The organism is Microcoleus sp. PH2017_24_DOB_U_A (assembly GCF_020738205.1).
GTDB lineage: Bacteria > Cyanobacteriota > Cyanobacteriia > Cyanobacteriales > Microcoleaceae > Microcoleus.
Genome location: NZ_JAEQCT010000045.1, coordinates 72,525 through 130,195 on the forward strand (window position 1 = coordinate 72,525; position 57,671 = coordinate 130,195).

Genomic DNA, 57,671 nt, shown 5'->3' on the forward strand with positions numbered 1-57,671 from the left:
TCTTGTGGGGTGGGCCGGAGAGCCCGCCCGCACCAACAGGCAAGATGCCTGTTCCACAAACAGTAAATTCTCTTGTGGGGTGGGCCGGAGAGCCCGCCCATCAGCCCGATCGCAAATCCAAAAACGCAGCATCCATACCCTACTCTCTGCGAATCTTCGCATCCTTCTCAAACCACGCCACAACCTGCTTAACTGTTAATTGCTCGATCGCCCCTCCAACTTCTGTCGCAATTTGCCTCAAAGGCCGCAAAGACGCAACCACCAAATTCGTAAAAAAGTTTTCAAAACTAGCATCAAGTTCGATCGACCCTTTAATACTCTCATCATTCTTAATCCAATCCATCACCTGCCCATTAGTCACCTCAGCCACCGGCAAACCAGTCTCCCCAGCAATTTGCTTCAACACCCTCAAAGCATAAATAGCCAGCCGCGCCGAAAACTTCTCCTTCGACGACAACAGCGCCATATCAACTTCCGCGCACTCTTCCGGCTTTAAAAAATCAGCTAATGGTTCCATAGTTATTAGTTACTTGTTATTAGTTACTTGTTACTTGTTATTTGTTATTTGCGATGCCCTGAGCGTAGTCGAAGGGTTATTTGTTATTGCTAATCCGTGACATCCGTTAAATCCGTTACAAAATCCGCTGCCGAACCGACATCCGTTAAATCCGTTACAAAATCCGCTGCCAATCCGCCATCCGTGACATCCGTTAAATCCGTTACAAAATCCGCTGCCGAACTTCCTTCCTCGCAATAATCAAATAACCGCAACGGTGCTCCCCATCAATAATCCAGTGAGTGCGCTCGATCGTACAATCCGGCAACACAGCCGCAAACATCTCCAACTCATTACCACAAACACTCGGAAAAGTTTCAGCCACATTAGAAATAGCACAATTGTGTTCCATAAACACAAATCGATCGCCCTTATCGCGATCGCACAAATCATCATCCACAGAATCTACAGGATACCACTCAGCCATGTAACCTTCATCCCTGCGAAGCTCCATCAACCTAGCCACCCGCTCTTGCAGCGAACCCGCACCCATCACCCTGCGGTACTCCATCGCCTTACGTTGCCACTGTTTTCGCAAGATAGAAATCACTTGCTCGCGGCCAACAGTCTCAGCCAACGTATCCAGAAAAGAAATCGCAAAATCGCCATAACGATTCGGGAAGCGATCGCGCCCCAGACTGGTAAGCTCATAAATGTGCTGCGGTCGCCCCATCCCAGCCTGAACCGACCGATACTGAATCAGCCCCTCCCCCTCCAAATCCTTCAAATGACGGCGAATCGCCTGGGGGCTGACATCCAAAGACTCCGCCAACTGGAGAGCCGTCCCTTGACCCCCCTTGAGCAAAAACTGCAAGATGTCTTGTTTAGTGGAAGTCTGCTGAGTCTGCATCATCTTCACAAAAAAATATTTCTGAGACTTTGACAATATCACTATTGTTAATGTAGCTTAAAATATAGTAAAGCAACAGATTTGTTGTTTAACTTCCCAGAGCAGTCCAGCAGAACTCGCTCAAGCCAGACAGTCATTGCCCCGTCTGCCATCCAGAGATTTATCTAGAACACTGAACACGCAAAATAATGAGTTCTACAGCCCAAACCCTAGTTAACCAGCCCTACAAATACGGTTTCGTCACCGACATCGAGTCAGACACCATCCCCCGCGGCTTGAGCGAAGATGTAGTGCGACTGATTTCCTCCAAGAAAAACGAACCGGAATTCTTGCTGCAATTTCGCCTCAAAGCATACCGCAAGTGGCTGACCATGACCGAGCCGACCTGGCCTCATGTCAACTATCCCGCGATCGACTACCAAAACATTATCTACTATTCCGCGCCAAAACAAAAGCCCAAAAAGCTCAACAGTTTGGACGAAGTTGATCCGACACTATTAGAAACCTTCGAGAAATTAGGAATTCCCCTATCCGAACAAAGACGGCTGGGAAATGTCGCCGTCGATGTCGTTTTCGACAGCGTTTCAATTGCCACAACCTTTAGAGAAAAACTAGCCAAAGACGGCGTTATCTTCTGTTCCATCACAGAAGCAGTCAAAGACTATCCCGAACTAATCGAAAAATATCTTGGCACTGTTGTACCAGTCGGCGACAACTTTTTCGCAGCCCTCAACTCCGCCGTATTCACCGACGGTTCCTTTGTTTTCATTCCCAAAGGCGTCAAATGCCCAATGGAATTGTCAACCTATTTCCGCATCAACAACGAAGATTCCGGCCAGTTCGAGCGCACCCTAATTATCGCAGAAGAAAACAGCTCTGTGTCTTACTTGGAAGGCTGCACTGCGCCGATGTTTGACACCAACCAACTGCACGCCGCCGTCGTGGAATTGGTAACAATGGATAATGCCGACATCAAATACTCAACAGTGCAAAACTGGTACGCCGGCGATGCTAATGGTAAAGGCGGCATTTACAACTTTGTGACTAAGCGTGGTTTGTGTCAAGGAGTCAATTCCAAGATTTCTTGGACACAAGTAGAAACTGGTTCCGCGATTACTTGGAAATATCCCAGTTGCGTGTTAGTCGGCGACAACTCCGTAGGCGAATTCTACTCAGTAGCACTGACAAACAACAAACAGCAAGCTGACACCGGAACTAAAATGATCCACGTTGGCAAAAACACTCGCAGCACAATTATTTCCAAAGGAATTTCGGCGGGGAACTCTTCTAACAGCTATCGCGGCTTAGTGAAAATGGGGCCTAGTGCGAAAGGCGCTCGGAATTATTCTCAGTGCGATTCGATGCTGATTGGCGATAACGCTCAAGCGAATACTTTCCCTTATATTCAAGTGCAGAACCATACTGCTAAAGTGGAACACGAAGCCTCGACTTCCAAAATTGGGGAAGAACAATTGTTCTTCTTCGCCCAGCGGGGAATTTCCGCAGAAAATGCTATTTCGATGATGATTAGCGGTTTCTGCAAAGATGTGTTCAATCAGTTACCGATGGAATTTGCTGCGGAAGCTGATAAGCTGTTGAGCCTGAAACTCGAAGGAAGTGTCGGGTAGAACTCACATCTTGCACTATTATCAAAAAACCTGTAGGGGTGGGTTCACCAAAAACCTTAAAAGGTGCAAACAGGTTAAATAAACCCGCCCCCACCCACCAAAAAGCCCCTGATAGAACTCACATCTTGCGCCATATATCAAACACCTGTAGGGGCGGGTTCACCAAAAACCTTAAAAGGTGCAAACAGGTTAAATAAACCCGCCCCCACCCACCAAAAAGCCCCTGATAGAACTCACATCTTGCACCATTATCAAAAACTTGTAGGGGCGGGTTCACCAAAAACCTTAAACGGTGCAAACAGGTTAAATAAACCCGCCCCCACCCACTGTAAACTGCATTGAGGCCAAGGAAAAAAAGAGATGATTGTTGAAAATAGTCCAGTAATTCTATCCGTCCGCAATTTAACTGCGAATGTTGAAGATACCCAAATCCTGAAGGGTTTGAACCTAGAAATTAAATCCGGCGAAATTCACGCCATCATGGGCCCGAACGGTTCAGGGAAAAGCACATTATCCAAAATATTAGCCGGCCATCCCGCTTATACAGTAACAGGTGGAGAAGTGACATTTTTAGGGCAGAATCTACTGGAATTACCGCCAGAAGAACGCTCTCTGGCTGGTGTGTTTCTAGCATTCCAATATCCTTTAGAAATTCCCGGCGTTAGCAATGTCGATTTCTTGCGCGTGGCTTACAATGCTCACCGCAAACATCGTGAATTGGAAGAATTAGATGCTTTTGATTTCCAAGATTTAATCGAGGACAAGCTGGATATTGTTAAGATGAATCCGGCTTTCTTGAGCCGCAGCGTAAATGAGGGTTTTTCCGGTGGCGAGAAAAAGCGCAACGAGATTTTGCAAATGGCGCTGTTGGAACCGAAGTTAGCTATTTTGGATGAGACTGATTCTGGTTTGGATATCGATGCTCTCAAAATTGTTGCTGGCGGTGTGAATCAGTTGTCAACTGCTGAAAATTCGATGTTGGTGATTACTCACTATCAGCGGTTGTTGAATTACATTATCCCTGATTTCATTCACGTCATGGAAGCTGGTAGAATTATCTTAACTGGCCCGAAAGAGTTGGCGCTGGAATTGGAAGAGCGCGGTTATGACTGGGTTGTGGAAGAGGAAGCAGCAGGAGTTGGCGCGCGATGATAAATACTCAGGTTGCTACTAGGGAAATGTTTTTGGCTGATTTGGTTAATCAGTGCGGTAAGTTGGAGGTTGCTAATAGCGAAAGTTCGACTTACGGGTTGCAGGATTTGCGGGATGCGGCGACTGAATATGTGCTGGCTGCGAGTTTTCCGACGGTGAGGGATGAGGAATGGCGCTTTACTGATTTGTCGCCGGTTTTGCAAGTTCCTTTTCATGTACCGCAGAGCAATCAGTCAAATGTTAAGCTGACTGATATTATTATGCCTGTGAAAAATCGGGATGATTTACCATTAAGATTGGTATTTGTTAACGGTTTTTATGCGCCGGATTTGTCAACGGGGAATTTGCCGGACTTTTATGTAGGTAATCTATCCAATGTACCGGAAAAATATCGATCGCGCATCACCGATGTTTTGAGCAAGCACAAACAGCAAACTGAAGTGTTCACAGCCTTGAATACTGCGGGTTTGGTGGATGCTGCGGTGGTGTTCGTACCGGCTAATATGCCGATCGACCTTCCGATTCATTTGCTGTTCCTGACTGCACCAGGTGCATCTGGGACGATGTGTCAGCCGCACTGCTTAATCATAGCTGAGGCTGGCAGCAACATCACTGTCGTTGAGGATTACGCAACTATCGGCAATGTACCCGCTTTTACGAATGCTGTGACGGATGTTGTTGTCGGTGAAAACGCCACGGTGAATCATGTTCGGCTTCAGCGCGAAGGTTTGGATGTTGTTCATGTGGGCAAAAGTGCGATCGAGCAAGCGCGCAATAGTCGTTATACTTGTCATGCTATCAGTTTGGGCGGCAAAATATCGCGGCACAATTTAGAAGTATTTCAGCGCGGCGAAGGCACCGAAACAACTTTAAACGGCTTAACCGTAGCCTTTGGCGAACAGTTGGCGGACACTCACAGTTTAATCGATTTCAATCATCCCCACGGCACAAGTCGGCAATTGCACAAGTGCATTGTCGGTAACAAAGCCCGCGCTGTATTTAACGGCAAAGTTTTTGTTCGCAAAGCCGCACAATTAACAGATGCCGGACAATTGAGCCGGAATTTGTTGCTGTCGCCGAGAGCACGTGTCGATACAAAACCGCAGTTGGAAATTGTGGCGGATAACGTTAAATGTTCCCACGGTGCAACTGTCAGCCAGTTGGAAGATGATGAACTTTTCTACTTGCAAAGCCGCGGCTTAGATTTAGAAAGAAGTCGCTATTTGCTGATTGATGCTTTTGCGGCGGAAATGCTCAATCAATTGCCGATTGTTGGAGTGGCAAAAATGCTTTCTACCTGCATGGCTATCCAAGAATAACTGATTGGTTAGCATACAAATTAGGACACAGCAATGCTGTGTCCCTACCCATAAATATTGTACAATTTTCAACAAATCTGTAAGGGCGGGTTCACCAATCACATTTACTTCCCACAAACAATCTATATAAACCCGCCCCACCACCACAGACAATCTAGATAAACATAGATTTTTATTTAAATCAAAAATTGTGGTTGTCAATTTTTGATTTATTCAACTAAATGTAATCCCCGTCTGTTTTACCAGAAAGAATTGGTTTCAAGCCTCTCTCCCTTGTAGGAATAAACTAAAATCAGACTATTCATTGCTCCTATCTTTTTCCTTCTAGCCCAAGTGCTGTCAACTGTCAACTGTCAACTGTCAACTGTCAACTGTCAACTGAATGAAGGCGGGTATATGTGAAAAGATGAATTATCTTTTGAACACAAGTGAAGCTTTTTATTCACCGCATAAACGAACCGACAACACCGTTCAAATCTTCAGCCAAAGGATTTCCCAAGGCCTTAAATTTCCACTCGCCACCTTCTCGATAAACTTCTCCCATCAACATATTTAATTTGCCTTCATAGGAAGGATCGCTTGACAAGCGATAGCGAGCAATTTCTTTTCCGGCTGCATCTACAGCCCTCACAAAAGCATTTTCTACCATGCCAAAATGCTGTTGTCTGTCTTTTCCATTGTAAATATTTACGCCCAAGATAATTTTGTGATATTCTGCTGGTAAAGAGCTTAGTTTCACAAATATTTGTTCATCATCTCCGTCTCCGGCTCCCGTGAGATTGTCGCCGGAATGAACAACTGTTTTATCCTTCGACTCTAAATGAGAGTAATAAATTACATCTTCTTTGTAATTTTTTAATTTGCCATTTTCTCCCAGCAGCAAAGCGTAGGCATCTAAGTCAAAATTTGCACCGCTGCTTCTACCGAAAAGACCTGTTTTAGCTTGCGCTACATCCCAGCCCAAAGCTAATGTTAATCGGGATAAGTCGAATTCACTTTTGCTGAGTACGATCGATTGTCCTTTTGTCAAGTTAATAGCCATATCTTTGTAATTGTGTAAGGTTTATCGTGCAATACAGTTCTGATCAGATTTAGGTTGAAACCGCGCCTATACAAACAAAGCTCGATATCAGCGGGTTGAAGAACGGGCGATTGAAATTACCTGACTTTCTTCAGTCCGCCTCTGGGGACTTTGTTTTTTTAGACGAGGTTTCAATCCTACGTCTTCTCTATTTCCTTCTGATCAGGCGTACTTATCTACAAAGCTTTGCAAGCCGGAATTATAGCCTTGTCCGACAGCTTGGAACCTCCACTCGCCATCTTTCTTGTAAAGTCTGCCAAACTCCACCGCAGTCTCCCGAGAAAAATCCTCGTCCAAATCGTATTTCGTTACTTCTGTATTAGTAGTGGTGTCGTAAATCCTGATAAAAGCATTCCGCACTTGACCAAAATTTTGTCTTCTCGATTCCGCTTCGTGGATTGTCACGACAAACACAATCTCTTCTACCGCTGGATCGACTTTGGTTAAATCAACTGTAACGGTTTCATCGTCGCCAACTCCTTCTCCGGTTCTGCTATCTCCCAGATGTTTTACAGAAGAATCCGGCGACTCGTTGTTATTGTAGAAAACAAAGTATTTTTCGCTAGGAATTTTACCAGCAGCGCCCAGCATAAACACGGAAGCGTCTAAGTCAAATGCCCCTCCGGTGTCTGTAGCGTTGATATCCCATCCCAAACCGATCCCGGCATTTTTCAGCCCCGGTGCTTCTTTAGAAAGATTGATTCTTCCGCCTTTTTCCAAGTTAATTGACATTTGCTCTCCTGTTCGCGACATCACTGATGTTATTTAACAATTATACGACAAATTTTAAATGTCAAGGATCATATGTCTTCTCTTTAAACGATTGATTTAGGAGCGCGCATTCGGCACATAGCGATGTCAACTCACTGATTCATCTTGTAAATGTGCCAAAATCCGATCGACCGTTTCTGAAACCGTTAGATGGGTTGAATCCAGCCAATAACCGAGATGAGGGGTTTCGGTGCGGAGGATGCGATCGAATTCATAAACCATGGTTTCGTTGGCATATCCGGTCTTCAATCGTGCTGCATCCCGTGCCGCTACAACCTCTGCCGAGGGACACAGAACGATCGCACACAACGGCACATCATGAAACGAGGCAACTATCTCAGCAAGTGCCGAACCAATGATAATGTCTTGATAGACAACGGTAAAGCCAGCCTGGAGATATTGTCGCGCTGCCATTGCTGCCAGGTGATAGCGCAATTGAAGTTGCTGATATGCCTCTGCTGACAAATTTAACGTCATTTGGGCCTGCCCATTCACGATCGCGCGACGAAAGATATCCCCGCGCAGGTGAACGCTTTTGGGCAACCTTTCGGCAAGTGATTGGGCAACTGTTGATTTTCCAGCAGCCATATTTCCGGTAATTAAAATAATTTGTGGCTGATGATTTTCAGGTTGTTGATTGCTGTTCATAATGTTAAAAATTATACCACCAACTTTTAATATCAATAACAACTATACAAGAAAATGAGTGATAAAAATATTTTAAAACGTAAACGTTTGTGAATATTGTAGATACTTGCTTGCCATTATTTATTATGAGGGATATTCTAGTTACATCGATTAGAGAGCGAGTTGATTAGGGACTTCATTGAAAAGTTATGACCAATAATACTCGAAACATACTGGCAGTTTTAGCAGGGACAGCGATCTGCTACGGAGCAATTTCAATAGCCGATATGCCGATCGCCCGCTCGGCAGTTCTCACGTATAATTTGAAGGCGCCCGGATTTGCCAGCGGTTTGGTTAAGTTTAGCAACTCTGGGATTGCAGGAATAGGCATAGAAGAAGCTACAGTTTCTGAAGGGAGATTAAATACTGTATTTGTTGCCGGATTAGCTGGACCAAGTTCGCCAGAATATCGATTGCCACGCAGAGAATATTATGATTTAGCAGGAGCAATAGCTTTATTTTTTGAAGGGGAATTTCGCGGCATAAAAGCTAGGGGTTCAGACAGATTAACCGAAGTAGTTGACATTCCAGACACAGGATTTGGAGAGTATTACACGAGATACGAGTCAGGAGCAGCCTGGTCTTTGGATACCAATGGATTATCTAATCCCGGTCGGTGGATATCTGGATTTGAGGGATATACTGAAACTTATATCTACGCTCGCACTCATTTTCTTGGTGTTGAGCGATCGCCCTATCGCTCTGGTAACACTATGTTGTATGAACTGGCAGACACGGCAGCCGAACCAGTTCCCGAACCAATGACTGTTGCGGGAACTGCTTTAGCATTGGTTGGTTTTGCGGGTTTCAAGCAAACAAAAAAGATGGCATCTTGAGGATGCAATCGCCGTACTTATGTAATCTCAAAATCTCGAATTTACTACTTTGTATAGGTTGCACGAACAGTCTGCTCACCAGTACAATGAGTAACAATCGGCTAACAGTATTGCACAGCTAAAGTAATTTAACAAATTGCTGCTGATACTCATCCTCTGTCATCAGTTCTGTCGTGCTTTCCACCCTGTCTAAAAACACGATCCCATCTAAATGGTCGTATTCGTGCTGAAAAATCCGAGCCACAAAGTCTGTCAATTCTTGTCTGTGGAGTTTCCCGTCTCTACAAGTGTATTCAATTTCGATCGCCCTACTTCTCGGCACCAATCCCCGAATCCCCGGAATACTCAAACAGCCTTCCCAGTCTTTGGCTGTATCTGTTGATGCCGCGACAATCCGGGGATTAATCATCGCTGTCGGTTCCATGTGCGGTGCTTGGGGATACCGCAGGTTGGGGCGGGATGCGACGATGAACAGCCGATCGCACATCGCAGCTTGAGGGGCGGCAATTCCCACTCCGTGCGCGTGTTGGACGGTAGAAATTAGGTTGTCGATTAGCTGTTGAATGCGATCGTCCTTCACATTCTCGACAACTTGCGACGGTTGGCGCAGTACCGGATTTCCTAATTGTGAAATTTGCAAGATTTCTGGCATAGTTATTGGTTAGTTGTTATTTGTTATTGGTTATTTGTTATTTGTTATTTGGTTATTGTTAAATAACTACTGCCAACTGCCAACTGCCAACTGACAACTGATTATCGAACTTGTTGAACGGGCAAACTCCCCGGTTTCACACTCAAATTAACTATTTGCCCGTTGCGGTTGATTTCCATTTGCAAATTGCCGCCAACCTTCGCATTTTGCACGAAGTCCTGAACAGCTTCCGACTGAATAATCGGCTGATTGTTAATCTTTTGAATCACATCTCCAGCCCGCAAACCTGCGGCGGCTGCGGGAGAATTAGGAACAACACTCACAATCGCCACACCGCGATCGACTGCAACTCGCAAATTGCTGTTAGCATTGCCGTTAATTTGCTGCTTCACCTCTGGAGTCAGCGTCGCCATTTCAATACCCAGATAAGCGTGTTCGACTTTCCCCGTCGCAATCAGTTCCTTCGCCACCTCTTGCGCCGCCTGAATCGGAATCGCAAACCCCAATCCTTGAGCACCTTGAATAATCGCCGTATTCATCCCGATCACTTCACCCGAAGCATTCAGCAGCGGGCCGCCGGAATTTCCCGGATTGATTGCAGCGTCTGTTTGAATAAAACCAATGCGCTTGTCGGGTACGCCCACCTCGGTACTCGATCGCCCTGTAGCGCTAATTATCCCCGCTGTCACCGAATTGTCCAAACCCAAAGGATTGCCGATCGCGATCGCCCATTCCCCAGACAGCAGCTTATCAGAATTGCCGATCGTCACCACAGGCACATCATTCGCCTCAATCTTCACCACAGCAACATCCGTCACCTTATCCGCCCCCAACACCCGCCCCTGATAGCTGCGGCCGTCCTTGAGAGTGACATTTACCGTATCCGCGCCCTCTACAACGTGAGCGTTAGTGAGAATCACGCCGTCAGTCCCGATCGCAAAACCCGAACCAGTACCCCGTTCGATTCCGCCCCTGCCGCCCGAATTTGGTTGTCCACCAAAAAAATCCTCCGGCGAAACCCCTCTATTTCCTGGTTTCACCTTGCGCGAAGCATCGATCCGCACCACAGCCGGCCCCACTTTTGCCACCGCAGCCACAATAAAATTCACATTAGCCGCATCCCCCGACAAGGGAACAGGCGACAAGACTTTGCTAGCTTGAGGCTTAGTATTAGCAGGCGGCACTTCCAATCTCGGTTGCAGGGTTCTTTGTCCCCCATCCCCCGAATTTGCACGCAATTGAGAAACCGACAGCCGATCGCCCAACATGGCGGCTCCTGCTCCCGTTACCAGCAGCAATATATAAATTGCCGGTTGCTTCCAAAATTTGCCAGTAGAACTCTTCATCGCTACGTTTTAAGGCTTTCGGGCCAAATTTAAATACTTGCCTAGCAGCTCTTTGATACCTGCTATATCCGCAGAGCCACAAACAAAATTTTTGGGCGATCGGCAGACTCCCTTAAACTCTAGCATTGACCGAAAGTAATTTGGTCAGCCGATTGTAGATTTTAGCTAAGGTTAATATTTCAGACAACTTGTTGATCTACACTCATGTTTCAAATTTTTTCTCATTTTTTTTCGTCTCCCGGCTCTACTTGGGGACATAAATCGATCGGCTCTACCTCCCGTGAATCAGACACAAGCGAGGAAGAGCCTGGGAAATAAGGGCTATTTGTGTTTTTTGTTCAGGGTTTTAGGCAGTTGCCAAAATACATAGGTTTGTCTAGGTTTTCTCAGAATTTGACGAAAACCAACAATAATTGTGATAAACTGGGGAAACGCTTGATTAGTGCGGGTTGCTAAAGCTTACTGGGTATGAAAACCACAGAAAAACACTTGGCTCAAACTGATCGTCAAAAAACCAAATATTTCAAGTCCTCTGCTAATCAAGGCAGTCTCTAACTGGGAAGAGTAGGCCAACCTGAGCAAAAAGGCAAGCATATAGCACTTGCTCTAGGCAAAACATAGACCGCTAAGTTTGATTTACAGATTTCTGTAGGTTTTTAGAAGCGGCATATAAACTCCTTGGTCTGTACAAAGACCATAAAAATGGGAAATTGACGAGCGTTTTTGGTGGCAGCCAGTCGCTCTGAAAAAAACAAGCGATCGAAAGCGTCTCTAGTAACAGCTAGGGGCGCTTGTTTGCTTGTTAAGGTGAGTCTAACACTGCTTTAGCGTGTATATAATTGTTACGGAAAATATTTTGGGCAATTGTTTTACTCCACTATCAACGAGGCAGAGCCTCTAGATATGGGTTCCCAAACAGATCCCAAGCCGACACCATGTCGCTCGATCGATCGACATTCAAAATCGCCACTTCGATTAAACTGAGTTCTGTGAGAATACAAATTGAATCTCTTGAATGCCGATCGGCAAAGGTAAGCAGTGGACATTACGCTCGAAAGTCTGTGGAATCAGATACTTGAACGTCTCCAGGTACAACTGAGCAGGCCTAGCTTTGAGACGTGGATCAAAACGGCCAGAGCCGAACAACTCGAAAATAACTGTTTGATCGTCAGCGCCCCCAACCCCTTTGCTCGCAATTGGTTGCAAAAATACTACGTCAAAACGATCGCCGACGCAGTTGAAGAAATTCTCGGCTATCCCGTAGAAATTTACTTGACAATTGCCGGGGGAAATGAAACAGGTGGTAGCAACGACTCCGCCATGATTTGGCCATCCCCGATCGCCGATAGCCCCGAAAGCCACTCCCTACACCCGCCGAAACCTGCCCATTTAAACCCCAAATACGTATTTTCCCGCTTTGTCGTCGGTTCCAACAACCGCATGGCCCACGCAGCAGCCCTCGCAGTAGCCGAGTCTCCGGGCCGAGAATTCAATCCCCTATTTTTGTGCGGCGGCGTTGGTTTGGGCAAAACTCATCTCATGCAGGCGATCGGTCATTATCGCTTAGAAATTGACCCCAGCGCCAAAGTTTTTTACGTTTCAACTGAAAAATTCACTAACGATTTAATCGCTGCCATTCGCAAAGATAGTATGCAAACTTTCCGCGATCACTATCGCGCAGCCGATGTTTTATTAATAGATGACATCCAATTTATCGAAGGCAAAGAATACACCCAAGAAGAATTTTTTCACACTTTTAATACATTGCACGAAGCCGGAAATCAGGTAGTTTTAGCTTCCGATCGCCCGCCGCAGCAGATACCCCGCCTGCAAGAGCGCTTGTGTTCCAGATTTTCGATGGGATTAATTGCCGATATTCAATTGCCAGACTTGGAAACACGCATGGCAATTTTGCAGAAAAAAGCCGAGTATGAAAACATGAGGCTGCCGCGAGATGTCATAGAATACATTGCTTCTAGTTACACTTCCAACGTTCGGGAATTAGAAGGTGCTTTAATTCGAGCCGTAGCATATCTTTCTATTACCGGTTTGCCGATGACTGTGGAGAATATCACCCCGATTTTGAACCCGCAAACTGAAACCGTAGAGGCGACACCCGATGCAGTCATTGCAGTTGTGGCTGAGGTGTTTGATGTTTCTGTGGAAGACTTGAAGGGTGTTTCCCGCAGGCGAGAAATTAGCTTTGCCCGTCAAATCGGGATGTATTTAATTCGGCAGCATACCGATTTGAGTTTGCCGAAGGTTGGCGAAGTTTTCGGCGGCAAGGATCACACGACAGTGCTTTATAGTTGCGACAAAATTGCTCAGTTGCGGAATACCGATCCGACTTTAGCCCAAACTTTGCGTCAATTGAGCGATCGAATTAACGCTGTCAGCCGCAAAAGTTAAGAAGAAGAAAGAAGGAAGCCATGACAGGGATTCGGACGGGTGCATCTCAATGAGTGCAAATATATTCGTAGGGGCGAAGCATTTCGGTAGTCAATCTCTGGTTATCACTAATAAATTGTCTACCGAAATGCTTCGCCCTTGTAATATCATGCGTGAAAAAATGTTGCAACAATAAAATTGTTGGGCGATGTGAAACGGAGGGTTGTTTCGTTCACCCAATGTGTAAGGTGCGTCGCCCCACCGATTTTCACTCTTTTTTAGAGATTGTTTAGGGCGACACACCCTACATATACTCTCAAACTGTCAACTGTCAACTGTCAACTGTCAACTGTTGAAAGCCTGCGGTAAAGACGCTAACCAATCTTCCCAGAACTTCGCTGCTTGAACTGATAAATGTCCAGCATAACGAATTGTATCCTCTCGAAGTTTAGCGACTGTGATATCAGGCGTTGCTCCAATTTCACACGCATGACCAATGAACCACCGTTCTAATCCTTGAGCTGTGACTTCTGGATGAAACTGCAACGCCAATCCTCCTTTTTTCCATGAAAAAGCTTGGTTTTGATAAATCGCACTAGCCGCTAAATGAGTGCTATCAGTAGGCAGATCGAAGGTATCTCCATGCCAATGAAGAACGGCTGTTTTATCTCCTGCTAAGTGAGCAAGTGGTGTTTGCTGACCTGCTAGACTCAGGTTTAGAGGAGACCATCCAATCTCTTTTTGCAATCCAGGATAAACTTTCGCTCCTAAAGCACGAGCCATCAACTGTGCCCCCAAACAAATCCCTAGCGTAGGCAAATCGTTAGCAAGACGATATTCTAATAGACGTAACTCATCAATTAGAAACGGATAATCCTGCTCATCGTAAGCTCCAATTGGGCCTCCAAGAATTATCAGCAGACTTGTGTTGCGATCGATCTGAGTCAAATCATCCGATCCAGCTTCTAAATATCTGACTGTGTAGTTTTGCTGATTCAATGCTTCAGCTAAACTTCCCAGATCCTCAAAGGCAATATGTCTAATGACAGTGGCGTGTTTCAAAGTAGTCACCCTTAAATCAATTCGTAATCTGCGAAAACTTGCTCAATTGTACGATCGTCCAACACTCCAGCGGCTGCAAACATTTTTAAGGTTGGATTGGCAGCTTGTCGAACAAATTTAGCAATTTGGCTGGGTACGTAAACCTCTTCTAGAATTCCTTCCGAATCCTTTGCATTAAAGCCTAAGCGCCTCAGAATACTGTATTCGAGTTGGCGATCGGGGCCCAGAAATGCCCATACCAGTTGTGGCAGTAATTGTCCCATTTCCTCTTGCTCATAGGATCCAAGGCTTTGCCAAAGGATGGGGAACAAGCCACGAAAATAAACGCTGTGCAACGCTTCGTCAGCCGCATGATCGCCGATAACCGCACGGACAATAGGAGAGACTTGAGCATCGTGGGGAACATTGTTAAGAACCTTTGTCACCAGAGTTTCTGAGATTGTGACAAAAAACAGTTGAATGAGATGGGGCGACAGCCGAGTTTGATGTTCAGCAATAATTTTCTCGATGATGCGATCGAAGTGTGGACGACCAATAACCGATCGATCGAGTCCGAATGCCTCCTCCACCTGAGTTGAAAATAATTCAACAAAGAGAGCGTGTCCTCCTTCATCGCAATAAATTCGCAGAGCATCATTGCGCTGAAGCGTGCTTAAAAAAATGGGTGCATTTCCTTGAGCCAGACTGCTGCAAACAGGATTGACATGACTCAATTCCAACAAAGTTGTGAATTGTAAATGAGCAAGGAGTCGATAAGCTAGAACCGTTACCCGATGAGTTGAATCTGACGCAATGGCAGGATGATCGGCTAACGGGACGAGATCTGGAGAAAAGGGTGAACCTTCAATGTTACCTTCCCGAAGAGGTTTGTTCCGTATCCAACTTGATTCATTCCATCGGCCCAAAGGGCTTTTGTAGTTTTCCTGAAAGATAGATGCACCTAGCTTGTTCACTGTCATCATGAAAAAGTTCCTTGACATTAAGGGAAACAACGTTACAGGCAATAAATATTTACAATTCCTAATCAACTCCGTTTCATTAGTAACAAACATTTACTACTATATATGATGTGGCGTCATTGGAGCTAACTAATGCTCCAATTAAAGATATTTTGAGTGTACCATTGCTGGAATATTTCGTCTTGTATGATTTCTAACGAAAAAGGATACTAAAAATCTAGCGATACCAATCCTAGTATCAACACAACGCCCAAATATATGGTGCTTTGTATGGGCAAACCCTCTAGTGGTTACTATCCATAGGATGCTTACCCTTAGTCCTAAAAGTTTCGTTGAAAGTTCGAGAACGAGACTCGATCGCTACGTATAGCCTTTCTCAAAAAGATGAGGTATAACTGACAGCTTACATAACCGTTTAAACCAAGAGGGCCCAAGCCCAACAACGTCCGCGAATCTTTCTGATAACCGCTGTATTTACGAGAGTTGTTTCCAGAGTGGAGTTGGCAACTCCCTGGTGGTGGTATGCAGTTTTGGATTAAGCTTCCACCTAATCAGCCCGCAGACGAGATTGTGGATCTCGCAGCAGAACGAGGAGTGGGTTTGTGGTCAGGGGCAGCTTACTTTGAGCCTGATGCAAAAGAGGCAAATTGTTATTTGGTGCTTGGATATGGCGCAGTTACAGAATCTGATATTCATCAAGCATTCAATATACTTAAGGGTTTGAGGCTTTGACGGTAAACAATGATGTCCTCACTAGAATTAGCTGGATGCTTAAGTAGGGAGGCGACTTTTTTGTTAAACGGATTCTATGATATCGAGGTTTGGCGACTGTAATATCAGGCGTTGCTTCAATTTCAAATATATCTCGGCTGAATAAGCTGTTTCGCGTCTAAATTGTATTTTTCGGGCGGGCTTTCTGGCCCACCCCACAGAACTTTTTTTAAACTTGACTATACAATTTAAATGCACTTCAGCTTGTCTTGCTCGAATGTAACGATCGCCAATTGTAGGAAAACGGTACACCGTCGTGTCCTGACTGTGGGTAATCTCAAATCCGGTGGCATCGGATTTGAGATTAGCTGTGGAAAAACCTGTGGACAAATCACCGTAAGTTTGTGGAAAATATCACGGATGCTTTTAACCTGGACATTCTTCGATATCATCGACACCCTAAAGATCCTTAACTCTCTGGCTGAAAAAAGTTTTTGAGGATCGAGGGGCGGGCGATCGACTTTTTCCAGCTTTTCCACAAGTTTTCCACAGGCAAAAAGCAACTACAAGCCTTTTCAGACAAGCATTTAATTTTGTTTTCCACAGTTTACACAGAGCGAACCCCAGAAAAATAATTCAACAAATTAAAAATGAATCTGGTGCTGTGTGCACACCTACACACAGAAAAACCGAGCCACCGACTTTCTGTGATACGATTTGTTTCTATCTCAAATCCGGTTAATTAACCTTCATCTCATGAAATTGGTTTGCACCCAAAGTGACCTCAACGCCAACCTCTCGTTGGTAAGTCGGGCCGTTCCCTCCCGCCCGACACATCCCGTACTAGCCAACGTGCTCTTAGTAGCGGATGAGGAAAATCAGCGGGTTAGCTTAACAGCTTTCGATCTCAGTTTGGGTATTCGCACCAGCTTTGCAGCAGAAGTGACTGGCGGCGGTAGTTTTACCATACCCGCGAAATTGCTCAACGATATAGTTTCCAGACTCCCAAATGGAGAGATTACTTTAGAAGACGAAGCCGGAGATACCGTCGCTTGTCTCACTTGCAGTTCTGGCAGCTATCAAGTCAGAGGCATGGGCCCCGAAGAATTCCCAGAATTGCCGGCAATCGAAGCAGGAACAATCCTGAAATTGCCGCCCGAAGCCTTGATAGAAGGACTCAAAGGAACTTTATTTGCTACTAGCCCCGACGAAGCAAAACAGGTACTGGCAGGCGTGCATTTAAAGGTACTGAAAGATTGCCTAGAATTTGCAGCTACAGACGGCCACAGATTGGCAGTAGTTCAAACTGCCAACGAAAAAGCAGAAGGTGAAGAAACCGAAGAAGAATTTGAGGTGACTGTACCCGCTAAAGCATTGCGGGAAGTAGAAAGAATGCTGGTGATGCGACAGTGGACTGAACCAGTCACCCTACATTTTGAACACGGTCAAGTAGTGTTTGAATGGGCCGAGCAGCGCCTGACAACCCGCACCTTGGAAGGGCAATATCCCGCCTACCGACAGTTGATTCCGCCCTCTTTTGAGCGGCAAATTACTCTTGAGCGGCGATCGCTCTTAGCCGCAGTCGAAAGAATTGCTGTTTTTGCAGATCAAAAAAATAATATCCTCAAATGTAGCATCGACGAGGAAAATCAGGAAATTACTTTGTCAGTAGACGCCAAAGATGTCGGCTGCGGTAAAGAGTCAATGGCGGCACAGATTTCGGGAGAAAGCATAGATATTGCTTTCAACGTGAAATACTTAGTTGACATTTTGAAAACGGCTCAATCTCCCGAAATTCAACTGCAATTAAACGGTGCTCTTGCCCCTGTAATTTTTCAGCCTTTGGGCGGAGTCAATGCCACATTCTTAGTAATGCCTGTTCAGCTTCGACCTTAATTGCTGGAAGAAGATAGGATCCGGCGGTTGGAAACCGCGTCTACACAAACGATGTCCGCCTCCGCGGACTGAAGAATAAAACGTAATTTTAACAACTCGTTCTTCAACCCGCGGAGGCGGGTTTTGGTTGTATAGACGCGGTTTCAACCGCCGGGTATTCTTCATCCTCAACTGCCTTCAAATTAATGGCAACAATATCTCAAATTCCGTACCAGTACCGGGCGTTGAATGCAAGTTCAACTTACCTTTATGCTTCTCCGTAACAATTTGATGAGTAATTGCCAAACCCAAACCAGTACCTTTCCCCGCTGGTTTAGTAGTGAAAAATGTCTCAAAAATCCGCCGCTGAATTTCGGGCGCAATTCCCGGCCCGTTATCGGCAATTCTGATTGCTATCCAAGCATTATTGGGATTTTTTCCCGCTGCTTCTGGGCTGAAGTCTCCATTTTGGCTGGCGGACGATCGCAATTTTGCATTTTGTCGTAGCTTGCGGGGCGGGACGCCATCGCCCAAAACATAATTTTGCATTAATTCTGAACTTACGCAGTCTCCGTCAGCACTGTTTATTACCTCAGTTTGAATAGTAATCGCAGGTACAAAACCTTTGGTTCCTTTTAGCTCTTCCAAGGCGTCCATCGCATTGCTGACAATATTCATAAATACCTGGCTTAACTGACCAGAATAACACTTCACCAAAGGCAAATTTCCATAGCTTTTAACTACTTTAAACCCGTACTTGAGACGGTTTTTCATAATTAGTAGCGTACTGTCAATACACTCGTGGATATTAGATTCTTTCAAGTGGGTTTCGTCCATGTGAGAGAAGGTGTGCAGGCTGGTGACAAGTTCCGTCAGTCTCTCGGATGAAACCTTCATACTTTTGAGAATTTCCGCCCAATCTTCTTGTAAGAAATCAAATTCTATGTCTTCTTTGAGTTCGTCAATTTGTGCGCTAGGGCCGACAATTTGTTCGTAAGCAGTCAGCAATTGCAAGATGTCTTTTGAGTAGTTTGACAAAAAACCGAGATTTCCGCTGATGCAGGTGACGGGGTTTCTAATTTCGTGGGCAACTCCAGCAACCATCTGCCCCAAACTGGCTAGTTTTTCGGTTTGAATTAGTTGAGATTGAGTTTGCTGTCTCAGTAATTTTGTTGCTAGTTCGTGAATATTAGATTGGGCTACTAGCAGTTCGTGTACGTCTACCAAACTATAATTTTGAGGCGACACTTGAACGACAATTGGTTCATAAAGCAGTTCTTTCGATCGCAGCAGCGACTTCCGGGCTGCATCCACGATTAAAGTATTGCTGGGGAAAATTAAAGTCTCAGTTTGGGCAAAGCGGTACAAAGCCCTCACAGGTCGCTTTAAAAATAATTCTCGCCCAAAAGGACGGCTGAGAAATTCTAAAAATCTCCGCCTGGAAATCATCCCCGCAAATTCACCTCGATCGGTTAAAATGACTCCCGGTAACAGCGGATTGGCTTCTAACATCTGGGAAATTTGCATTCCCAAATCCGTAGCTTCTACGTTAAAAGCGTAAAGCGACAATTCCACGAGAGTAGAATCTAAAGAAAGTTCTCCTAAGTCAGCCTGGGAGAGCGGTTGGACTGGTCTTTCTATGCAGGAGGTATTTAACATAAATTCATCAGCACGCTTTTTTGGGGTTATATTTGCCAACAGATATTTAGCCACCAAAGCTCAGTCGATGAGTAGCTGAGTGCTTTGGCCGACATTCTCCTGGGAAACGGAATTTTAAATTACACAAAAAACTTACGGTGGTAAATGAGATTTTACCACTTCCAGTATTAGGCAAGTTCGAGTATGACCGAGATAGATGCGCCCTGGCAATTATGCCTGACTTTATTTTATATTGGCTTGAGGGGTATTAACGCTTTGTTCGAGTATTTAACTCTTAATTAACCTTGAGTTATAGTCTTAACCTATTGTTAACAATAACCTGAGAGGGCTGAAAAATAATTAATTAAATATGGGAACATAGAGATTGTAGGCGAGCATCTGTAGGGAAACGGCACTGCCGTGTCCTTACCAGAATCTGGAAATTCTAATGATTGCTATAAGATTGAGGACGATCGCAAAAAAGTTTTAACTGAATCTTAACTTAGCGCTGTGAAGAAGGTATGATCTACAGGGGCTCAGCCAAATACGTGTAACGAGATAGCAATTTACCAGTAGGCGATCGATGCAACCAGTCCTAACGAATCAGTTAAACAATGCTTTTACCCTGTTTCTCAGCTTGTTAGTAGAAGCAATACCTTTTCTGCTGCTGGGAGTTTTATTCTCAGGTTTGCTGCTGGGTTTTGTAGACGAACGCAAACTCGTATCCCGCATCCCGCGAAACCCGCTGCTGGCGGCTTTGATGGGTAGTTCGATCGGCTTTTTGTTTCCGGTGTGCGAGTGCGGTAACGTCCCCGTAGCCCGCAGGTTGCTAATGCAGGGAGTTCCCGCACCAGCCGCGATCGGCTTTTTACTCGCGGCCCCCACCATCAATCCCGTGGTAATTTGGGCGACTTGGACGGCATTTCGCGATCAGCCCGAAATTGTAGTTTTGCGGGTAGTCTTTTCTCTCTTGATAGCCACAATTATCGGCTGGGTGTTCAGCGTCCAAACAGATTTGCGACCTCTGTTACACCCTTCTGTAGCCCGCGCGATTCCTCTCCCAAAACCAGAGTTGTCCGAAACAGAACTCGCCCCAGCCGACACTCCGCTACTGTTGCAGTCGGGAACTTTTATGCTAGGTCAGGGCGGTGCAGTGCCGATCGAATCTTTGCTACAAGACCAGCGACAGCCCTTAAAAACAGGCAAAACTGACAAAACCTCGAAACGTTCCTCGATGTTCCACCGCGTTTCTAAAGAGCGTCTGCGCCTGCTTTTAGATACTATGGTACAGGAGTTGCGGGAATTGGGAGGAGTGTTGGTTGTCGGAAGTGCGATCGCCGCCATCATTCAAGTTGGCGCACCCCGCGAACTAATTCTCAACCTCGGCCAAGGCCCTGTTTCTTCGATTCTGGCGATGCTGCTATTAGGGGCAGTCGTATCGATTTGTTCTACAGTAGATGCTTTTTTTGCCCTTTCTTTTGCTTCCACATTTACCAGCGGTTCGCTGTTAGCATTTCTCATTTTCGGCCCGATGATTGACCTCAAAGGCATCGGTTTAATGCTATCTATTTTTAAAGGTCGCTCTGTAATTTACTTAATGGTCTTGGCAGCTCAGTTAACATTTTTAATGACCCTCGCTGTCAATTTGTATCTAGGTTAATAAATGAGCCTAGACGGAAAAATAACTAGAGATTCCCAATGACCAATAAACAATGACCAATAACCAATGACTAATGACCAATGACTAATGACCAATGACTAATGACTAATGACCAATGACTAATGACTCTTAAAAAATGAATTTCAAGAAAATTAGCCCCTGGCTGGACGCCCTAGCTATCTTAGCGTGGGGAATATTACTCCTCAAATATTGGATCACCGGGAAATTAAGCATTCTCATTCACCCGAATTACTTTGGGTTGACTGTAGCGGGAGGAATCGGCTTAATGATTATTGGCGGGTTAAAAACTTGGGAACTCTTAAAGGTCGATCGCGCCAAAAAGCAATCCCGGACATCGCCAGCAAATAAATCTCTCAGAAGTACAGAAGTTGAACACATTACTTTATTTCCCCCCAGTATCGGCAGCACCTTAATGTTGAGCGTCGCATTGATCGGTTTAGCAGTAACGCCACGCACATTTACCAGCCAGACAGCACTCGAACGAGGCCTCACCGAATCCCTGCCCATCACCAGACTGCAACCCCAAGAATTTCGCAATACTACAAAACCCGAAAGGCGATCGCTCATCGAATGGGTGCGGCTGTTAAATTTCAATCCCGAACCCGATACATATAGAGGTCAAAAAGTCAAGGTTCAAGGATTTGTGATTCACCCGCCCAAGGTAGCAGAACAATATATGTGGATCGGGCGTTTTATCATTACCTGCTGCGCGGCGGACGCCTATCCGATCGGGTTGCCGGTAAAATTACCGATCGGTCAAAGTCGCACCGCCTTCGCCCCAGACAGTTGGCTAGAAATAGAAGGAGAGACGATCGTAGAAGAACTGCAAGGCAAGCGCAAATTAATTATTCAAGCATCCTCCCTCCGATCGATTCCCGAGCCTAAAAACCCTTATGATTATTAGACAGCCAGCAAGTTGGAGATTAAATTTTACCTTGGCGATCGCGAGATGGGCATCCCGCCAGTGGGCAACTTTAATCTCGCGACTTGAAATCTGTTGTATTTGAGATTGTGGCATGGGCCAGAAGAGCCCGTCCTCCGTAGGACAATTAACATCAAGTAAAGTCAGCTATAAAAGTAGCAGCAACATCCTGTAGCAGTTGCCAACAGGAAATTCAGCAACTAGACTCGTAATTAGAAAATAAGTTCTCCCTATATGTCATCTGAATATGTCATCTGAAAAAAAATTAGCGCTTAAAGGTGCTTTCTGGACGATCGCCAGCTATGGAAGCAGTCAAATTATCCGATTCGGCAGCAACCTAATCCTGACGCGCCTGCTGTTACCAGAACTATTTGGTCTAATGGGTCTAGCCTACGTTTTTATCACAGGTGTCCACCTATTTACAGACATAGGTCTTGGCCCAAGTATCATCCAAAACAAGCGTGGAGAAGAACCAGAATTTCTCAACACCGCTTGGACAATGCAAGTTATTCGCAGTGTTTTTATTTGGTTTTGTTTAATTTTAATCACCTGGCCAGTCGCTACTTTTTATGGAGAACCCCGTCTCCTGTGGTTGATTCCGGTCATAAGTCTAACTACTCTCATAGGAGGATTTAAATCTACTTCCGTATCCATTCTCGAACGCAAAATGACAGTTAAGAACGTAGTAATGTTTGAATTGGCCATACAGGTCATTTCTACTACAGTCATGATTGTTTGGGCATGGTTCGATCGCAGTATCTGGGCTATCCTCGCAGGGGGTTTCGTAGGCTCTGTAGTGGAATTAGTATGGAGCCATTTTTTGATTCGCGGTCATAAAAACCGCTTTGCTTGGGAGCGAGAGGCAGTTAAAGAAATATTTTCGTATGGAAAATGGATATTTTTGTCTACAATTTTATATTTTCTGTGTTCTCAAGCCGATCGCCTAGTTCTCGGAAAAATATTTAGTTTAACAATGTTGGGCATTTACGGCATTGCTTTTACCCTCGGCGATATGCCCCGTCAAGTAATGATCGCCCTCGCAGGTAGGGTAATTTTTCCCTCGATTTCGATGCTAGCAGACTTACCTCGCGAGGAATTGCGCGCCAAAATCCTCAAAAACCGCAACTTGATTCTGATCCCTTTAGCCCTAGGCTTAGCAATTTTTGTGAGCTTTGGAGATCAGATAATTTTAACACTGTACAGGAAAGAGTATATGGCAGCATCTTGGATGATGCCAATCTTGGCTTTAGGTATTTGGCACACGACTATCCACAATTTGATGGGTTCTTGTTTGTTAGCTATCGGAAAATCTCAGTACGCAGCTATGGGCAATCTGGCAACTTTCTTGAGTATCGCTATCGGCATCCCAGTAGGATATCATTTTATGGGTAATTTAGGTGCTGTGATTGCTGTAGCTGTCGGTGACATTCCTACTTATTTAGTAGTTACCTACGGTCTTAGGAAAGAAGGGCTAACTTGTTTTTGGGAGGACATGAAGTTGACAGCAATGTTTTTAGGGACACTAGCAATCATACTTTTGGTGAGAAAGTCTCTGGGTGGCGGACTACCTATCGATAAAATATCACCCGAGGATCTGGTACGAACTCATGACATATTTAAATATAGGTAGATTTTTCATAGGTCTATTTTATTCAGTCCAAGACACACCACAACTTTCAAAAATGAGTTTTTTCTAACCAAAAAGAAGTAGCAGCCATTACTGTTGGTGAAAAAAATAGCTTTCTAAGAGTTGGAAGCGCGTCCTGGCCTGAATGAAATAGAAAAAATGGGCGGTTAATTTTACAGCAGGAAAAGGAGAGAAACATTTGTGAGTATTTTTAACAAAAAAATTAATCCTTCATCCTTCGCTATTGGGCAATTCAAACAGCCGATCGACCAGGTAGCGATTTTCCTCATCCTACTGCTGAGCGTCTTAATGGGACTGCTGCTGCTGAGTGGCGATCGCACAGCGCCCAGAGTGCGAGATTTTACTTGGGAGAACAAACAAATCGGCGCCGCAGATACCGGCTTTATTCTCAACTTCTTTCGGCCGATGAACCACTCCACCGTCGAGGAAAACTTAAAACTAGAACCGCCCCTCCCAGGTAAATTCAGTTGGGCCGGCAGGCGCATGGCCTACACCCTCAAAGATCCAGCACCCTACGGTGTTACCTACACCTTAAAACTCGCCGGCGCCACCGACAAGTATTTTGGAGAAAACAACCAAAACAAAGGAACGCCAATTCAACCGTTTAGCAGTTCCTTCCGCAGCCGCGATCGAGCTTTTGTTTACATCGGCGTTCAAGGCGAAACAGAAAGCAGATTAATGCTAGTCAATCTCAGCAGCAGCAACTCGAAACCGATACCGCTGACTCCCAAAGATTTAGTTGTCACCGATTTTAAACCGTATCCCGAGGGCGATCGCATTTTATTCTCCGCCACAGATCGATCGATCGCCCGCACAGGCGGCACCCTAAATCAAGAACTATTTACAGTCACCACCGGCCTCAATCCACAATCCCCCGGATCCCAAGCCCAACCAGCACAACCAGCAGCTCAAATTCGACCTCTCAGCCGACGGAAAAATCATCATTATCCAGCGCGTCAACCGCCGCAATCCCGGCGATTTCAGTCCTTGGATTTTGGAAGAAAAAGTCGCGCCCAAACCCTTGGAGAACCAACAAGGCGGAGATTTTATGATTCGCCCCGACAGCAAATCGATGGTAATATCTCAAAAACAAGGATTAGCGATCGTCCCCCTCAAACCAGAAGCAGATCCAGTAGAATTTTTGCCGAAATACGAACAAGTATTGGGGATGGCCCGCGACAACTCCGCCGCCGCCTACGTTAAATACAACAGCGACTACACTCGATCGCTCTTTATTTTAGACAACCAAGGCGCAGAACAAGAAATACTGCGGATTCCCGGTAGCATCATCGCCGTTTATTTCGATCCGCGCAAAGACAAAGACAACCAATTCCAGCGTCTCTACTGCTTGCTAGCCGAACGCCTCAAAACCGCAAGCTACAAAGAACAGCCTTTCATCGCCGCCATCGACCTCAAAAAAGAGGGCACTCGTTTGGTAGGAACCATCAAACCGCTGCTGGTTTTGCCAAACCAACTAGATACCCAAATCAGTTTATCTCCCGACGGGCTGGCATTAATTTTCGACCAATCAGTCACAACAACAAAACCCACAGCAGCAGACACTCCCCGCAACGATAGCGGACAGTCGATCGCCACCAGTCGCCTCTGGCTGCTACCCTTATTAGAAATACCCGCAGACAACTCTCCCGCAAAAGTACAGCCAGAAGAACTTCCCTTTGCCGGCTATCACCCCCGCTGGCTGCCGTAAACAGATTTTAGATTTTAGATTTTAGATTTTAGATTCACTTGATACTAAGCCATACTTGAAGTATGTGGTAAACATCAAAAACTTTAAAAAGAACTCCCCAGCCTACAATCTCAAAGCTAAAATCTAAAATTACCATGACTCCCGAAGAAATTAGTAATACCCTTAAAGACTTATTTGGCGAAAATGTTGAGACGCCTGCTGCCACTTCTTGGCAAGTCCAAACCCCTAAATTTCGGCTTTTAGTCCTGCTTTCAGAAGACGGAAGTTGGTTGCGGATTTTGCTACCCATCGCCGATGCCCAAGAAGCTCAACCGTTTTTCGAGAAACTGCTAGAAGCTAACTTTGACACCACCCTCGAAACTCGCTACGCCATACATCAAAACGTTTTGTGGGGAGTGTTTCAGCACAGTTGCGCTACACTCGCCGCCGCCGATTTCTCGGCCGCCATCACCAGACTGCTAGCTTTGCAAGAACAAGGTTTGTCCGACTTTTTCGGCGGTTTAATCGAAAGCCGCATCCGTCAAATCATCAAAGCAGCCAAGATGCAGGGACAATCCATAGAAACCACCCTTCAGACTTTAGATCGTTTTTACGCAGAGGGATTGATGGGCGAAATGGAACTCGGGCGAGAGTCTCGCGAACAGACTCTCGGCGCTTGGCGCTATCAGCTAGAACGCCTCTGGCCCGAGGTGGAACCCTGAGAGGATTTTAGATTTTAGATTTTAGATTTTAGATTGCAGATTGCAGATTGCAGATTGCAGATTGTAAATTGCAAAAAATAAACGGTAGTAAGACGGTAATCGGAGTTGGGAAGTTCCCTAAAGTTGCATTTATTTAGAGTGGTAGGGCAGCAACGCCCGACGGTTAGGACTTTCTTAATTCCTGAAACCCTTGCATTTGATTGCTTCTTGCTTCTGGCTGATTCCGATTTTACCTTTGCCCTTAGGGCGCGGATTGGACGATCGCCATCCGCCCCCTAGATCCCTCGATCCATGCCCATATATTCACCAATTGCCCGCTATCGCTGCTCTCCAATTCCCTACCATCACCCAAAAATGGTATAACGCATAACCAAAGTGCCTTAATGATTTTTTAAGATTTCCGAAAACAGGCGATCGCATGGTATATCATGGTAAAAAGTTAATAACAAAGCTCCGTAAGTTCCACAAAAGCTTCGATCGTTTAACATTGATTCAGAAACCAAATCTTTAGCAGACAATGCCAGGGCGATCGAGTTTTCCCATCCGGTGCTGCTGTAATTTTTTAAATTAATAATTACCCACCACCAATTACCAGTTACCAATAAATAGCAACTAAAGTTATCCATCATACAAAATTTAACAGGAGTTTCATCTATGTTGGCTGTGCATCAGATTAGCTCGGAGTTATCAGTGTTACACATACCTGCAATTTGTACTTGGAACATCTCCTTAGAATCAACTCTCCTCGACTTGCCTCTCTACAACTGCCAAATAGAATTAACTCAACAGGCAAAAGAAGTAGCCCAGGCTTTTGAAGAAAATTCCATGCTTCCAGGTGTCATGTTGACAAATATGGGTACTTTTGTCGGCATCATATCCAGGCGTCAATTTTTTGAAAAAGTTAACCGTCGCTACGGGTTAGAAATGTTTTTCAAGCGACCGATAGAGGTATTGTACAGATTTTCCAGGCAAGAGCTACTGGTGCTTCCTAGCAGTAAATTAATAGTAGAAGCCGCCCAGGAATCGCTTTACAGATCAGTAGAATTAGTTTACGAACCTGTAGTAGTCGAAGTGGCACCCCAGACCTACAGACTGTTAGACGTACACCAATTAATGGTTGCTCAATCAATAATTCATCAATTGACAAATAAATTGCTCCACGAACAAACCCAAGCCAAACTTATCCAAACCGAAAAGATGGCGAGTCTGGGGAGGATTGTAGCAGGTGTAGCCCACGAAATTAGAAATCCGCTCAACTGTATTTGGGGAAATTTTACTTTTCTGCTGTCCTATTTTGAAAACTTGCTTCAGCTAATCTCGGTTTATGAAGCAGAATATCCGGAACCGTGTCCCCGAATTGATGCCCTCAAAGAAGAAATAGAATTTGATTTTTTACAAGAAGATTTGCCAGTCACCTTAGAAGGCATGAAGTGGGGAGCCTCACAATTACTAAAAATAGTCAACGGTTTGCACCACTTCTCTCACATGGATGAGACAAAGCCAGTAGAAATAGACATTCACGAATGCGTGGAGATTACAATGTTAATTCTGAAAAATCGCTTTAAAAATGGCATAGAAGTGGTAAGAAAATACGGCGAACTGCCGCTAGTTAACGGTTACTCGGGTCAATTGAGTCAGGTGTTTTTGAATTTGTTAGTTAACGCTCTAGACGCCGTGACAGAGTATGCAGCCGATCGCGAACTAGATACAGAGTGCGCGGATAACTGGCAGCCCCAAATCCAAATTACGACTAAAGTGGTAGAAACCGCAGAGGGCAAGTGGGCCGCCATTGGGATCGCCGATAACGGGCCCGGCGTTACCCCAGAAAATCAGCAGCACATATTTGACACATTTTTTACCACTAAACCAGCAGGCAAAGGCAGCGGTATGGGGCTGGCAATCAGCCATCAAATCATCACAGAAAAGCACGGCGGCAAACTAAAATTGCGATCGCAGCCCGGCCAGCACACCGAATTTGAAATACTCCTGCCGATCGTTGGCAAAACATGATTAACTCAAGAACAGCCTTCAGGTTCGGCCATCCAAGTTAAGCGCGATCGGCTAGCTTAGTAGTTAAGTCCTCATTTTGCTTTAAGAGCGTGTTTCGGCAACTAAAAGTTTCAGTGGCAAATACATTAAGTCCCAAACTCCTCGGCCCTTCACTCTCCGAAGGCAGCCATCAAGATCTTTCCCTAGAGTCTACCCTCCAAGATTTGCCCCTGTATCAATTTCAGGTTAAATCGAGCTGCTTGGCCGTAGTAGTTGCCGAAATCTTTGAACAGAATCGCCCAATCCCGGGAGCCGTATTGATAGAAGCAGGAAAATTGGTCGGGATGATATCCCGCAGACAACTGCTGGAATATTTGCTCAAACCCCAAGGCCCCGAGCTATTTTTGCACTTACCGCTGAAGGTTCTCTACAGTTACGCTCGCGTCGAAATATTATTGCTTGCAGAGAGTACAACCATTTTGGCAGCGGCTCAACAAGCTCTGCGTCGATCGCCCGAATTGCAGTCAGAACCAATCGTAGTCCAAATCGACTCCCAATCTTACCGGCTCTTAGATCCTCACGCACTAAACATCGCCTACTGGCAAATTCGTGGCATAGAAACTCAAGTCCGCTACGAAAGAGCCCAAACTCAAATGATTCAAAGCGAAAAAATGGCCAGCTTAGGTCGTTTAGTCACCGGAGTAGCCCACGAAATTTTAGATCCGGTAGGCTTCATTTGGGGCAATTTAACCTACATCAGCGAATACAGCAAAAACTTAATGCAGTTGCTCTCAGTTTACGACGCGCACTGTACCAATCCCCCGCCAGAAATAGCACAGCTAAAAGAAGATATAGACTATGACTTTTTGCAAAACGATTTCCTCCGAACAGTTACCAGCATCAAAGCCGGAGCCGAACGTTTGAGGAAATTAGCAAGCAGTTTGCAAAACTTTTGCCACATCGACGATGTTTATCCCAAACCAGCCGACTTGCACGCCAACATAGATAGCATACTTTTGCTGCTCAAAAGTCGTTTGACCAGGGAAATCAGAGTAGTCAAAAACTACGGATACCTGCCGCCAGTTCAGTGCTATGCAGGACAGCTAAACCAAGTATTTATGAATATCTTGACCAATTCTATTAATACATTAATTAACGAAGCAGTCGGTCAAGAATTGGCGAAAGAGTTCAAAGGTGGAGTAATAAAAGACTTCGAGCGCCAGCCTCAAATTGAAATCACAACTCAAGTCTGCTGTCCCGAACCTGCGAGTGATTTGGATAAATTACACGTTCGCTGGGTTTCGATTCGCATAGCAGATAACGGCCCAGGAATGTCACCTAACAAGTACAATAAAATCTTAGAATCATTCTCTACCGAAAAACGCGCCCTCAAAGAAACGAGCTTAGCCGTTAGCTATCAAATAGTGACCGGCAAACACGGCGGCGCCTTCAGAATGCGATCGCAATTAGGCACCGGTACCGAATTTGAAATCTTGTTACCCTTAGCTTAAAGAAGTTATTAGTTATTAGTTATTAGTTATTAGTTATTGGTTATTGGTTATTGGTTATTGGTTATGAGTTATTAGTTATTGGTTGGTTCTAATAACCAATGCCCAATGCCCAATGCCCAATGCCCAATGCCCAATGCCCAATGCCCAATGCCCAATGCCCAATGCCCCATTCGCAATTACCTCTTACCATTATCTAACTGAGTGCCGCATATTTTACAGAATTTAGCATTAGCATCATGTACAGACCAACCGCAACCCGTACAAACAGTTTCTACCTGATTAGCACTTTTAACTAACTGCTTGATCAAATCCCCCAATTGCCAAGGAATCAGAGCAATCCCCGTCACAATCATCAAAATAGTCAGAAAACGACCAGATTCCGAAATCGGAGTAACATCACCGAATCCCACCGTAGTCATCGTCACAACCGAGAAATAAACAGCGTCCAAAAAAGTCCCAAAACCTTCAGGATTTTCGGGATGTTCAACTTGATAAATCAAACCAGAATAAACAAAAATTATCGCCAGCAAAGTAAACAGAATTCTGGAAAAAATCACTCCATCTTCGCTGCTGATGCGAAAAACAGAATTTTTCAATTCCAGAAAGCGGATGAGTCTAAGAATTCTAAACCAGCGAAAAATCCGAATAAAACTGACATTGACAAATCCAAAAAAGAATGGTAAAATCACCAGCAAATCGACGATAGAGAAAAAACTAAAAATAAACTTAATTTTATAGTCAGCGCACCAAAGTCGCAGTAAATACTCGACAGCAAAAACAACTAAAAGGGCGGTGTCGAGAGTTTGTAATTTGATTCTAACGGATTGGGAAATCGGATAAGTTTCAGCGATAAAGCTGGCGGAAGAGAGGAGAATTAGTCCGGTAATAATTAAACTAACGGTTCTCCCTGTGGGCGTTTCAATATCTTCTAGATAAAATGCAATTTGTTTCCGGTTTAACATAAATAATCTGTATTGTAGGCTGGGTAGGGACACAATATTGTTGTATCCTCTCTAACTAATAGCTTAAAATATTTAAAGCGCTAATTTCAAATATCAGGTAATTATTGAAGATGACTATCGAATTAACGAAGGGTGACAGATTTAATCTTTCTAAGGAAGCTCCTGATTTCAATAAAGTTGCGATCGCCCTGGGTTGGCAAGTCAGCCAGACAGCACAAAACTACGACATTGACGCATCTGTTTTCATGTTAGGCGCTGACGGTCGAATTCCCGATGAAAAATATTTTGTATTTTACAACAATTTGACATCGCCAGACGGCGCGGTGCGGCATTCGGGAGACAACACAACGGGACAAATCGAGGGAGATGACGAGACGGTTTATGTGGATTTGAGTCTGATCGATGCTGCTGTTGAGGAAATTGTGTTTGTTGTTACCATTCACGAGGGACAGGCAAAGAATCAAAATTTTAGTCAAGTCAGAAATTCGTTTATCCGGCTTTACAATCTCAAGACTGGTAGCGAACTGGTTCGGTATAATTTAAAAGAGGTTTTTTTGCAAGAAACGGCTTTAGAGTTTGGACGTTTGTACAGAAAGAATGGTGAATGGAGATTTCAGGCTGTAGGACAAGGATATAATGCTGGATTGCAAAGTTTTGTGGACAAGTATCATGTTGAGAAAGCAGTTGAGAAGGGCGCGAATGCTGGTGGGAAGGTTGATGATGCTGAGGTTTTGAGGCGTTTTTGCGATCGGGTGGATAAGCAATTGCAGGAAGTGGCTGCGGGAGAGTCTGTTGCTAATCCTGTGAATGCGGATAATGTGGAAGTAGATGGGGATGTAGATAGTTCAGTTCAAGAAAGTCAGGAACCGGCACTGACTGCTGAGGAATTTTGGCGGCGGTGTAGAGACGGAGAACGAGATTTTACAGGCGTTAACTTAGCAGGAGTGGATTTGAGCGGAAAAATTCTGGAATCTCCCATTAGTTTCAGTCAAGCAAACCTGAGTAATGCCAACCTGAGTAATGCCAACCTAGTCAAGGCAAACTTGATTGGAGCTAACCTGCAAGAGTCAAACTTAAGCTCAACCAATCTGCAACAAGCTGATTTGATAGAGGCAAAGTTAAGCAGTGCGAATCTAACTAAGGCAAAATTGGAGTATGCAAAACTGATTCAAGCGAATCTCCGTCAAGCAATATTAAGCGATGCAAACTTCACAGGAGCAAACCTCACAGGGGCAAATCTCAGTGGAGCAAACTTAACAGGGGCAAATTTTGCGGCTGCTAACCTAACTGCTACCAATCTAAATAGTGCTAACCTAACTTCTGCCAATCTAAATAGTGCTAATTTGGCAGGAGCAGATTTAAGCAAATCAAATCTAAACAACGCAAGCCTAAGTGCTACTAATCTGACAGGCGTTGAATTGACAGGTGTAAGTTTTATGGGAGTAGACCTTACGAACGTTAACTTGAAGGTCGCTAACCTCACAGGTGTAAGCTTTGTTGGAGCTAACTTGAAGAGAGCTAACCTCAGAGGTCTTGACCTGAGAGGTGTTAATCTTATTGGGGTAAGTTTGGTCGGATTAACCCTAGATAGCATCAACTTGAGCGGGCAAAACTTAAGGTGGTTCAATCTATGTGGAACTAGCTTGAGTGGTGTCAATTTGAGTGAAGCCGATCTAACTTCAGCAGACTTGCGCGGGGCAAACTTGACAATGGCAAACCTAGAGAAAGCTAATCTGAAGGAGGCTAATTTGGCGGGAGCAAACTTAACAGGAGCAAAGATGGAAGGTGCAAAACTAACGGGCGCAATTATGCCAGACGGCAGAACTTACAAGAGAACTCGCAAATAAATTAATGTGTGTAATAAAAACTTCAATCCTTATATTTCTGGAGTGACGCATTGCGACTAAAGAAACCGGGTTTTTTGCCGAATCTGTCGCCCCAAACCCATATTTTCGCGAAAAAACCCGGTTTCTGGCCCCTGTACTGGATTTAAGCACTGCGACTCTGAGAAACCGGGTTTTTTGCCGAATCTGCGGGCTGAAACGAAATATCTCGAAAAAACCCGGTTTCTGGGCCCTGGCGCGCAAGTCGTTCTAGTTGCCTTGTTCCATTAGTTCGGTGAGAATTCTAAAAATACGATCGCACTCTGAAGAAGCCTTGCGAACTTTGTCAGCATCCAACAGTTCTAACAGCTTGGAAGCGTGCTGTATCTTTTGATATTCGCCTTTCGATTTTGTGTCGCGGGTAGCTGCTTTCATACTTGGTTCTAACAAATCCTTTTCAATCATCTCTACATTCCTATTTTTAGGAATCGCATTTTCTTTAAATCCCTGCCCGTAAAATCTTTTCAAAGTATCAATATCAGCAATCAACCAAGCTTCCATCGCTTGAACCATCAGATAGCAATGAGTGTCATCCACCCCAGGCGAATCCCAATTATCCCTCGACTTCAAATGCTCCCAAGGCGACTGCTTTACAGGTGCTTCTGAGTCAACTAAAAGGATGACAAAGGCATTTGGGTGATCTTCCAAAGCATTCTTAAAATTCCTGAAAGCATGATTCCTAGAACCGCAGAGAATGATCTGCCACTTGATTTTCTTGCTTTGGGCAACCTGCACCAGTTCTTTGAAAAAACTGCTAAATCCTTGTCGGAGCAATTGCTTTGTATTCTTGCCATCGCCGCCACCTTCGATGTAAATGCGAACCTCCTTTACCATCGGTTTCCCCCGATTTCTCCCATCCGCCAGAGGTCTCCCAAACTGTAATTCTCAAGCCATTTTTTTAGTCGATCGCCATCGAGACGGTTCAGGTGACTTCCTCTATCATCTCGATCGCATATTAACACAGACTCAGGACTCAGCGCCGACACTAAAGCATCGGAATGAGTTGTCACAATCAATTGCGTGCGCTGTGAAGCTTCGATTAGCATTTCAGCAATCGCAGGCAAAATGTCGGGATGCAAGCCAATCTCCGGTTCTTCAATACAGATAAGTGGCGGTGGAGTTGGATCTAGGAGTAAAGCTATTAAGAATAAATAACGCAGCGTACCGTCTGATAAACGGGTTGCGGGAATTGGCTGAATCAATCCGGTTTCGCGGATAAATATCTGGACAGTACCGCCATAAATCTTGATACTCAGTTCTTCGGCTGCATCGTAAAATAGTTTTAATTTTTCAATAATCTGCCTGCTTCCTAATTGATACTGTAAGTTGTTTAAAACCAGTCCTAAGTTGCCACCATCTTCTAAAAGTGGATGTTCCGGCAAATCAGTTTGTTGAGCTTTTCTCGATACTGAATCTCTCCCTGTCTGCCAGTTACGATATAAACCTATTTGGGAAAATGTATTACCCAGATATGATAGCTCTGGATATTGTTCTGGATCTTTTCTTTGAGATAAGATTGATTGATCGGGAATGATGTCTTCTCGCCGCAGAGTCCGCAACTTTCTTGTTTGCTCGTTGTCCTCTGTAACGTTGATAACTGGGCGTCCCCAATTATTATGACGGTAATAAAAAAATGGCTCGCTTTCTGAACTATAGCGCGGTTCCATATCTTCTATAGCTTCGTCCACTACCTCAAGTCTCTGACCGGATGTGGTAAAACTAATCTGATAGCGCAGTGGCATCGCTCGTTCTGGGTAATCTAAAATAGCCTCAATTTTTGCTGTAGGAATACCTTTTTCACCTTTCCACAAAAAATCGCTGATGCCTCCGCCTTGACGGATCGGAGCAGGTAAGTCTGTAGGTGTTGCCTTCAACACTCCCATCGCTTCGATTAAGTTAGACTTGCCCGATGCGTTAGTACCGATCAACACGTTTAATGGTTGCAGTTCAATTGTTTCCCCCTCACTTCCATAGGAAAGGAAGTTTTGCAGTTGCAGGGAGTGAATAAATTTCTTGCCTTCCACCTTGTCCTCCTAGGCGAATTCTCAACTATTATACATTGCGAATGCTTTCGTTTTTAGTGTTGAATTAAGTAAGTCTCAAAACTAAAATGTTTGTAGTAAGGACTGAAGTCCTTAAAAATAGAAGGACTGAAGTCCTCACTACGAACCTGACTGCGAACATGAAAATACGATCGCCCTTCCCCCCTTTCCCCCTCTTCCCCTCTCTCTTCCTTCGCGACAAGAGTGCTTACGCGCGGCGCAAGCCTAACACGTCTTCGCGGTTCAATCCTCGTCATCCCAGTCCTTCGCGCATCTCTGTGCCATTACAATAGGTTCAGGAAAAAATCTTTACAAATAAGAACTCATGCAGCTCAAGTCCACCACCCGCCATATTCGCATATACACCGCCATCCTCGAAGACAACGAACTCGTACCCAGCAACGACCTTTTGACGATCGACATTGACCCAGATAACGAACTCAACTGGAACGACGAGTCAGTCAAACAGGTATATGCCAAATTTGACCAACTCGTAGACTCCTACGAGGGCGAAGACTTGACGGAATACAACCTCCGCCGCATCGGTTCGGAATTGGAACACTTGGTGCGATCGTTCTTACAAAAAGGCCAAATCAGCTACAACCTCAACAGCCGCGCTGTCAACTACAGCATGGGACTTCCTCAAGTTGATGCCAAAATTCACCTCTAAGGGGAGACGGGGAGACGGGGAGACGGGGAGATTAAAAAAATCTTCCCTCTTCCTTCTTCCTAATGACTAATGACTGCTGACTAATGACAACTGACAACTGACAACTGACAACCGACAACTGACCGAAATCATCCAGGATACAAGCCCCCGGATTCATCCGTGGAGAAATAAAAAACCTGTATCCGATGAAACTTGCCCCCCGAATTTATCCGTGGGGTCAATGCTTCAATCTAAAATTCTTCAATCTAAAATCTAAAATCGATTGACCGAAGAAATGGGTACAAGCCCCGTCCTTCCTGGACGGCTTTCAAGTCTTAGTCAAGCAGAATCAAAAGCTTCATCGAGGATTCTGAATAAATACATATCCGTTTATTCAGAGGAAGGCTAGAATGGTTTTATGCTGAATTTAACCTACGAGTACAAACTCATTCCGACCGACGCGCAGCGCGAAACCTTCGACCAGTGGCTTGATATTTGCCGCAAGGTCTACAACTTTGCATTGCGTGAGCGAAAAGATTGGGTTAACTCCCGTAAGTGCGATGTTGATTCATGCAGCATCAAGCAGGAGTACATCATCACGAATGATGCACCCCGACCCACTTTTGCTCGTCAGTGCAAAACACTCTTCGAGGCAAAGAAATCAATCCCTGAATTGAAGCTGCCTCATACCCATGTCTTGCAGCAAGTGTTGCGTCAACTCGAAGCAGCGTTTGTCGCAATGTGGGAACGGGGTCACGGTTTCCCTAGATTCAAAAAAAGGATGAGATCGTTTGTCTTTCCGCAACTGAATTTAGAATCCGTGAAACGATTCGATGGTGAGGATTGGGTCAATCTTCCTAAGATTGGTTTGGTCAAAATGCACTTGTCGCGTCCCATTCCTGATGGCTTTGAGGTCAAGCAAATTCGTGTTGTGAAACGCGCATCTGGCTACTATGCGATGCTCACGTTGCAGTGCGATGTCGAAGTCCCTCAAGTTTCACCATCAGGTCACGGACTAGGCATTGATTTGGGGTTGGAACATTTTCTAGCAACGTCTGATGGTGAGTTGATTGATAGACCTCGATTCTTTGTGGATGGACAACGCAAGCTGAAATTGCTGCAACGTCAACGGTCGCGCAAGAAAAAGGGTTCTAGAAAATTTCGTCAACTCCAACATCAAATTGCTAATCATCACGAATACATCTCGAATAGCCGCAAGGACTTTCATTTCAAAACCGCTCATCATCTATGCGACCAAGCGCAGACTGTGTTTGCTGAGGACTTGAATCTCAAAGCGATGTCAGCCGGAATGCTCCGCAAGCACACTCTGGATGCAGGGTTTGGACAGTTCCTCAACCTCTTGAATCATGTTTGTTTCAAGAGGGGTGCATACTTTGCTAAGGTCAATCCTAATGGAACAAGTCAAACTTGTCCTAGATGCCAGACGCACACAGGCAAGAAGGAACTGTCTGAACGGATGCACAAATGCCCTGAGTGTGGGTTTGAAACGAATCGAGATGTAGCAGCCGCGCAAGTGGTTTTGCAACGTGGATATACAGCGGTGGGACACATCGCAGTGAATTTTGGGGAGGGCAAGTAGCATGAGCTATCCTGATGAACCAAGAATCCCCAAGCTGCAAGGCAGGGGAGTTGTCAATAGATCAATCTTCCTCACTCCCCACCGTTTCTGCGTCTTTCCCGCTCTTCTTGGGAGTTACCGCACAATTGGGATCGCGCTGCAAAAACTGTTTTACCGCAACTTGGCGGTTGGTCATAAACTGACCCCAAGCGCCCGGAAATAGCCCATCCAAGGTTTCCACCAGCGCCCATACCTCAAGATTCATCACTTGGTAATAAAAACCGTGAGAATGCTTAATCTTAGTCAGCATTTCGTCTACCTCGACGGTCGGGAGCAGCTTCGGATCGGGCAAATTCTCGGGAATGGTACTGGACTCTTGTACGGGCATGGTTAGTAACTCAACAGCTTGCAGAGGCCGATCGATTTTAAATTTGAGATTTTAGATTTTAGATTGATACCACAGATGAATCTGGGGGCTTGAACTAATATCTAATTTTTTGTGCTGCTTGCGACTCCTGTCGGGGGCTGGCATCGGTATGCGGGTAACGTTAAATTTAACTAGACAGGCGAAACTCAGGCACTAGGCACCGATCGCCCTTCGCGACAAAAGTGAGAATTGATACTTATTTATACCTGCTGGCTCAGGGGACTTCTACGTACCTGCATCCTAGCATTACAGTCAGTTCAAAGTCTCTATTCCCGCTCAAAGTCGCGATTGCTTCGTCCATTGGCACGATCGGGAATATGCTAAAAACATCGCGCCCTTCAGCTTCCTGACTTCGGTTCCGTCGCGCCTGAGTCAAGCTATGAAAGCCGATCGCCAGATTTATCCGAGCGCCCACAAAATGGTAGACTGTTTTTGTCAGTACAAGACATTAAAACTAACTGCTGGACTGGGGGAAAGTCACGCCTAAAACATTATCTGGAGAAATCACAGAGCACCGAAAAGTGCTAGCTTGGTGAGCCTAGGAACCTGAAAAATCAGGAGATTAGCACTGTAAAGTCTTAAGAGTCCCCGCGTGCTGAGAAAGCGGGGGTGTAAAATAATCGCCACGTATCAACCCATCGAGGTTCAAGCGCTAGAATAGTTCAGATCAGCACTGGGCCCAAAGGCGTCAGGAACCCTTATGCAAAACTCTGTGCCAAAACACTATTTGTGGGCTGTAGGTGAAGGGATCAAAGCTTGTAAGCCGGGCGATCTGATCGCGGGTCGCTATTTGCTCAAGCGCGATCGACTTCTTGTCGATACTCAACCGGAACAGTTGCCGGAAATGCCCGAAGAGATTCCGAGTTCGATCGCTCCTTATCTGAGACTGTTTGCCTATCAGTTGCACGTACCTCAAGTATACGGACTGGTATCGTCCCGGCTCAGCAAGCTCTCGGGAGATATCTGGCTGCTGGAAAACGCACCTATTTTAAAGGTGACGGAATCATTAATGCCGGAATTGGCGGACACCTGGAAAGGGGCAGCCGCCATGCGACAGCTCAATTGGCTGTGGCAAATTGCCAAAGTTTGGCAGCCGTTTATCGCTCAGGGCGTGGCTGCGACGCTGCTGACTCCGGAACTGCTACGGGTGGAAGGGCAATTAGTTCGGTTTTTGGAATTGCAGCCCGATCCCAAACCGCCTAGTTTGTCGCAATTGGGCAAATTGTGGCAGCAGTGGATCGATGATGCTCACCCCGCAATCGCCAATTTTTTGCGACAGCTTTGCCAGCAAATGGTGGCCGGTCAAGTGCGCCACGGCGAACAACTGATGGGCCAATTGGATAAAGCTTTGGCAAAATGCGGCCGATTTTACGATCGGACTGTGGAAATTGCCACGGGCACGGATGTCGGTAGAGCGCGGGCTCACAACGAAGATGCTTGCTATCCGCCCGATGGTACGGTGTTTGCCGGAATTCCGGGATCGGAAGCTTGTGCGATCGTCTGTGACGGTATCGGCGGACAAGACGGCGGCGAAGTCGCTTCGGAATTGGCGATTACTGTGCTGCGGGACAAGTTGCTGCAAATGCCCCTGCATCAAGCTAATTGGGACCCGCTGAGCCTGACTTCCAAGCTGGAACGGGCAGCTTGTGCTGCTAACGACAAAATAGCGGGTCGCAACGACACGGAACACCGCCAAGGCCGCCAGCGCATGGGTACTACCCTGGTGATGGCTTTAGCGCACATTCACGAGCTCTATGTCGCCCACGTGGGAGACAGTCGGGCTTACTGGATTACCCGCACCGGCTGCTATCAAGTTACTCTCGATGACGATGTGGCTTGCCGCGAGGTACGTTTGGGCTACTCCCTCTATCGGGATGCTTTGGAACAAGTGGCCGCCGGAGCTCTGATTCAAGCTTTGGGCATTACTTCTTCCAACACTCTGCACCCGACGGTGCAACGTTTTCCGGTGGATGAGGATTGCGTTTTGCTGCTGTGCTCCGACGGTTTGAGCGATAAAGACCGGGTTGAGCAATGTTGGGAAGAGGAGATTTTGCCGATTCTCGACGGTAGCATTACTGTGGCGAAGGCGCGCGATCGACTGATCGAGATTGCTAATACTAGAAACGGTCACGATAATGTCACTGTAGCTTTGATTCACTGTCAAGCACATTTGAGGGAAGAAAGCAATACTTTGACAGAATTGTCTGTCGCACCTTTAGAAGTGCCGATGGAACTAATTGCTGACAGCGAGGATATGCCAACCGATTTGACGGAAAGCCCCAGCCTTAGCGATACGAATTCTGAAGTGAAAACGCAGTTAGTACGATCGCCCGACAAAGGCAAAAGTATATTTACGCTGCTGGTAAAAATAGTATTTTTGTTGGGTTTGGGGGGTGTATTTGCTTATTTTTTCATTCCTCCGGTGGGTCGGGCGATCGATACTGCCGGGGAGTCGCTTTTTGGGAAACGCCATTTAACTAATCCTATAAACGGGCCGGGGAAAACAGTAGAATCTGTACCTACTGGGAGCAAATCTTTAGAAAAAGGGACTTTTATAGAGATTAAAAGTTCTGCGACTGGGGAATTAGACCCATTGGGCGATCGCTTGAATTTGCGAGTCGCCATCGGTGACTCGCCCATTAAGGGAACAGTCCCCGCGGGCAGCATTTTGCAGGTAACAAACAAACAGCTTACGCCTCAAGGCAACTGGCTGGAATTGAAAGTTTGTTCTATTCCTGAAATAGGGCGATCGAACTCTCCCAAGCCCAAGTTAAATAAGGATTTTTCTAATGTTTCAACACCAGCAGTCAGTCCATCTCCGGCGGTAGCAAGTTCCTCGCCATCTCCGGCGGTAGCAAGTTCCTCGCCATCTCCGGCGGTAGCAAGTTCCTCGCCATCTCCCACTGTTAAACCAACAGTGGGAGTAGAAAGCGCCAAATTGCAAGCGGGGGAAATCGGATGGATTCAAGAACAAGATGCTGTTTCTCAGGTAGCAACTAATCCGAGTCCCAACCCGAATCAACAGGGGAAATGCGCTGTTGCTTCTGACTCAAATCCCAAAACTAATTAAACTGTTAAGGCTTGAGTTTCAGTTGACAGTTGACAGTTGACAGTTGACAGTTGACAGCTTGAGGGCTACCTCTCCATAAAAGGAAGAGGATTGAAATAGTGAATAATTTTGTTTTATTTCCCACCTAAAAGGAGGAGGCTTTAAACCCATTCTTCTTGGTAATCTTTTTCTAAAAGATGAGGTGTTCGACGGTAATGCTAAATAGTAATTGGTAATTCGTAATTCCTTGTGCCTGTTAGCTTTGTCAGTTTTGTGGAGATAAAGACGCTCTTCGTACTATCAACCACTCACAAAAATTGTCATACTTCATGGAGAGTGAGAAAAGCTATATGTTGAGCAGATGGGATGAAGTTACCAATAAATATTACATGGATCGAGCCGATTTCACTAACAATCTTTCATTGATATCCACAATATCTATAAAGCGCCCCCAGCGAGCGAAAAAACTTTCTAACAGGCAATTGAACCGACATGATATGAAATAATTTTAGATTTTAGATTTTAGATTTAATTATTATATTATGCCAAATCTAAAATCTAAAAAAGTTGGAAACTTATTAGCCTAATTTCTTAGAGACTTCTGCAAGTTTAGTTACCATTTGGGCTACGGCTTTGTCAACTGCTGCGCTCAAAAGTCCATCTTCATTGCTACTCCCGGAGTTGCCGCCAATGCCTCTGACAGAAAAATTGGAATCGCTTTGATCTGCTTCTCCTACTGCTTTTGCCGTGGCCAGAATGTCTCCGGAAGCTGTTCCGATTAACCGCACGTCTATTTGCACAGTAGCTTTGGTTTTTTGGGAACCGCCACCGATACCCATGAAACTGCCGCCGCCGGATTGTTTGTCGATATTAAACTTGGTAATGGTGCCGATGAGTACGGCGTCAACTCCTAGTTTTTTGCCAATTTCGGCTGCGGTGCCGGCATCCATTGAACCGCTGCGATTTTCTTGTTTGAGGACTTGTTCGAGTTTGCTGCGATCGACTACTGTGTAAGTGCCGTTGTTGACGAGTTCGTTGATTAGGAGTTCGCTGATGCCTTTGGCTGCGCCGACTCCCCTGTAGGAACTGTAATAGCTGTTGGTGGTGCCGTAGTCGAAGTCCATGACTACGAGGCGCTTTTTGGCGGTAGCTTGGGCTAGTTGGGTTGCGGGTTTGATGTTGGCTGGTGTGGCGATCGCATTTACTGAAACGCCGACTAGCATGAGGGTAGCTAGGGAAATGCTGGTTAAGCGAGATATGGTGGTTGTTTTCATGAATTTTTCCTCACAATGGTTTTGTTCCGACTCTAGAATAGTGCACGGAACCGCCGGATGTCAGGGTTGCGGGTGATTAATGTTGGTGTGGGCGATAGAGTTTTACTTTATTCTGACGCTAAAAATCTTTAATTTTTGTTAATTAACGGCAGATAAAAATAGAAACTGAGCAAGACTTTGATCAATGTTTCAATCCCTAATATTCGATACTTTCTTAGGATCGCGAATTAAATAATTTACACAAGCTTGTGGGATGGGCGTGCCGCCCGTCTATAAAGAACGGGCGGGACGCCCATCCCACAATCATTAAAATTATAAGTTATTTAATTCTTATTTATTACCAGAAAGAATTGGTTTAAAGCCCGAAGCCCGATCGGGGAAAAATTAAAATCAGACGATTCATTACTCCAATCCTCGGACTTCCATGTCAACTGTCAACTGTCAACTGTCAACTGTCAACTGTCAACTGAATGAAGCCCCAGCCTCCAAAAAACCCATCAACCAATTAGCCATCGTCGCCCTGCGAGTCTGTCTCGGCCCGAATTCCCCAATCTTATAGCCCTTAAATCCCAATTTTTCCTTCAGCAACTGCTTGTTTTCTGGAAGAGTCGATCGCGTCAATTTCACCGTCGCAGGCCTAGAATCAATAAAATCCGGCGGTTCCGGATAATCTTCGCGCCACTCGCTAGCAACATCAGCGCTGTTCCACTTACCAGTCTGGGCATCAAAGCGGTAGCCTAGATACAGCCAAACTAATTGGTTGACAGCAGCATCGTCCATTTCTTCGTTGAGGATAGCCCAAATAGTTTCGTTGTTCAGCGGTGGCAGTTCAGACATAATTCGAGTTGGAGTGCGATCGACAATAACAACAATTTAACCTATGGCGGTCTACCCATATCGTAGGTTCGGCGCGGGAAAATCTCGATTTATTCGTCCTCGCATTCGATCGCCCCGCCGAACCACCCTACAATACTACTTACCCAAAATTCCGTCCTTCTCGGCCATCGAGATCATCAAATCAATGACGCGGTTAGAATAACCCCACTCGTTGTCATACCAGGAAACGACCTTAAAAAACTTAGAATTCAGTTCAATTCCCGCACCTGCATCAAAAATGCTCGATCGGGCATCGCCCTGAAAATCCGTCGAAACCACCGCATCCTCAGTATATCCAAGAATACCTTTCAGTTCGCCAAGAGAAGCTTTCTTCATAGCTTCGCAAATTTCTTTATAGCTAGTTTCCTTCCCCGTTTTGAAAGTAAGGTCAACCACAGACACATCTGGAGTCGGCACACGCAAAGCCATACCCGTCAATTTTCCTTTCAATTCCGGCAACACCAAACTAACAGCTTTCGCCGCACCAGTCGAAGAAGGAATAATATTTTGAGCCGCACCGCGTCCTCCCCGCCAATCTTTTTGGCTGGGCCCGTCTACAGTTGGCTGAGTAGAAGTCATCGCGTGAACAGTCGTCATCAAACCTTCTTCCAAACCAAAATTATCATTAATAACTTTGGCAATTGGTGCTAGACAATTAGTAGTGCAGCTAGCATTAGAAACAACAGTATCTGTGGCCGGGTCAAATTTGTGGTGGTTGACGCCTACTAGAAAAGTTGGAACTTTTTCTGGATCTTTAGTCGGTGCGGAAAGTATTACTCGTTTTGCTCCCGCCGTCAAATGTTTTGAACCGCCGTCAAAATCCGTAAACAATCCGGTAGATTCTACAACATAATCCGCACCAGCTTTACCCCACGGCAATTCAGTCGGATTTCTAATCGAAGTGCACGGAATAAAACGTCCGTCAACGACAATCCCGTCTGGTTTCCCTTCAACTTCGCCGTCATAAATACCGTGGGTAGAGTCGTATTTGAAAAGATAAGCCAGGTTTTCTGGCGAAACTAAGTCGTTAATACCGACAAATTCGATGTTCGGGTTTTTGATGCCGGCACGCATGACTAGCCGTCCGATGCGACCAAATCCGTTGATGCCGACTTTTAATGCAGCCATGTTTAAACTCCTATTGAAAATATCGCTAGTCGATCGCGCGATAGCCTGTTGTGGCTTAGAATTTACCACGCTAACGGATTTGGGCTACTGATTCTTTTCTATATCTTAAGAATTCTGAATTTGGTGCGGGCGGCGAAATGCAATTAATCCTGAAATGACCGCTGGCTAATGACCGATCGCTGATGATTTTAAAATTGTAAAATTGCTATAATCAACACAGATTTTTATCACATTATCGTTGATTAAATTACTCTAAATTAATTAAAAAAAACTTATGTAAAAGCTCAATCCGATTTTATGTAGGAGCAATGGCCGATTTTGATAATGTAAAATGGCTATATAGCGGTTCTCAGAAAAATGAGGTATGTTGTTGGGCTTCAGCCCTCTTAGTTTAAGAGTTATGTGGGCTGTCAGTTATACCTCATCTTTTTGAGAAAGGCTATATATTCAGAAACCCGGTTTATTAAATAAACCGGGTTTCTAATGACAGTTGGTAGTTGGCAGTTGGCAATTGTTATTTGTTATTTTTGAATATAGCGATTCTCAGAAAAATGAGGTATGACTGGCGGCTTGTATAACCGCTTAGACAAAGAGGGCTCGCATCCCAACAACGTACCTCATCTTTTTGACAAAGACTATATCTGCCAATAATCAGTAACTACTTACTAATAACTACAGTCAACAGTCAACAGTCAACAGTCAACAGTCAACAGTCAACTGACTACCCAACGCACTTAGTAGTGAGCAATTCCACTGCATCCGAAATAAAACAAGCCCCACCAAACTTATTTAGCACCGGTCTAATATTTTCTGCAACTGCCGATATTTTATCGGGCTCGCAGAAAGCCAGCACATAAATATTATCCAGCATACTCATTGCTAAATCGTCCGATTTGCGTCCCCTAGTGGTTTTGCCGGCGACACCGCGAATCACCGAATAACCAGGGACGCCAGCTTTGTCTAAACCGTCTAAAATCTTTGGGAGCTCCACCGAGTTCGCAAAAATTTCTATCCTTTTAACTGCGTCCATAAGTTCACATCCAAAACATATTGATTGCGTATAAATACATGGGAATGCCTACAACGATGTTAAACGGAAACGTCACTGCTAAGGCTGTTGAAATGTAAAGGCTGGGGTTAGCTTCGGGAACTGTCAGCCGCATTGCTGCTGGTACTGCGATGTAAGAAGCACTCGCACACAATACCGAAAATAACAGGCTATCTCCCTGCGGCATTCCGATTAATTTTGCTATCAGTAAACCAACTGCTGCATTAACTATAGGAATTAGGATTGCAAAGGCGATCAGGAAAATTCCTGTTTCTTGCAAATCTTTAATTCTGCTAGCAGCAACCAGACCCATGTCTAGCAAGAAAAAAGTCAGAACCCCGTAAAACAAATCTTGAGTAAACGGACTCATAACTTCCCAACCGTGTTCTCCTGTCAGAATGCCCATAATGAGGCTGCCGACTAGCAGAAAAACTGAACTGTTGAGGAAGGCTTCTTGCAGCACTTCTGACCAAACTATTTCGCGTTTTCCTTCCTCTCCACCGAAGACACTTACCAGAATTAGACCGACGATAATTGCAGGGGATTCCATTAATGCTAGCGCTGCTACCATGTAACCGTCAAAGTCGATTCCTAGTTCTTTGAGGAAGGAAGTTGCGGTGATAAAGGTGACGGCGCTGATGGAACCGTAGGTGGCTGCGATCGCCGCGGCATTGTAGGAGTCGAGTTTGATCTTCAGTATGAAGAAAGTATAAACTGGTACTAGCGCTGACATCAGCATCGCTGCGAAGATTGTCAGGGCGACTTGCTGGTTGATTCCGCTTCGGGACAGTTCGACGCCGCCTTTAAATCCGATCGCAAACAGCAGGTACAGCGAAAACAGTTTCGGGATGGGCGCAGGAATTTCTAAGTCAGATTTTAGGAAAATCGCCAGCATTCCCATGAAAAATGCTAATACTGGTGGATTTAAGATATTTGACGCTACGAGGCTTAAATCCACGATCGTTCACTCCCATTTCTGATTTTTTTAATATTACTTCACAAATAATTGTTACACGAGAATGGATCAATGGTGCGATCGAACTCTGGGAATGGCGATATATATTCCTAAAGACGGTTGCAGGTTGGCAGCGTACACCTACAACAACAGAGTAAGGTGTGCGCTGCCAACCCGCAGCCTAAGTATTTTTCCCTAACTAAGCAGTTGCCAAATAAGACTCTAGAGCTTCGGAACCGCCGATCAACTTGCCGTCGATAAACACTTGCGGCACGGTTGTAGCGCCAGTCACCGCCCGGAGCGATCGGGTTGTGACATCCCGGCCCAAGACGATTTCTTCATAATCCAAGCCCTTTTCAGTCAGCATTTTCTTAGCCTTGGCGCAGAAAGGACAGCCCATTTTTGTAAACAGCGAAACTACCTTCGGCTTAGCTGCTGCGGAGTTGATGTAGTGCAGCATCGTCTCGGCATCGGAAACCTTGAAAGGGTCGCCCGGTTCCTCCGGTTCAATAAACATTTTTTCAACCAAGCCATCTTTGACTACCATCGAATAACGCCAAGACCGCTTCCCAAAGCCTAAATCAGTTTTATCTACCAGCATTCCCATGCCTTCGGTAAACTCACCGTTACCGTCGGGAATTAACGTCACATTGTCTGATTCTTGGTCTTTTGCCCACTCGTTCATTACAAAAGTGTCGTTGACGGAAATACAAACGATTTCATCTACGCCATTTGCTTTGAAAACTTTGGCCAATTCGTTGTAGCCAGGGAGGTGCGTTGACGAACAAGTGGGAGTAAAAGCTCCCGGCAGAGAAAACACTGCTACAGTTTTGCCTGCAAACAAATCATCGGTGGTGACATCCACCCACTCGTTGTCCTTGCGAGTGCGAAACGTGACTTTGGGTACTCTTTGACCTTCGTGGTTCGTCAGCATGATTTTGAATCCTTCGGTACTTGGGTTAAATTCCTTTGCTTGTTATAGCGTACTCATAACGAGTATGACTTGTCAAGGGCAGTGGGTTTTTTCTTGGGACTGCTGGGTGCGCGCGAGTCAGTTGCTCGTCTTTGCGACAGCTTGGCGATCGAGCAGGGTGCATCTGGCTTTTGGCAAATATGTTTGTAGGGGCGAAGCATGACCGTAGTCAATATGGGATGATAACTAATAACTTATATGCGGTCATGCTTCGCCCTCTTCAAAGGTGAGATGCACCCATGGATAAGATTGAAAAATTGCTGTTTAGGAATGAAAATTAAATAACTTACATTTTTTATTGTTCTTGTGGGATGGGCGTCCCGCCCGTCCAGAAAGGACGGGCGGGACGCCCATCCCACAAATATGTGTAAATTATTTAATTCGCGATCCTTAGTTCGATCGCAAATTTCGCCTCCATGCCTTTGCTGCTGCTAGCGGGTGAGGATTTTTGACACATTCTGTCAACATCTCGATATCAAGTTCTGGTAGCAATTCGCTGTTTGCGATCAATTCATAACCGCAGTTTGATACAAACTCAACCGGAATCTCTTCTCGCAAATGGTAGATCGAAAATCTCTCATTTCGCCAGAACCAAACCTCTCGCACATTCAACCTTCTGTAGAGTTCTAGTTTATTGATGCTGCCACTGGTAACAATCACTTCAATTACCAAGTCGGGAAATTCTTTATCTGTGCCAATACAGTAAGCTTCATCCGGTTCCGTACCGCCACTTTTTTCCTCTTGCCGCAGAGTTGTAGACCCAAAAGGGAAATATTCAATGTCAGCTTCTACAAAATAAATTTCCAGCAAATTCCCAATGCGAGTTTTACCATTTTCATGGCGACGAGAAGGTGACATAATTTCTAAAAGCCCATCTAAATAAGTAACTCGATATCCCGCAGCATCTCCAATTCGATTTAGCACTGTATCGTATTCTTCCCAGTTCACCCTATCCGTGATGTAGCGCTCTTCAGGATCTTGGCGTTGGAGTGCTTGTTGTTTAAGTAATGTATCTAGCTCGATTGTCAGCATTAGTATTACCTCCTTACAAGTTGTTCTAATTTTAGCAGACGGCGGTTAAAACCGCATCTACACAAACGATGTCTGCCTCCGCAGACTGAAGAGAACAACCCAAATTTAATCGCCTTTTATTCAACCTGCGGAGGCAGGTTTTGTTTTTATAGACGCGGTTTCAACCGCCGTGTTATCTTATTTCCAATCAAATTTCCGCCCCAAATACTCCTCTAATTCCTGATTGTAAGGTTTAAAATAATCACTCAACAGTTTGCGAACTGACTCATTTACCCGCTGATAAGAACCAGGATTAGCATTTTGGTATTCAGACAATTGATATTCCGGTAAATCTAAAAATGCTAAAACTTGCTGTACAGTCGCCGCCGCACCTGCATACAAATCTTCGCTTTGCAAAACTAACAACTGTTCTCGGGGGAAGAAAGCCAGCCAATTTTTAATAAATTCTATATACCTGCCGCGAGCTAAGTAATTCCCAGGTTCTTCGCCGATGATGTATTCTGGGTTTTGATTCAACCGTTCGATTTCGTCGCTAATTGCCCGATCGAGCGATCGCCCTTCCCAGTTTAGGCCCTTTAAGCGGTAAAAATGAGAAATCGCGCGATCGACCGGATTTCGCAACAGCACAATCAGCTTTACCTCTGGACACGCGCTGTAGAGACGTTCCGGCGCTTCCCGAAAGTCAAAATAGCTCGGACTTGCCTCACCCGTTATAAATTCCCCTCCCTGTGGCATTGGGGGAAAATGGGCCCAATACCAATCAATCCCTCTGTGGAAGTGCCAGGAGAAAAAATCCATCTCCTTTTTAATTGGAGTCAAAATTTGCGGGTGTTCAGCTAAATAAGTATACAGAGAAGTCGTCCCGCACCGCTGAGAACCAATAATTATAAACTTAGGAAATTTGACTGGTTTTAAGTTCCAATTTTGTGGCACAGGCATCTTGCCTGTCTCTGTATTTTGTGGCACAGGCATCTTGCCTGTCTCCATATTTTGTGGCACAGGCATCTTGCCTGTCTCTGTATTTTCTGCCACAGCTACATTGCTTGTTCTTTTATTAATAACAGATGCAAAAATTTGTTTGTAACTGACAGTTTGATAACAGCTAATCGCCTCAGCAATTTTGCCTTGCCTCGTCAAAACTTCTCCCAAATTCAAATAAGGCCAAAAAGCCTCCGGTTGAGCATCAACAACTTCTCGGCAAAAGTTCTCAACTCGATCCAGCTTGTTTTGCTCAATCAAAACTTCCCACAAATTGTAATAAAACCACCAAGGAAGATCGGGATTTATTGCTATTGCTTGCAAAAATGCCTCCGCCGCTTCCTCCCCATATTTTTGCTGGCTCAAAACCGCACCTAAATTGTAATAAGACCAGCAATCATCCGGTTTTTGGGCGACTGTGGCGCGGGCTGAGGCTAAAAGGCGATCGCACTCGATGGCTTCGCTAACGCACTTTTGCTGCTCCTGTAACAACCGCTCCAAATCTGCTGATGACACCCCACAATCTGGGATAATTGTCAAGATTGTTTGGTAAATAATTGTTGCGCTTTTTGGGCGATCGCGCTTTGCTAAATTCTTTCCTAACTGTAAATAAAACTGCAAATTTTCCGGTGTAACTTGCAATTGAAATTGTTGTGATAATGACTTTGAGTCAGACTTTGTTTGTCCGAGAGCATATCCAAGCTTCTCGTAAATTCCCGGCAAATTTCCGTCAATTTGAATAGCTTTTAAATACGCGACAATAGCTTCATCCCACTCTTTAAGTTTAGTTAAAGCGTTGGCTAAATTGTAAAAAGACCAAGCAAAATCTGAGTTGAGTGCAATCTCGCAGCGGTAAGCAGCGACAGCATTCTCCCAGCATTCGAGTTTCAGTAAAGCATCACCCAAATTATGATAAGACCACGAAAAATCTGGATTTAACTCAACAGCTTTTTTGTACGCCGCGACAGCATCCTCCCAGCGTTCTAGTTTCAACAAAACATCGCCCAAACTGTGATGAGACCACGAAAAATCTGGATTTAATTCAACAGCTTTGCGGTAAGCAGCAACAGCATCATTAAACTCACCGCTTTCTTGCAAGGAATTACCCAACTTGTGGTAATCGTGACTATTCATGCACCACTCCTGCAATATTCATTAACTTCTCTAGCGAGTTCATATCCACCCGCATATCTTTATGTCCCGAATATTTATGAGTTTGGTCATCAAACAATTCAGCAATTAAATAGTAATGTTCCAACTCACATAAATTACTAATAGTCCAAAAACAAGTTGGCACATAAATCGGAGAAAAAATCTCAATTACTTTAGTTCCCGGAGTGCAGAAAACTAAATTAGTCAATCCACCTCCGTGGGGTGCGACAACTACCTCAGCCGCAGCCAAACAGGCTGCTTGTTCCGCTACCGACATCATTTCTAACTTAACTGTACTAAACCCAATTTTTTCTAGATAGGCGACAACCTCTTCGTCATTGACTATTCGCCGATAGGATGCTCGATTTCGACTGATATAAATTCGTTTTGAATATTTTGTATTTTGGGAATTATCTTGATTTAAAAATATTCGTTTCAGATATTCGCATTTCCATTTAGAGGTTCCCGAAGCACCATCACAAATTGAAGGAACTATTAATTTGTCCGCTGTAAAGTGAGGCAGGTAGCGACTTTCTAAAATTTTATCTAGTGGAATTCCTAAAGTATTTAAACTTTCTTTTTCATAGGCCAAATCGCAAGCATTGATAACAAACTTATCAATAGTGTCTATCAATCCGCAGCGCTGCAAAAGCTCGAACCGTGTAACCACATCAAACATCCAATGAAAATAAGCTGCGCCTCCCCAGCGAGCGGATAAAAAAGCTACATTTCCCTCGATGTGTTCGACGGGAGACAATTTGTCGGATGTTATTACCAACTCAGGACAACCCATTGAAATATCGGTAACAAGTTTATTGTCTGAAGTGATGACGGCGGTAGTAGCAATATCTGCCCAAGCTCGTCCTTTTGGTATGGCAGCAACAAAAGATTTTTTGATATAAAAGATTTCATCTTGCCAACATTTGCTGTTGCTATGGATTGTTCTGGAATCGGATAAATTGATTTCACTTGCAGGATAGATGTCTGTGCAAGTAATCCCTGGATCTGAGTCTGCTGCAATCACTAAATCATCTGTAAATCCACAGTATTTTTTGAGAAAACTTAACGGCAAAAAATTATAGCCAAGTTTGAGGAGGTCGGCTTCATTCACTTCTCCTTTTTGTTCTAAAGCATATGTTAGATGATAGTAAACTCCAAACAAATCGGGTTTGATTTGCAGGGTTTTAACAAAATTAGATATTGCCCTATCCCACTGCTGTTGTACCATTAAACTCAAACCCAATCCTTCGTAACACCAACAGGATTTTGGATCTATATTGATGCCTTGCTCGTAAATTGCGATCGCCCTTTCGAGTTCCCCTTGCTCCCGCAGCGCATCGCCCAGCTTCTTGTACAGCCAACTGTGCTCGGGTTCTAGCTCAACAGCACGAGCAAAAGCAACCGCTGCTTCTGACCAATTTTCTAGTGATTCCAGAACTTCCCCCAAACTATTGTACAGCCAACAATCATCGGGATTTAATTCAATAGCTTTGCGGTAAGCCGCGGCCGCCTCTTCCCAATTTTCCACTGCAATTAAAGCCTTGCCCAACCTGTCGTAAGACCAACAAAAATCGGGATTTAACTCAATTAACTTGCGGTAACTAACAACAGCCTCCTCCCACTCAGAAAGCTCCATCAGCACATCGCCTAAATTGTTGTAAGTCCAACAAAAATTTGGATTTAATTCAATGGCTTTGCGGTAAGCAGCAGCAGCTTCGCCGTATTGCTCAATCACCTGCCAAGTTTCGCCCAAAAAGTGGTAAGACCAGCTAAAATTAGGGTTGAGTGCGATCGCCTGTTGGTAAGCCGCCGCACCTCGCTCGAACATTTCTTTTTCTTGCAAACTTTTGCCCAACTTGTGGTAAGTTGAGTAGTTGCCAGACTTAATTTTAATAGCTGTTTGATACCGTTCGATCGCCTCATCCACATAACCTGCATCTGCCGCAATATTCCCCAACTTTTCCCAACCCAGAGACAAAAGAGTTTGCTCCTCGCCCAAACTTTCATTGCCGATTTTTTTAACAATCAGTTGATAGCCTTTGTGGACTAATTTTAACTGACTTCCAAACATCTCCAGAAAAACATCAATGCCGATTTTAGTATCTTGCTCCGGGCTGTCGGGAAACGTAAACTGATAATCGTCAAAAATCATCAATCCCCCAACTTTCACCAACCTCCAAGATAAAATCGCATCTTGCAGAGCGCTGGTGGGTTTGTGACAGCCGTCAACGTAAGCAATATCGTAAAATTCTGAATCCAAGTTTACTAATAAATCTTGAGAGTAACCTTCCAATTCAATTACCTTCTCACCAACCCCCGTTTTAACAATATTGCCCTTAAAAGTTTCTTGAAAATATAAATCGATGCAAGTGATTTTGGCAGTCTGATGAGTTAAAATATTATCTAGCAGCCAGCAAGCCGACATTCCTTGAAAACTACCGATTTCCACCACTTGAAAATCTGCAATTCCTGTAAGCGGCTGCAAGTGCCGTTGCCAAATAGGAATATTGTGGGTAAACCAATCTTGAGTAAATTGATAATCTTTCTGTGCACACTCAGGCCAACCCCTCAATGCGCTCGCTTGTTGATGGCAAACGATCGCTTCTTCCAATTCCCCTAATTGCGGTAAAATATTGCCTAAATCATTGTAAGCCTTAGAATTAGTCGGATCGATCGCAATTTGGCTGCGGTAATTAGCAATTTGTACGTATAACTCCTGTTGTTGCGCGCGAACTTCCTTGAGTTGCGCGACAACTTCCGCAGCATTGGGTTCAATCTGCACGGCCATGCTATAAAATACGATCGCACCTTCGAGCTGCTTCTGTTTCGCTAAACTATTGCCTAAATTTATAAAAAAATCAGCTCCATCTAACTCAATTTTTAGCAATTTATGGAAAAATTCCCCGCTACCAAGTGCCTCAATACCTTGACAGAAAGTTGCGATTGTGCTGTCTAACCCCGATTCACTGCGCTTCCGCAAAACATATCCCAACCTCTGATTAATTCCTCTCAAATTAGGTTCAAGTTGAATCGCGCGCAGGAAAGCAGCAACAGCTTCATCCCAGGATTTTTCGCAGGTTAAGGCAATTCCCAAATTGCAATAAAACCAAGGAATATCTGAATTTAGTTCGATCGCTTTGCGGTAGGAAATAACAGCTTCTTGCCACAGCTTTTTGTGAGCAAAAGCTTCTCCTAGATAATTATGCGCCCAATAGGAATTATTATTAATTGCCAGAGTCTGGCGGTAACATTGAATAGCTTCATCAAACTCACCTTTCTGCACAAAAACATTGCCCAAACCAAGGTAAGCACGAGCATAATTAGGATTGAGTTCAATGCTTTTGCGGTAACAGGCGATCGCCCGATCGCCTTCTCCTCGCTCTGCCCAAGTTTGACCCAAGCTGTGGTAAGATTCAAAAGAATCTGGATTGATGGCAATGGCTTGTCGGTAATTGGCGATCGCCTCATCCCACCGTTTCTGTGCGACCAGCATTTCGCCCATATTGTGATAAGCTGTTGCCAGTTGCGGGTCTAGTTCAATTGCCTGCGAATAACACTCAGTAGCGCGATCGAGCTTTCCCAATTCAACTAAACTATTTCCCAGAGTGACGTATTCCTCAGCCGTTGCCCAATTTGGCTCGATCTTGAAAGCTTGATACCAACAGTCTGCCGCCTGTGCTCGCCGATCCAACTGCATCCAAATTTTCGCCAACAGCCGATAAGCCGCGGCAAAATTCGGTGCTAGGGCGATCGCTTTTTCACAACTTGCGATCGCCTTTTCCCACTGTTTTCCTTGAGAATACAAACTGCCTAGATTAGCATACACTTCCGGCAAATTCGGATTGCGATCCAGTGCCGCTTCATACCACTGTTTAGCCTGCTCGACTTCACCTTGAACCTGCATTACCTTCCCAAGTGTCTGACAAGCCACCGCCAAATTCGGTTCAATTTTCAGCGCTGACTCGCAAGCAGCAACTGCCTCATTCAACCTTCCTTCAACCAAATAAACTTCTGCTTGCCGATTCAAATCAACCGCTGCTTTTTCCATCTTCTCAATCGAGGGCATAAATAAACTTACTCCAGACGCCAGCTAACGCAAACCAACTACTTCAACCATCCTTTTCAGCGAACTCAAGTTCACCAAAATATCCTCAGTCAGCGAATTTTGATACATTAACTGTCTAATAGGATAACATTCAAAAGCCTCACCAGCTAAAAAGTAATGTTCCAACTGCAAATATTGACTAATTCCCCAGTAATAATGACTGATATAATGAGGCGACACCAACTCAATTACTTTAGTTCCAGATTTACCAAAAATCGTATTTGTTAACCCGCTACCGTGGGCAGCAACTATCACCTCAGCATGGTAAAAATGAGCAATTTGCTCTGCCAAAGACATCGACTCAGGTAAAATAGAAACAAAGCCCGATCGTGCCAAAACCTCAACCACATCTTCCTCGTTCAAAACTCTGCGATATCTGGCTTTGCTGCGACTGATGTAAATGCGCTTTGGATAACTTGAACCAGGTATAATTCCCTTGAGAAACTCCCGCCTCAAAAAATCGATCGCCCATCCGGACGGCCAGCCCAAATATCCCGCAAAAGAAGGTACAATTAACTCTGTTGCTTGCAGGTGAGGAATGCGATCGCTCTCCAAAACCTTTTCCTCGGGAATCCCCAGAATCCGGAGACTTTCCCGTTGAAATTCGTGCTGACAACTATTCACCAAAAACCAATCAATTTCCGCCAAATCCCTACCGCTGCGCCGCAGCAATTCTATCCTCGGCAAAACGTCCACCATCCAATGAAAATAGACATTTCCCGATAAACCAGAAAGCACCGCCACGCTGCCGTCTATCTGCTTTAAAGGTGGAAAGGATTCTAACTTAAAAACGCTGTGTTTTCTGATATCATGCTTCTCGCATCCCGGCAACAAACCCGGATAATCTCTCGACACATCAGCCAGCAAATAATTATCAGGAGTCATGACAGCAATCGCCTTGCAAATCAGCCAATAATTTTGCTGCGGCACAATCCAAACTCGCCCGTTGGGAATCTGTGCGACAAAAGTTTTTGGGGAATCCACAGGTATCGGCTGCGAGTTAGACAAACGGCAAACTCCCCAACCCAAATGCACCGGATCGAACCACTTAGAAATTCTGTGCAAACACAGCCCGCAAGTTAAACCGGCACAATCGGAATTTGCCAACTGCGAATTAACAGAAAATTTAGAAGTCTGAATATTTTCTACCCTGGCTTCTGTTGCAGATTCCCAAACAATTTCCACATAATTGCCAGCATCCAACTTAGCATTAACCAGCCAATCCCAACTCGATAAATAAATACCGCGCGGACGTTCTAAATAATTGCTTTCTGAGGATATAAAAGTCTGTTTCTCCCACTGTTTGGGGTCTCCATACCCGTGCAATTGCAACTCTAAAACCTGTTGATAATAATCGATCGCCCTTTCCAAGCGTCCCTGTTTTTCCAGCAGTTTCGCTAACTCAAAATAAACATGAGGTAAAGCTGGTTGAATTTTCAAAGCCATGCGGTAAACGACAATTGCCGGGCCGAATCGGTGCTGCTGGGCCAAGCAATTTCCCAGCCGCCAGTAAAGCTCTGCATTTTTGGGCTGAATTTGCAAAGCTTTTTGATAATAAGCAGCGGCTGATTCATATCCGCCATACTCTGTTAAAGCATTCCCTAAATGCAGGTAAATTTCTGCTAAATAATCGCATATTTCACCAATCGGTAATTGGGCATCGGGAATTGGGAATTGGGCATCGGGAATTGGGAATTGGGCATCGGGAATTGGGAATTGAGCATCGGGAATTGGGAATTGGGCATCGGTAATAAATCTTCCTTCTTCCTTGTTCGCTTTTCCTTGTTCCTTGTTCCTTGTTCCTTCTTCCTTCTTGCTTCCAGTTAGCGCTTTCAGAAATCGATCGCACGCAGCGATCGCCCTTGACAACTCATCATCCTCTACAGTGGCAACTTGCCTCGTTTCTCCCAAACGGCAGTAAGCCTCAACAAATTCTGGCTTGAGAGCTACCGCCTGCTGAAAATAAGGCATGGCTTCGGCAATTTTGCCCAAAAACATCAAAGAAAATCCGGCGTCCGTATAGCCCGAAATATGTTGGGGATTGAGTTCGATTACCCGATCGAAACAAGCAACCGCCGCCAAATGTTCCCCCTGCAATTGCCAAGCTTTCCCTAGATTGTAGTGAGCCAAAACCATCTCCGGCGCTAGCTCGATCGCGCGACGGTAAGATGCGATCGCCTTTTCGGGACTTTTTTCGTGGAACACCTGGCCCAAATTATTGTGCGGCGTTGCCCACTCCGGCTTAATCTCGATCGCCCGCTGGTAAATCTCGATCGCCTCAGCAGGGCGATCTTCCTTCAGCAAAATCACGCCCAAATTGCTGTAAGCTTCTACATAATCGGGCTGGAGGGCGATCGCCTGACGGTAGCTATCAATTGCCGCTTCTAGCTGATTATTTTCATTTAAAACCACAGCCAGATTGAATACAGCAAGTAAATAATCGGGTTTTTGGGCGATCGCCTTTCGGTAACAGTCGATCGCCCCCAACAAATTACCCTGATTGTGAAAAACATTTCCCAAGTTATAATTTAACTCCGGCCAGTCTGGCTTCAACTCCAGAGCTTTGCCGTAGTGAAAAGCCGCCTCATCCAGCCAGCAATACTCACTGTAAAGTTGACCCAAGTAAGCATGGGCCAGCACAAACGTTGGCGAAATCTCCAAAGCTTGCACAAAAGCATCTCTTGCTGCCGTCGGATCTCCGCTCGCTTCGAGGATTTCGCCTAAAGTGGTGTAAGCTAGCGGCGAAAATGGCTGTAGTTCGATCGCCTGATGGCAAAAATCGATCGCCTGACTTAACTTTCCCTGCTTCAAATAAACTTGGGCTTGCCGGATGTATTCTTGAGTGGTCATTGCTTGCCGTGCAGTTGCGGTTGCTTTACCGCTTCAGGAAAACTTATAAATTCTGATTTGAAAGTTTGATATTTTCAGACTATCTATATTTTAGGCGATCGGGTTCACAATTTTTATTACCCGGAGATCCTCGTAAATCCCCCTTAAAAAGGGGGACTTTGATGAAGTTCTTGTCCCCCCCTTTTTTAAGGGGGGCTAGGCAGGGTGGTTTTATTGTCGGGAAAAGAAATCTGAAACTACCAAAATTATCGCTCAAAGATTGGCTCACGCTTGGGCGAAGGTACGTAGTTGCGCTTCAGCGCTCTTTATAAGATTAGGAAAGAGCGCCCAAGCGCAACTACGTACCTAATTTGTGTTACCACAATAAAACCACCCTGCTTTTTAAGGGGGAGTAGGGGGCAAGCTAAGGGGGGATCTGGCTTAACCCAAGGGTCTTGATTTATATTTTGTGCGATCGGGCAAAATATTAATTCGGTCGATCGGTGTTGGTCGATTTTTTTAAATGATCTTGCTTCACTTGAGCCATTGAATATTTCAACCTCACCCCGCTGTTGGCAGAATGAGGTTGAAATCCTTTCAAACTATCAGCTTTTGTGAGAACAGCCCCGGATAAAATCCGGTGTCGCCCCACAACCGCCAGTTGTTTTAGAACAGCTCGAAGTTGTTCGAGGTAATAGTCAGGCCAGGCTGCAACTGAGCAACCTGTAACACTCCGTTGCCACCGTTGAAGAACAACGCACCGTTTGTCGGGTCGTAGATCAACTTGTTACTGGTGGATCCTGGGCTGCTGGCGCTGAAACCAGAAACGACGACAAACTCGCTGGCCTCGAAGCTGCTGCCCAAACCAGCGAACACACCGCCCTGCTTCAAGCGAATCTTATCTTCACCCGGTGTAAAGTCAGTGATCGTGTCTATGCCGTCTAATGTGCCGGTAGCGGCGGAGGTGGCGAAGTAGAACGTGTCGCTGCCAGCACCGCCAGTCAGGACATCGCTGCCTCTGTCGCCAGAGATAAAGTCATTGCCAGCGCCACCATCGAC

General features: G+C 45.0%; 46 protein-coding genes and 1 pseudogene (1 of these 47 only partly in view). 18 read left to right on the forward strand and 29 right to left on the reverse strand.

Translation table 11 applies throughout. The features are described 5' to 3' along the window. Nucleotides 1–139: 139 nt before the first annotated feature. The 3 genes from JGK07_RS13545 to sufR all read right to left on the reverse strand — a co-directional run bounded on the left by JGK07_RS13545 (nt 140) and on the right by sufR (nt 1,409). On the reverse strand, nt 140–517 hold the full coding sequence (locus JGK07_RS13545) for a hypothetical protein (RefSeq protein WP_293175370.1): 378 nt from the start codon (nt 515–517) through the stop codon (nt 140–142). A gap of 89 nt (nt 518–606) precedes the next feature. Next, nucleotides 607–771, reverse strand: coding sequence for a hypothetical protein (locus JGK07_RS13550; protein ID WP_293175475.1), 165 nt, complete (start codon nt 769–771; stop codon nt 607–609). After that, on the reverse strand, nt 720–1,409 hold the full coding sequence (gene sufR / locus JGK07_RS13555) for an iron-sulfur cluster biosynthesis transcriptional regulator SufR (RefSeq protein WP_293175372.1): 690 nt from the start codon (nt 1,407–1,409) through the stop codon (nt 720–722). The genes JGK07_RS13550 and sufR overlap by 52 nt, the downstream gene beginning before the upstream one ends. Nucleotides 1,410–1,594: 185 nt before the next feature. Between sufR and sufB the strand changes: the two genes are divergently transcribed. The 3 genes from sufB (at nt 1,595) to sufD (ending at nt 5,505) form a co-directional block, all read left to right on the forward strand. Then, nucleotides 1,595–3,034 (forward strand): Fe-S cluster assembly protein SufB, encoded by a 1,440-nt coding sequence (gene sufB / locus JGK07_RS13560; protein ID WP_293175374.1) that lies wholly within the window; start codon nt 1,595–1,597, stop codon nt 3,032–3,034. A gap of 360 nt (nt 3,035–3,394) precedes the next feature. Further along, nucleotides 3,395–4,186 carry a Fe-S cluster assembly ATPase SufC gene (gene sufC, locus JGK07_RS13565; protein WP_293204420.1) on the forward strand — a complete coding sequence of 264 codons (792 nt, stop codon included), beginning with the start codon at nt 3,395–3,397 and terminating at the stop codon, nt 4,184–4,186. Beyond that, complete coding sequence (sufD, locus tag JGK07_RS13570; RefSeq protein ID WP_293189484.1) at nt 4,183–5,505, forward strand: Fe-S cluster assembly protein SufD; 1,323 nt, start codon at nt 4,183–4,185, stop codon at nt 5,503–5,505. Before sufC ends, sufD begins: the two co-directional genes overlap by 4 nt. A gap of 442 nt (nt 5,506–5,947) precedes the next feature. On the opposite strand, the gene JGK07_RS13575 is transcribed toward sufD, so the two are convergent. The 3 genes from JGK07_RS13575 to JGK07_RS13585 all read right to left on the reverse strand — a co-directional run bounded on the left by JGK07_RS13575 (nt 5,948) and on the right by JGK07_RS13585 (nt 8,005). Continuing rightward, a complete protein-coding gene (locus tag JGK07_RS13575; protein ID WP_293175380.1) occupies nt 5,948–6,547 on the reverse strand; it encodes a TerD family protein in 600 nt (199 codons plus the stop codon). A gap of 201 nt (nt 6,548–6,748) precedes the next feature. Then, a complete protein-coding gene (locus JGK07_RS13580; protein ID WP_293175382.1) occupies nt 6,749–7,318 on the reverse strand; it encodes a TerD family protein in 570 nt (189 codons plus the stop codon). 126 nt (nt 7,319–7,444) lie between these two features. After that, the gene (locus JGK07_RS13585; RefSeq protein ID WP_293189485.1) at nt 7,445–8,005 is read right to left on the reverse strand and encodes an AAA family ATPase; all 561 of its coding nucleotides are present in this window, start codon (nt 8,003–8,005) and stop codon (nt 7,445–7,447) included. A 188-nt stretch (nt 8,006–8,193) separates the two neighbouring features. Between JGK07_RS13585 and JGK07_RS13590 the strand changes: the two genes are divergently transcribed. Then, nucleotides 8,194–8,880, forward strand: a complete 687-nt coding sequence (locus JGK07_RS13590) for a PEP-CTERM sorting domain-containing protein (RefSeq protein WP_293175386.1) — start codon at nt 8,194–8,196, stop codon at nt 8,878–8,880. Nucleotides 8,881–8,998: 118 nt separating this feature from the next. Here the strand turns inward: JGK07_RS13590 and def are convergent, their stop codons facing one another. Further along, on the reverse strand, nt 8,999–9,532 hold the full coding sequence (gene def / locus JGK07_RS13595; RefSeq protein ID WP_293175388.1) for a peptide deformylase: 534 nt from the start codon (nt 9,530–9,532) through the stop codon (nt 8,999–9,001). 101 nt (nt 9,533–9,633) lie between these two features. Continuing rightward, on the reverse strand, nt 9,634–10,878 hold the full coding sequence (locus JGK07_RS13600; protein WP_293223714.1) for an HhoA/HhoB/HtrA family serine endopeptidase: 1,245 nt from the start codon (nt 10,876–10,878) through the stop codon (nt 9,634–9,636). A 1,038-nt stretch (nt 10,879–11,916) separates the two neighbouring features. Here JGK07_RS13600 and dnaA point away from each other — a divergent pair. Continuing rightward, entirely contained in the window at nt 11,917–13,287 is a 1,371-nt protein-coding gene (dnaA, locus tag JGK07_RS13605; protein WP_293175392.1) for a chromosomal replication initiator protein DnaA, read from the forward strand. 324 nt (nt 13,288–13,611) lie between these two features. Here dnaA and JGK07_RS13610 read toward each other — a convergent pair whose 3' ends face one another. Both JGK07_RS13610 and JGK07_RS13615 read right to left on the reverse strand, forming a co-directional pair. Next, complete coding sequence (locus JGK07_RS13610; RefSeq protein ID WP_293189487.1) at nt 13,612–14,337, reverse strand: glutamine amidotransferase; 726 nt, start codon at nt 14,335–14,337, stop codon at nt 13,612–13,614. A gap of 2 nt (nt 14,338–14,339) precedes the next feature. Beyond that, nucleotides 14,340–15,290 carry a diiron oxygenase gene (locus tag JGK07_RS13615; protein ID WP_293223716.1) on the reverse strand — a complete coding sequence of 317 codons (951 nt, stop codon included), beginning with the start codon at nt 15,288–15,290 and terminating at the stop codon, nt 14,340–14,342. 519 nt (nt 15,291–15,809) lie between these two features. Here JGK07_RS13615 and JGK07_RS13620 point away from each other — a divergent pair. Beyond that, nucleotides 15,810–16,019: a hypothetical protein gene (locus JGK07_RS13620; RefSeq protein ID WP_293223719.1), complete on the forward strand. Its 210-nt coding sequence runs from the start codon at nt 15,810–15,812 to the stop codon at nt 16,017–16,019. Nucleotides 16,020–16,246: 227 nt separating this feature from the next. Here the strand turns inward: JGK07_RS13620 and JGK07_RS13625 are convergent, their stop codons facing one another. Next, the gene (locus JGK07_RS13625) at nt 16,247–16,537 is read right to left on the reverse strand and encodes a hypothetical protein (protein ID WP_293175400.1); all 291 of its coding nucleotides are present in this window, start codon (nt 16,535–16,537) and stop codon (nt 16,247–16,249) included. A 217-nt stretch (nt 16,538–16,754) separates the two neighbouring features. On the opposite strand from JGK07_RS13625, the gene dnaN reads away from it, so the two are divergent. Then, entirely contained in the window at nt 16,755–17,894 is a 1,140-nt protein-coding gene (gene dnaN, locus JGK07_RS13630; RefSeq protein ID WP_293175402.1) for a DNA polymerase III subunit beta, read from the forward strand. 177 nt (nt 17,895–18,071) lie between these two features. Here dnaN and JGK07_RS13635 read toward each other — a convergent pair whose 3' ends face one another. Continuing rightward, nucleotides 18,072–19,532, reverse strand: a complete 1,461-nt coding sequence (locus tag JGK07_RS13635; RefSeq protein ID WP_293189490.1) for an ATP-binding protein — start codon at nt 19,530–19,532, stop codon at nt 18,072–18,074. 562 nt (nt 19,533–20,094) lie between these two features. On the opposite strand from JGK07_RS13635, the gene JGK07_RS13640 reads away from it, so the two are divergent. The 5 genes and pseudogenes from JGK07_RS13640 to JGK07_RS13660 all read left to right on the forward strand — a co-directional run bounded on the left by JGK07_RS13640 (nt 20,095) and on the right by JGK07_RS13660 (nt 26,171). Then, nucleotides 20,095–21,171, forward strand: coding sequence for a permease (locus tag JGK07_RS13640; RefSeq protein ID WP_293189491.1), 1,077 nt, complete (start codon nt 20,095–20,097; stop codon nt 21,169–21,171). A 136-nt stretch (nt 21,172–21,307) separates the two neighbouring features. Continuing rightward, on the forward strand, nt 21,308–22,096 hold the full coding sequence (locus tag JGK07_RS13645) for a TIGR03943 family protein (protein ID WP_293175408.1): 789 nt from the start codon (nt 21,308–21,310) through the stop codon (nt 22,094–22,096). A 265-nt stretch (nt 22,097–22,361) separates the two neighbouring features. Beyond that, entirely contained in the window at nt 22,362–23,744 is a 1,383-nt protein-coding gene (locus JGK07_RS13650) for an oligosaccharide flippase family protein (RefSeq protein WP_293189492.1), read from the forward strand. Nucleotides 23,745–23,942: 198 nt separating this feature from the next. Then, a pseudogene (locus JGK07_RS13655) lies at nt 23,943–25,470 on the forward strand (hypothetical protein). Between the two features lie 134 nt (nt 25,471–25,604). Further along, nucleotides 25,605–26,171 (forward strand): hypothetical protein, encoded by a 567-nt coding sequence (locus tag JGK07_RS13660; RefSeq protein ID WP_293175414.1) that lies wholly within the window; start codon nt 25,605–25,607, stop codon nt 26,169–26,171. A gap of 380 nt (nt 26,172–26,551) precedes the next feature. Here JGK07_RS13660 and JGK07_RS13665 read toward each other — a convergent pair whose 3' ends face one another. Then, nucleotides 26,552–26,800 carry a hypothetical protein gene (locus JGK07_RS13665; protein ID WP_293241381.1) on the reverse strand — a complete coding sequence of 83 codons (249 nt, stop codon included), beginning with the start codon at nt 26,798–26,800 and terminating at the stop codon, nt 26,552–26,554. 61 nt (nt 26,801–26,861) lie between these two features. Between JGK07_RS13665 and JGK07_RS13670 the strand changes: the two genes are divergently transcribed. Then, entirely contained in the window at nt 26,862–28,181 is a 1,320-nt protein-coding gene (locus JGK07_RS13670) for an ATP-binding protein (RefSeq protein WP_366516539.1), read from the forward strand. A 113-nt stretch (nt 28,182–28,294) separates the two neighbouring features. Then, on the forward strand, nt 28,295–29,671 hold the full coding sequence (locus JGK07_RS13675) for an ATP-binding protein (protein ID WP_293204398.1): 1,377 nt from the start codon (nt 28,295–28,297) through the stop codon (nt 29,669–29,671). 176 nt (nt 29,672–29,847) lie between these two features. Here the strand turns inward: JGK07_RS13675 and JGK07_RS13680 are convergent, their stop codons facing one another. Further along, on the reverse strand, nt 29,848–30,633 hold the full coding sequence (locus tag JGK07_RS13680) for an ion transporter (RefSeq protein WP_293175420.1): 786 nt from the start codon (nt 30,631–30,633) through the stop codon (nt 29,848–29,850). 110 nt (nt 30,634–30,743) lie between these two features. Here JGK07_RS13680 and JGK07_RS13685 point away from each other — a divergent pair, with 110 nt between their 5' ends. Next, the gene (locus JGK07_RS13685) at nt 30,744–32,480 is read left to right on the forward strand and encodes a pentapeptide repeat-containing protein (protein WP_293213451.1); all 1,737 of its coding nucleotides are present in this window, start codon (nt 30,744–30,746) and stop codon (nt 32,478–32,480) included. A gap of 246 nt (nt 32,481–32,726) precedes the next feature. Here JGK07_RS13685 and JGK07_RS13690 read toward each other — a convergent pair whose 3' ends face one another. Next, complete coding sequence (locus JGK07_RS13690) at nt 32,727–33,350, reverse strand: DUF4276 family protein (RefSeq protein ID WP_293196580.1); 624 nt, start codon at nt 33,348–33,350, stop codon at nt 32,727–32,729. Continuing rightward, complete coding sequence (locus JGK07_RS13695; protein WP_293175426.1) at nt 33,344–34,540, reverse strand: AAA family ATPase; 1,197 nt, start codon at nt 34,538–34,540, stop codon at nt 33,344–33,346. Before JGK07_RS13695 ends, JGK07_RS13690 begins: the two co-directional genes overlap by 7 nt. A 343-nt stretch (nt 34,541–34,883) precedes the next feature. On the opposite strand from JGK07_RS13695, the gene JGK07_RS13700 reads away from it, so the two are divergent. Further along, nucleotides 34,884–35,228 (forward strand): NAD(P)H-quinone oxidoreductase subunit M, encoded by a 345-nt coding sequence (locus tag JGK07_RS13700; RefSeq protein WP_293175428.1) that lies wholly within the window; start codon nt 34,884–34,886, stop codon nt 35,226–35,228. A gap of 397 nt (nt 35,229–35,625) precedes the next feature. Then, nucleotides 35,626–36,807 carry a transposase gene (locus JGK07_RS13705; RefSeq protein ID WP_293175430.1) on the forward strand — a complete coding sequence of 394 codons (1,182 nt, stop codon included), beginning with the start codon at nt 35,626–35,628 and terminating at the stop codon, nt 36,805–36,807. Between the two features lie 61 nt (nt 36,808–36,868). Here the strand turns inward: JGK07_RS13705 and JGK07_RS13710 are convergent, their stop codons facing one another. Further along, the gene (locus JGK07_RS13710) at nt 36,869–37,174 is read right to left on the reverse strand and encodes a hypothetical protein (protein WP_293189496.1); all 306 of its coding nucleotides are present in this window, start codon (nt 37,172–37,174) and stop codon (nt 36,869–36,871) included. Nucleotides 37,175–37,427: 253 nt separating this feature from the next. Continuing rightward, nucleotides 37,428–37,628 carry a hypothetical protein gene (locus JGK07_RS13715; RefSeq protein WP_293175434.1) on the reverse strand — a complete coding sequence of 67 codons (201 nt, stop codon included), beginning with the start codon at nt 37,626–37,628 and terminating at the stop codon, nt 37,428–37,430. Between the two features lie 285 nt (nt 37,629–37,913). On the opposite strand from JGK07_RS13715, the gene JGK07_RS13720 reads away from it, so the two are divergent. Beyond that, a complete protein-coding gene (locus JGK07_RS13720) occupies nt 37,914–40,283 on the forward strand; it encodes a protein phosphatase 2C domain-containing protein (RefSeq protein WP_293223737.1) in 2,370 nt (789 codons plus the stop codon). A 557-nt stretch (nt 40,284–40,840) separates the two neighbouring features. Here the strand turns inward: JGK07_RS13720 and JGK07_RS13725 are convergent. The 11 genes from JGK07_RS13725 to JGK07_RS13775 form a co-directional block, all read right to left on the reverse strand. Then, the gene (locus tag JGK07_RS13725; protein WP_293223740.1) at nt 40,841–41,536 is read right to left on the reverse strand and encodes a CsgG/HfaB family protein; all 696 of its coding nucleotides are present in this window, start codon (nt 41,534–41,536) and stop codon (nt 40,841–40,843) included. Between the two features lie 462 nt (nt 41,537–41,998). Continuing rightward, complete coding sequence (locus JGK07_RS13730; RefSeq protein ID WP_293204391.1) at nt 41,999–42,373, reverse strand: DUF1823 family protein; 375 nt, start codon at nt 42,371–42,373, stop codon at nt 41,999–42,001. 135 nt (nt 42,374–42,508) lie between these two features. Further along, complete coding sequence (gene gap / locus JGK07_RS13735) at nt 42,509–43,540, reverse strand: type I glyceraldehyde-3-phosphate dehydrogenase (RefSeq protein ID WP_293175471.1); 1,032 nt, start codon at nt 43,538–43,540, stop codon at nt 42,509–42,511. Between the two features lie 721 nt (nt 43,541–44,261). Then, a complete protein-coding gene (locus JGK07_RS13740; RefSeq protein WP_293153759.1) occupies nt 44,262–44,570 on the reverse strand; it encodes a P-II family nitrogen regulator in 309 nt (102 codons plus the stop codon). A gap of 4 nt (nt 44,571–44,574) precedes the next feature. After that, nucleotides 44,575–45,546, reverse strand: a complete 972-nt coding sequence (locus tag JGK07_RS13745) for a sodium-dependent bicarbonate transport family permease (protein ID WP_293153762.1) — start codon at nt 45,544–45,546, stop codon at nt 44,575–44,577. A 196-nt stretch (nt 45,547–45,742) separates the two neighbouring features. Continuing rightward, nucleotides 45,743–46,477 carry a glutathione peroxidase gene (locus JGK07_RS13750; protein ID WP_293175442.1) on the reverse strand — a complete coding sequence of 245 codons (735 nt, stop codon included), beginning with the start codon at nt 46,475–46,477 and terminating at the stop codon, nt 45,743–45,745. A 429-nt stretch (nt 46,478–46,906) separates the two neighbouring features. Further along, nucleotides 46,907–47,548 (reverse strand): Uma2 family endonuclease, encoded by a 642-nt coding sequence (locus tag JGK07_RS13755; RefSeq protein WP_293175444.1) that lies wholly within the window; start codon nt 47,546–47,548, stop codon nt 46,907–46,909. A 177-nt stretch (nt 47,549–47,725) separates the two neighbouring features. Then, nucleotides 47,726–49,660, reverse strand: coding sequence for a tetratricopeptide repeat-containing sulfotransferase family protein (locus tag JGK07_RS13760; protein WP_293223746.1), 1,935 nt, complete (start codon nt 49,658–49,660; stop codon nt 47,726–47,728). Next, a complete protein-coding gene (locus tag JGK07_RS13765; RefSeq protein WP_293223749.1) occupies nt 49,653–53,744 on the reverse strand; it encodes a tetratricopeptide repeat protein in 4,092 nt (1,363 codons plus the stop codon). Before JGK07_RS13765 ends, JGK07_RS13760 begins: the two co-directional genes overlap by 8 nt. A 24-nt stretch (nt 53,745–53,768) precedes the next feature. Beyond that, nucleotides 53,769–56,633 (reverse strand): tetratricopeptide repeat protein, encoded by a 2,865-nt coding sequence (locus JGK07_RS13770; protein WP_293175449.1) that lies wholly within the window; start codon nt 56,631–56,633, stop codon nt 53,769–53,771. A 645-nt stretch (nt 56,634–57,278) separates the two neighbouring features. After that, nucleotides 57,279–57,671: the final stretch of a calcium-binding protein gene (locus JGK07_RS13775; protein ID WP_293175451.1), read on the reverse strand. The gene runs 468 nt beyond the window's last position; only the last 393 of its 861 coding nucleotides appear in the window; its start codon lies beyond the right edge, outside the window; it ends in the stop codon at nt 57,279–57,281.

Bases quoted from the DNA above. Each gene is read 5' to 3' on its own strand.
- JGK07_RS13575 (WP_293175380.1), bottom strand. From the start codon at position 6,547: ATGGCTATTAACTTGACAAAAGGACAATCGATCGTACTCAGCAAAAGT.
- sufR (WP_293175372.1), bottom strand. From the start codon at position 1,409: ATGATGCAGACTCAGCAGACTTCCACTAAACAAGACATCTTGCAGTTT.
- JGK07_RS13680 (WP_293175420.1), bottom strand. From the start codon at position 30,633: ATGTTAAACCGGAAACAAATTGCATTTTATCTAGAAGATATTGAAACG.
- JGK07_RS13620 (WP_293223719.1), top strand. From the start codon at position 15,810: ATGCAGTTTTGGATTAAGCTTCCACCTAATCAGCCCGCAGACGAGATT.
- JGK07_RS13730 (WP_293204391.1), bottom strand. From the start codon at position 42,373: ATGTCTGAACTGCCACCGCTGAACAACGAAACTATTTGGGCTATCCTC.
- JGK07_RS13700 (WP_293175428.1), top strand. From the start codon at position 34,884: ATGCAGCTCAAGTCCACCACCCGCCATATTCGCATATACACCGCCATC.
- JGK07_RS13710 (WP_293189496.1), bottom strand. From the start codon at position 37,174: ATGCCCGTACAAGAGTCCAGTACCATTCCCGAGAATTTGCCCGATCCG.
- dnaN (WP_293175402.1), top strand. From the start codon at position 16,755: ATGAAATTGGTTTGCACCCAAAGTGACCTCAACGCCAACCTCTCGTTG.
- JGK07_RS13635 (WP_293189490.1), bottom strand. From the start codon at position 19,532: ATGTTAAATACCTCCTGCATAGAAAGACCAGTCCAACCGCTCTCCCAG.
- JGK07_RS13600 (WP_293223714.1), bottom strand. From the start codon at position 10,878: ATGAAGAGTTCTACTGGCAAATTTTGGAAGCAACCGGCAATTTATATA.
- sufD (WP_293189484.1), top strand. From the start codon at position 4,183: ATGATAAATACTCAGGTTGCTACTAGGGAAATGTTTTTGGCTGATTTG.
- JGK07_RS13650 (WP_293189492.1), top strand. From the start codon at position 22,362: ATGTCATCTGAAAAAAAATTAGCGCTTAAAGGTGCTTTCTGGACGATC.
- JGK07_RS13740 (WP_293153759.1), bottom strand. From the start codon at position 44,570: ATGGACGCAGTTAAAAGGATAGAAATTTTTGCGAACTCGGTGGAGCTC.
- JGK07_RS13580 (WP_293175382.1), bottom strand. From the start codon at position 7,318: ATGTCAATTAACTTGGAAAAAGGCGGAAGAATCAATCTTTCTAAAGAA.
- JGK07_RS13705 (WP_293175430.1), top strand. From the start codon at position 35,626: ATGCTGAATTTAACCTACGAGTACAAACTCATTCCGACCGACGCGCAG.
- JGK07_RS13765 (WP_293223749.1), bottom strand. From the start codon at position 53,744: ATGCCCTCGATTGAGAAGATGGAAAAAGCAGCGGTTGATTTGAATCGG.
- JGK07_RS13725 (WP_293223740.1), bottom strand. From the start codon at position 41,536: ATGAAAACAACCACCATATCTCGCTTAACCAGCATTTCCCTAGCTACC.
- JGK07_RS13685 (WP_293213451.1), top strand. From the start codon at position 30,744: ATGACTATCGAATTAACGAAGGGTGACAGATTTAATCTTTCTAAGGAA.
- sufC (WP_293204420.1), top strand. From the start codon at position 3,395: ATGATTGTTGAAAATAGTCCAGTAATTCTATCCGTCCGCAATTTAACT.
- gap (WP_293175471.1), bottom strand. From the start codon at position 43,540: ATGGCTGCATTAAAAGTCGGCATCAACGGATTTGGTCGCATCGGACGG.
- def (WP_293175388.1), bottom strand. From the start codon at position 9,532: ATGCCAGAAATCTTGCAAATTTCACAATTAGGAAATCCGGTACTGCGC.
- JGK07_RS13590 (WP_293175386.1), top strand. From the start codon at position 8,194: ATGACCAATAATACTCGAAACATACTGGCAGTTTTAGCAGGGACAGCG.
- JGK07_RS13720 (WP_293223737.1), top strand. From the start codon at position 37,914: ATGCAAAACTCTGTGCCAAAACACTATTTGTGGGCTGTAGGTGAAGGG.
- JGK07_RS13690 (WP_293196580.1), bottom strand. From the start codon at position 33,350: ATGGTAAAGGAGGTTCGCATTTACATCGAAGGTGGCGGCGATGGCAAG.
- JGK07_RS13760 (WP_293223746.1), bottom strand. From the start codon at position 49,660: ATGAATAGTCACGATTACCACAAGTTGGGTAATTCCTTGCAAGAAAGC.
- JGK07_RS13750 (WP_293175442.1), bottom strand. From the start codon at position 46,477: ATGCTGACGAACCACGAAGGTCAAAGAGTACCCAAAGTCACGTTTCGC.
- JGK07_RS13755 (WP_293175444.1), bottom strand. From the start codon at position 47,548: ATGCTGACAATCGAGCTAGATACATTACTTAAACAACAAGCACTCCAA.
- JGK07_RS13645 (WP_293175408.1), top strand. From the start codon at position 21,308: ATGAATTTCAAGAAAATTAGCCCCTGGCTGGACGCCCTAGCTATCTTA.
- JGK07_RS13665 (WP_293241381.1), bottom strand. From the start codon at position 26,800: ATGATGGATAACTTTAGTTGCTATTTATTGGTAACTGGTAATTGGTGG.
- JGK07_RS13615 (WP_293223716.1), bottom strand. From the start codon at position 15,290: ATGATGACAGTGAACAAGCTAGGTGCATCTATCTTTCAGGAAAACTAC.
- JGK07_RS13640 (WP_293189491.1), top strand. From the start codon at position 20,095: ATGCAACCAGTCCTAACGAATCAGTTAAACAATGCTTTTACCCTGTTT.
- sufB (WP_293175374.1), top strand. From the start codon at position 1,595: ATGAGTTCTACAGCCCAAACCCTAGTTAACCAGCCCTACAAATACGGT.
- JGK07_RS13660 (WP_293175414.1), top strand. From the start codon at position 25,605: ATGACTCCCGAAGAAATTAGTAATACCCTTAAAGACTTATTTGGCGAA.
- JGK07_RS13770 (WP_293175449.1), bottom strand. From the start codon at position 56,633: ATGACCACTCAAGAATACATCCGGCAAGCCCAAGTTTATTTGAAGCAG.
- JGK07_RS13545 (WP_293175370.1), bottom strand. From the start codon at position 517: ATGGAACCATTAGCTGATTTTTTAAAGCCGGAAGAGTGCGCGGAAGTT.
- JGK07_RS13585 (WP_293189485.1), bottom strand. From the start codon at position 8,005: ATGAACAGCAATCAACAACCTGAAAATCATCAGCCACAAATTATTTTA.